50 protein-coding genes (2 of these 50 running past the window's edge) are annotated in these 57671 nt (G+C 37.8%); 39 read left to right on the top strand and 11 right to left on the bottom strand.

What is annotated here, in order from left to right; all coding sequences use genetic code 11:
- From folD to DYI03_RS05060, 10 genes are all read left to right on the top strand, one after another.
- Nucleotides 1–98, top strand: the final stretch of a protein-coding gene (gene folD / locus DYI03_RS05105; protein WP_004357607.1) for a bifunctional methylenetetrahydrofolate dehydrogenase/methenyltetrahydrofolate cyclohydrolase FolD. Its footprint begins 787 nt before the window's first position; 98 of the gene's 885 nt are visible here — the last part of the coding sequence; its start codon lies beyond the left edge, outside the window; it ends in the stop codon at nt 96–98.
- An 83-nt stretch (nt 99–181) separates the two neighbouring features.
- On the top strand, nt 182–361 hold the full coding sequence (locus DYI03_RS05100; protein WP_021668531.1) for a tetratricopeptide repeat protein: 180 nt from the start codon (nt 182–184) through the stop codon (nt 359–361).
- Nucleotides 362–373: 12 nt separating this feature from the next.
- Nucleotides 374–607 carry a 4Fe-4S dicluster domain-containing protein gene (locus tag DYI03_RS05095; protein WP_021668530.1) on the top strand — a complete coding sequence of 78 codons (234 nt, stop codon included), beginning with the start codon at nt 374–376 and terminating at the stop codon, nt 605–607.
- A gap of 4 nt (nt 608–611) precedes the next feature.
- Nucleotides 612–1697, top strand: coding sequence for a 3-methyl-2-oxobutanoate dehydrogenase subunit VorB (locus DYI03_RS05090; protein WP_021668529.1), 1086 nt, complete (start codon nt 612–614; stop codon nt 1695–1697).
- 17 nt (nt 1698–1714) lie between these two features.
- A complete protein-coding gene (locus tag DYI03_RS05085; RefSeq protein WP_025064418.1) occupies nt 1715–2485 on the top strand; it encodes a thiamine pyrophosphate-dependent enzyme in 771 nt (256 codons plus the stop codon).
- A gap of 18 nt (nt 2486–2503) precedes the next feature.
- Nucleotides 2504–3058 (top strand): 2-oxoacid:acceptor oxidoreductase family protein, encoded by a 555-nt coding sequence (locus DYI03_RS05080; protein ID WP_004357520.1) that lies wholly within the window; start codon nt 2504–2506, stop codon nt 3056–3058.
- A 255-nt stretch (nt 3059–3313) separates the two neighbouring features.
- Nucleotides 3314–4348, top strand: coding sequence for an OmpA family protein (locus DYI03_RS05075; RefSeq protein WP_004357350.1), 1035 nt, complete (start codon nt 3314–3316; stop codon nt 4346–4348).
- Between the two features lie 88 nt (nt 4349–4436).
- Complete coding sequence (locus DYI03_RS05070; RefSeq protein ID WP_021668527.1) at nt 4437–5210, top strand: acyl-[acyl-carrier-protein] thioesterase; 774 nt, start codon at nt 4437–4439, stop codon at nt 5208–5210.
- A gap of 95 nt (nt 5211–5305) precedes the next feature.
- Nucleotides 5306–7321: a transketolase family protein gene (locus DYI03_RS05065; protein WP_021668526.1), complete on the top strand. Its 2016-nt coding sequence runs from the start codon at nt 5306–5308 to the stop codon at nt 7319–7321.
- Nucleotides 7322–7378: 57 nt separating this feature from the next.
- Nucleotides 7379–7822 (top strand): RpiB/LacA/LacB family sugar-phosphate isomerase, encoded by a 444-nt coding sequence (locus tag DYI03_RS05060; RefSeq protein ID WP_021668525.1) that lies wholly within the window; start codon nt 7379–7381, stop codon nt 7820–7822.
- 181 nt (nt 7823–8003) lie between these two features.
- Here DYI03_RS05060 and pyk read toward each other — a convergent pair whose 3' ends face one another.
- From pyk to dinB, 3 genes are all read right to left on the bottom strand, one after another.
- Nucleotides 8004–9467, bottom strand: coding sequence for a pyruvate kinase (gene pyk, locus DYI03_RS05055; protein WP_021668524.1), 1464 nt, complete (start codon nt 9465–9467; stop codon nt 8004–8006).
- Between the two features lie 320 nt (nt 9468–9787).
- A complete protein-coding gene (locus DYI03_RS05045) occupies nt 9788–10567 on the bottom strand; it encodes a biosynthetic peptidoglycan transglycosylase (RefSeq protein ID WP_021668523.1) in 780 nt (259 codons plus the stop codon).
- 474 nt (nt 10568–11041) lie between these two features.
- Nucleotides 11042–12103, bottom strand: a complete 1062-nt coding sequence (gene dinB, locus DYI03_RS05040) for a DNA polymerase IV (protein ID WP_025064419.1) — start codon at nt 12101–12103, stop codon at nt 11042–11044.
- Between the two features lie 201 nt (nt 12104–12304).
- Here dinB and DYI03_RS05035 point away from each other — a divergent pair, with 201 nt between their 5' ends.
- From DYI03_RS05035 to DYI03_RS04980, 12 genes are all read left to right on the top strand, one after another.
- Nucleotides 12305–12925: a sugar transferase gene (locus DYI03_RS05035; protein WP_025064420.1), complete on the top strand. Its 621-nt coding sequence runs from the start codon at nt 12305–12307 to the stop codon at nt 12923–12925.
- A gap of 6 nt (nt 12926–12931) precedes the next feature.
- On the top strand, nt 12932–15559 hold the full coding sequence (locus DYI03_RS05030) for an SLBB domain-containing protein (protein ID WP_021668519.1): 2628 nt from the start codon (nt 12932–12934) through the stop codon (nt 15557–15559).
- Between the two features lie 40 nt (nt 15560–15599).
- Complete coding sequence (locus DYI03_RS05025; RefSeq protein WP_021668518.1) at nt 15600–16859, top strand: Wzz/FepE/Etk N-terminal domain-containing protein; 1260 nt, start codon at nt 15600–15602, stop codon at nt 16857–16859.
- Between the two features lies 1 nt (nt 16860).
- Nucleotides 16861–17823, top strand: coding sequence for a GumC domain-containing protein (locus DYI03_RS05020; protein ID WP_021668517.1), 963 nt, complete (start codon nt 16861–16863; stop codon nt 17821–17823).
- The gene (locus tag DYI03_RS05015; protein ID WP_021668516.1) at nt 17820–19142 is read left to right on the top strand and encodes a lipopolysaccharide biosynthesis protein; all 1323 of its coding nucleotides are present in this window, start codon (nt 17820–17822) and stop codon (nt 19140–19142) included. The genes DYI03_RS05020 and DYI03_RS05015 overlap by 4 nt, the downstream gene beginning before the upstream one ends.
- A 1-nt stretch (nt 19143) precedes the next feature.
- Entirely contained in the window at nt 19144–20349 is a 1206-nt protein-coding gene (locus tag DYI03_RS05010; RefSeq protein ID WP_021668515.1) for an O-antigen polymerase, read from the top strand.
- A gap of 22 nt (nt 20350–20371) precedes the next feature.
- The gene (locus tag DYI03_RS05005) at nt 20372–21226 is read left to right on the top strand and encodes a glycosyltransferase family protein (RefSeq protein ID WP_021668514.1); all 855 of its coding nucleotides are present in this window, start codon (nt 20372–20374) and stop codon (nt 21224–21226) included.
- Complete coding sequence (locus DYI03_RS05000; protein ID WP_021668513.1) at nt 21223–22092, top strand: glycosyltransferase; 870 nt, start codon at nt 21223–21225, stop codon at nt 22090–22092. The genes DYI03_RS05005 and DYI03_RS05000 overlap by 4 nt, the downstream gene beginning before the upstream one ends.
- Nucleotides 22064–22909, top strand: a complete 846-nt coding sequence (locus DYI03_RS04995; RefSeq protein ID WP_021668512.1) for a glycosyltransferase family 2 protein — start codon at nt 22064–22066, stop codon at nt 22907–22909. Before DYI03_RS05000 ends, DYI03_RS04995 begins: the two co-directional genes overlap by 29 nt.
- A gap of 28 nt (nt 22910–22937) precedes the next feature.
- Entirely contained in the window at nt 22938–23693 is a 756-nt protein-coding gene (locus tag DYI03_RS04990) for a LicD family protein (RefSeq protein WP_242401789.1), read from the top strand.
- Between the two features lie 25 nt (nt 23694–23718).
- A complete protein-coding gene (locus DYI03_RS04985) occupies nt 23719–25533 on the top strand; it encodes an aminotransferase class I/II-fold pyridoxal phosphate-dependent enzyme (RefSeq protein ID WP_021668510.1) in 1815 nt (604 codons plus the stop codon).
- Nucleotides 25534–25607: 74 nt separating this feature from the next.
- Entirely contained in the window at nt 25608–26717 is a 1110-nt protein-coding gene (locus DYI03_RS04980) for an MraY family glycosyltransferase (RefSeq protein ID WP_004357467.1), read from the top strand.
- 160 nt (nt 26718–26877) lie between these two features.
- Here DYI03_RS04980 and DYI03_RS04975 read toward each other — a convergent pair whose 3' ends face one another.
- Nucleotides 26878–27318, bottom strand: coding sequence for a lipocalin-like domain-containing protein (locus DYI03_RS04975; RefSeq protein WP_004357125.1), 441 nt, complete (start codon nt 27316–27318; stop codon nt 26878–26880).
- Between the two features lie 12 nt (nt 27319–27330).
- Complete coding sequence (locus DYI03_RS04970; protein ID WP_021668509.1) at nt 27331–28914, bottom strand: capsule assembly Wzi family protein; 1584 nt, start codon at nt 28912–28914, stop codon at nt 27331–27333.
- Nucleotides 28915–29132: 218 nt separating this feature from the next.
- Between DYI03_RS04970 and DYI03_RS04965 the strand changes: the two genes are divergently transcribed.
- Genes DYI03_RS04965 through DYI03_RS04950 form a run of 4 tightly spaced genes read left to right on the top strand, consistent with a single transcriptional unit; the run spans nt 29133 to nt 36511 of the window.
- Nucleotides 29133–30740 carry a CTP synthase gene (locus tag DYI03_RS04965; RefSeq protein ID WP_021668508.1) on the top strand — a complete coding sequence of 536 codons (1608 nt, stop codon included), beginning with the start codon at nt 29133–29135 and terminating at the stop codon, nt 30738–30740.
- Nucleotides 30741–30742: 2 nt separating this feature from the next.
- On the top strand, nt 30743–32659 hold the full coding sequence (yidC, locus tag DYI03_RS04960; RefSeq protein WP_021668507.1) for a membrane protein insertase YidC: 1917 nt from the start codon (nt 30743–30745) through the stop codon (nt 32657–32659).
- Nucleotides 32660–32667: 8 nt separating this feature from the next.
- Nucleotides 32668–34836 (top strand): S9 family peptidase, encoded by a 2169-nt coding sequence (locus DYI03_RS04955; RefSeq protein ID WP_021668506.1) that lies wholly within the window; start codon nt 32668–32670, stop codon nt 34834–34836.
- A gap of 49 nt (nt 34837–34885) precedes the next feature.
- Complete coding sequence (locus tag DYI03_RS04950) at nt 34886–36511, top strand: MFS transporter (protein ID WP_021668505.1); 1626 nt, start codon at nt 34886–34888, stop codon at nt 36509–36511.
- Nucleotides 36512–36693: 182 nt separating this feature from the next.
- On the opposite strand, the gene DYI03_RS04945 is transcribed toward DYI03_RS04950, so the two are convergent.
- Nucleotides 36694–37395, bottom strand: a complete 702-nt coding sequence (locus DYI03_RS04945) for an HAD family hydrolase (protein WP_021668504.1) — start codon at nt 37393–37395, stop codon at nt 36694–36696.
- A gap of 225 nt (nt 37396–37620) precedes the next feature.
- On the opposite strand from DYI03_RS04945, the gene DYI03_RS13415 reads away from it, so the two are divergent.
- The 6 genes from DYI03_RS13415 to ahpF all read left to right on the top strand — a co-directional run bounded on the left by DYI03_RS13415 (nt 37621) and on the right by ahpF (nt 43956).
- A complete protein-coding gene (locus DYI03_RS13415; RefSeq protein WP_021668503.1) occupies nt 37621–37758 on the top strand; it encodes a hypothetical protein in 138 nt (45 codons plus the stop codon).
- Between the two features lie 138 nt (nt 37759–37896).
- Nucleotides 37897–38232 carry a hypothetical protein gene (locus DYI03_RS04940; protein WP_021668502.1) on the top strand — a complete coding sequence of 112 codons (336 nt, stop codon included), beginning with the start codon at nt 37897–37899 and terminating at the stop codon, nt 38230–38232.
- Between the two features lie 158 nt (nt 38233–38390).
- The gene (locus tag DYI03_RS04935) at nt 38391–39314 is read left to right on the top strand and encodes a hydrogen peroxide-inducible genes activator (RefSeq protein ID WP_021668501.1); all 924 of its coding nucleotides are present in this window, start codon (nt 38391–38393) and stop codon (nt 39312–39314) included.
- Nucleotides 39315–39628: 314 nt separating this feature from the next.
- On the top strand, nt 39629–40936 hold the full coding sequence (gene eno, locus DYI03_RS04930) for a phosphopyruvate hydratase (RefSeq protein WP_021668500.1): 1308 nt from the start codon (nt 39629–39631) through the stop codon (nt 40934–40936).
- A gap of 704 nt (nt 40937–41640) precedes the next feature.
- Nucleotides 41641–42207, top strand: a complete 567-nt coding sequence (gene ahpC, locus DYI03_RS04925) for an alkyl hydroperoxide reductase subunit C (RefSeq protein ID WP_004357246.1) — start codon at nt 41641–41643, stop codon at nt 42205–42207.
- 189 nt (nt 42208–42396) lie between these two features.
- Nucleotides 42397–43956: an alkyl hydroperoxide reductase subunit F gene (gene ahpF, locus DYI03_RS04920; RefSeq protein ID WP_021668499.1), complete on the top strand. Its 1560-nt coding sequence runs from the start codon at nt 42397–42399 to the stop codon at nt 43954–43956.
- 303 nt (nt 43957–44259) lie between these two features.
- Here ahpF and DYI03_RS04915 read toward each other — a convergent pair whose 3' ends face one another.
- Nucleotides 44260–45198, bottom strand: coding sequence for a ribose-phosphate pyrophosphokinase (locus tag DYI03_RS04915; RefSeq protein ID WP_021668498.1), 939 nt, complete (start codon nt 45196–45198; stop codon nt 44260–44262).
- A 34-nt stretch (nt 45199–45232) separates the two neighbouring features.
- Nucleotides 45233–45841 (bottom strand): thiamine phosphate synthase, encoded by a 609-nt coding sequence (locus tag DYI03_RS04910; RefSeq protein ID WP_025064422.1) that lies wholly within the window; start codon nt 45839–45841, stop codon nt 45233–45235.
- 68 nt (nt 45842–45909) lie between these two features.
- On the opposite strand from DYI03_RS04910, the gene nspC reads away from it, so the two are divergent.
- The 7 genes from nspC (at nt 45910) to DYI03_RS04875 (ending at nt 54290) form a co-directional block, all read left to right on the top strand.
- Nucleotides 45910–47073: a carboxynorspermidine decarboxylase gene (gene nspC / locus DYI03_RS04905; RefSeq protein WP_004357469.1), complete on the top strand. Its 1164-nt coding sequence runs from the start codon at nt 45910–45912 to the stop codon at nt 47071–47073.
- Between the two features lie 118 nt (nt 47074–47191).
- Complete coding sequence (locus tag DYI03_RS04900) at nt 47192–47839, top strand: DnaJ domain-containing protein (RefSeq protein WP_004357568.1); 648 nt, start codon at nt 47192–47194, stop codon at nt 47837–47839.
- A 266-nt stretch (nt 47840–48105) separates the two neighbouring features.
- Nucleotides 48106–49380: a TolC family protein gene (locus tag DYI03_RS04895; protein ID WP_021668496.1), complete on the top strand. Its 1275-nt coding sequence runs from the start codon at nt 48106–48108 to the stop codon at nt 49378–49380.
- 74 nt (nt 49381–49454) lie between these two features.
- Nucleotides 49455–50489 carry an HlyD family secretion protein gene (locus tag DYI03_RS04890; RefSeq protein WP_021668495.1) on the top strand — a complete coding sequence of 345 codons (1035 nt, stop codon included), beginning with the start codon at nt 49455–49457 and terminating at the stop codon, nt 50487–50489.
- On the top strand, nt 50482–51930 hold the full coding sequence (locus DYI03_RS04885; RefSeq protein WP_021668494.1) for an ATP-binding cassette domain-containing protein: 1449 nt from the start codon (nt 50482–50484) through the stop codon (nt 51928–51930). Before DYI03_RS04890 ends, DYI03_RS04885 begins: the two co-directional genes overlap by 8 nt.
- A 147-nt stretch (nt 51931–52077) precedes the next feature.
- The gene (locus DYI03_RS04880; protein WP_036858582.1) at nt 52078–53142 is read left to right on the top strand and encodes an ABC transporter permease; all 1065 of its coding nucleotides are present in this window, start codon (nt 52078–52080) and stop codon (nt 53140–53142) included.
- A gap of 17 nt (nt 53143–53159) precedes the next feature.
- On the top strand, nt 53160–54290 hold the full coding sequence (locus DYI03_RS04875; protein WP_021668492.1) for an ABC transporter permease: 1131 nt from the start codon (nt 53160–53162) through the stop codon (nt 54288–54290).
- A gap of 535 nt (nt 54291–54825) precedes the next feature.
- On the opposite strand, the gene DYI03_RS04870 is transcribed toward DYI03_RS04875, so the two are convergent.
- The 3 genes in view from DYI03_RS04870 to DYI03_RS04860 are tightly spaced (at most 13 nt apart) and all read right to left on the bottom strand, a layout consistent with a single transcriptional unit that may run on beyond the window.
- Complete coding sequence (locus DYI03_RS04870) at nt 54826–55800, bottom strand: F0F1 ATP synthase subunit gamma (RefSeq protein WP_004357181.1); 975 nt, start codon at nt 55798–55800, stop codon at nt 54826–54828.
- An 11-nt stretch (nt 55801–55811) separates the two neighbouring features.
- On the bottom strand, nt 55812–57395 hold the full coding sequence (atpA, locus tag DYI03_RS04865) for a F0F1 ATP synthase subunit alpha (RefSeq protein WP_004357288.1): 1584 nt from the start codon (nt 57393–57395) through the stop codon (nt 55812–55814).
- 13 nt (nt 57396–57408) lie between these two features.
- On the bottom strand, nt 57409–57671 hold the end of the coding sequence (locus DYI03_RS04860) for a F0F1 ATP synthase subunit delta (protein ID WP_004357450.1). It continues 274 nt past the right edge of the window; only the last 263 of its 537 coding nucleotides appear in the window; its start codon lies off the right edge, out of view; its stop codon occupies nt 57409–57411.

Genomic DNA, 57671 nt, shown 5'->3' with positions numbered 1-57671 from the left:
CTTATATTACCCCTGTCCCAGGTGGGGTTGGTCCAATGACAATTTGTTCATTGATGAAAAACACACTCGCAGCAGGCAAAAAAGAATACTATAAATAAGGTAAAAATATAATAAGGTAGGAGAAAGAACGATTTTCTCCTACCTTTTTCAACATAAAACAAACGGACAAGAAAGGGGGAATATGACTGCGGAAGAATATTTCCAGCAAGGAAACGAATATAGGAAAAAAGGTGATTTAAGTAAAGCAATGAATTGTTACTTAGAAGCCATAGCACTCGAACCTGAGTCGCCAGCTTTAGAGGCAAAAAAAATGTTGGAAGATGTATTCAACTTCTACAACAAGGACGCATACAATCCTTAAAATACAAAAACAATGAGTAAGATGAAAGGAGCAATTGTCGTTAATACAGATAGATGTAAGGGTTGCCAACTGTGTAAGGTAGCATGCCCGAAAAACGTAATAGACATAGCTCAAAAGAAAGTAAATGCCCACGGATACCCATTCGTAGAGCCTGCCAACGCAGAACTTTGTATTGGTTGTGCTGCTTGTGCTATGGTCTGTCCAGACGGCTGCATTACGGTTTATAGAAAAAAAGTGGAGGAATAACAAAATGGCAGAACAAGAAATTAAATTGATGAAAGGCAACGAAGCCATAGCTCATGCTGCCATAAGATGTGGTACTGATGGATATTTTGGTTATCCGATTACACCACAAAGTGAAATTATTGAAACATTAGCGCAACTGAAGCCATGGGAAACCACAGGAATGGTTGTACTACAAGCCGAGAGCGAAACAGCCTCAATTAATATGATTTATGGTGGGGCTGGCGCAGGAAAACGTGTACTAACATCGTCTTCGTCGCCAGGTATTGCACTAATGCAAGAAGGTATTAGCTACATGGCAGGCGCTGAATTACCAGGAGTTTTCATTAACGTACAACGTGGAGGACCTGGATTAGGTACTATTCAACCAAGCCAAAGCGATTATTTTCAAGCTACAAGAGGAGGAGGTAATGGTGATTACAATGTTATCGTATTAGCACCTAACTCTGTTCAAGAAATGGCAGACTTTGTTGATATTGCCTTTGAATTAGCTTTTAAATATCGCAACCCCGCAATGATACTTTCAGATGGTGTCATCGGACAAATGATGGAGAAGGTTGTTTTGCCACCAATGAAACCTCGACGTACAGAAGAGGAAATTGAAAAGGAATGCCCATGGGCTACAACAGGGCGAAAAGGTGGTCGTGAACCTAATATTATAACATCGCTTGAATTGCAATCAGAAGTGATGGAACAACGAAATTTGCATTTACAAGAAAAATACAAGCAAATTCAAGAAACAGAAACAAGATACGAAGCATTGCAATGTGAAGACGCCGATTACATAATCGTTAGCTTTGGAAGTGCCGCACGTATTGGAGAAAAAGCCATTACATTAGCAAGAGAAGAAGGAATAAAGGTTGGTCTTTTCCGACCAATCACGCTTTGGCCTTTCCCTAACAAAGAATTGGTAAAATTAGCACAAGGCAAAAAAGGTATTTTGGTAAGCGAAATCAACGCAGGGCAAATGGTACAAGACGTACGATTAGCTATTAATGGAGCGGTAACAGTAGAACATTTTGGAAGATTAGGTGGCATTGTCCCTGACCCAGAAGAAATTGTTAATTCGTTAAAGCAAAAATTTATAAAATAGAAATGGAGGATTGCCTTATGGCAGCAAATGATATAATTTCACCAGAAAATCTGGTGTACGCAAAACCCAAACTAATGAACGACACAACCATGCACTATTGTCCAGGTTGTTCGCATGGTGTCGTGCATAAACTCGTTGCAGAAGTGATTGCCGATATGGGTATGGAAGACAAAACGATAGGCGTCAGTCCTGTCGGCTGTGCTGTTTTCGCTTATCGATATTTGGATATTGATTGGCAAGAAGCAGCTCACGGACGTGCACCAGCAGTAGCAACAGGTATAAAGCGTTTATGGCCTGACAAACTTGTATTTACATATCAAGGAGATGGCGATTTGGCTTGTATCGGTACAGCTGAGACCATTCACGCACTCAATAGAGGAGAAAATATTACCATTATTTTCATAAACAACGCAATCTATGGTATGACAGGAGGACAAATGGCACCAACAACATTATTGGGGCAGAAAACGGCAACGTGTCCTTTTGGACGTAATCCTGAAATTCATGGCTATCCGCTTAATATGACCGACTTGGCAAGTAGATTAGAAGGAACTTGCTATGTTACACGACAAAGCGTTGATACAGTTGCCTCTATCACAAAAGCGAAAAAAGCAATACGCAAAGCATTTGATGCTAATATGCAAGGAAAAGGCAGTGCTTTAATAGAAATTGTAGCAACTTGCAACAGTGGTTGGAAACTTACACCAGCACAAGCCAACGAATGGATGCGTGAAAATATGTTCCCACATTATGAAAAGGGAGACTTAAAAGATACAACGGGAATATAAAACGAAAGGAACTTACAGATGAATACAGAAATAATAATAAGCGGTTTTGGCGGACAAGGTGTCCTTTCAATGGGAAAAATTCTTGCCTATTCGGGATTGATGGAAAATAAAGAGGTAACATGGATGCCTGCATACGGACCAGAGCAGCGTGGTGGAACAGCTAACGTAACGGTCATTATAAGCGATGAACGCATCTCATCACCAATTCTTAGCAAGTACGATGTAGCTATTGTGCTGAACCAACCATCACTTGAAAAATTTGAGCCAAAAGTAAAAACGGGTGGAATCTTGATATATGACGGATTTGGAATAATTAATCCGCCTACACGTTCAGATATAAAGACTTATAGAATAGATGCAATGAACAAAGCTGCAGAAATGAAAAATTCGAAAGTTTTCAATATGATTGTACTTGGCGGATTACTTAAAGTTTGTCCAATTGTAAGTCTTGACGGACTCCAAAAAGCACTGTATAAAACCCTTCCTGAACGCCATCATGGCATGATTCCACTAAATATAGAAGCTGTGGAAATTGGAAAAAATATTATCACAGAAACAAAAAGAACACTTTAACTCTCTAATTTTGTTAAGGAGGCTTTCAGCAGTGATGCTATGAAGCCTCCTGTTTGTTGTTCTTTTTTTAACACTAAAAATGTTTATTCGTACAGATTTTATCACAATCAAAGGGTAAAAAAGGCACAAAACACCCTCGATATGGCAGTTTTGTACATTTTTCTTTAAAAAAATTTGGTCATTTGCGTAATTTTTTATTACTTTGCAGTACTAAATATAGGTAATTATTTTTTAAGTATTAATAAATTCAGAGAAATGAAAAAGTTAGGTTTATTGTTAGCTGCCGCTACTATGGCAGTTTCAGTATCAGCACAAACTGTTGCAGAAAGCAAAACTTTCGACAACATTTATGTAGGTATTAATGGTGGTGTTGCAACAAAGACAACAGGACACAAGTGGTTGAGCGACCTCAACCCTAACGCAGGTCTTCGCATCGGTCGTTATTTTACACCAGTATTTGGTTTGGCTATTGAAAGCAATGCATACTTCTCAAACAAGCCATACGAATCTTTTGGAACAGCAGTTCGCTTCATCAACACTTCTTTGCTCGGTACAATTAACTTGAGCAATTGGTTTGGTGGTTACAAAGGTACTCCACGTAATTTCGAAGTAAGCGCAATCTATGGCATTGGTTGGGGTCACACTTTCAACAACAAAGGTTTTAAGAATTTGAATGTAGCAACATCTAAGGCTGGTCTTGACTTTGCTTTCAACTTTGGTTCTGACAAGCAATGGCAAGTATATGTTGAACCTTCTATTACGTATGCATTGAATGGTGATGGCTACGAAGGAATGGAATACAACATTAACAAATCAATGGTTCAATTGAATGCAGGTATCGTTTACAAGTTCAAGAACTCTAATGGTTCACACAACTTCACAATCGTTACTCCACGCGACCAAGCTGAAATTGATGCACTTAACGCACAAATCAACGAACTCCGTAACCGCAAGCCAGAAGTTATCACTAAGGAAGTTATCAAGGAAGTTCCAGCTGTTAAGGAATTCACAGTTTCTGACCTCGTATTCGTAACATTCGCTCAAGCTAAGTATAACCTTACAAACGAAGCTAAGGCTGCTCTTGACAATGTTAAGGAAGGTAGCCACGTACAAATCGTTGGTACAGCATCTCCAGAAGGTAACGCAGCATTCAACCAAACATTGTCTGAAAACCGTGCTAAGGTTGTTGCAGAATACCTCTCAGGTCGTGGCGTAATCGTTGACGAAGCTACAGGTAAGGGTGTACAAGGTACAACTTCTAATCGTCTTGCAGTAGTTTACGTTAAGTAAATAACAGCAAAAGAGTAATTTAAAATTACGATAAATAATATTCCTCGGTACGAAAGTGCCGAGGATTTTTTGTTTAGAATTTATTATTATGGGCAAACTTCCAAATATTGGGAAATATCCTTTTAGGGCAGAACCCTTTAGATGCGACTTCACGAAGCATCTTTTTATAGGAAATTTAGGAAATGACCTTCTGAATACAGCAGACTTTCATAGCAACGATAGAGGTTATGGCGTAATTTTTCTACAAAGCATTCATAAAACGTGGGTGCTAAGTAGATTAGCAATTGAATTAGAAAAAGTCCCTTACATATACGAAAAATTTAATATTGAAACTTGGGTTGATAGCGTTATGCGATTTTTCACAAGTCGCAATTTCAAAATTTCAAATGATGAAGGAACTATTTTTGGCTATGGGAAAAGTATTTGGGCAATGATAGATACTGACTCCCGACAACCTATTGATATATTAGAGATAAATAATGGAGTTATTTCTCAATATCTTGAAAAGGATTATTTTAATCCCATAGAGAAACTTTCTCGAGTAAAAATAAGCGAAAACTTACAATTAGTAAAAACTTTAGAACCCAAATTTTGCGATATTGATATCAACGGGCATGTAAATTCCATAAAATATATCGAGCATATATTCGACTTATTTCCACTCAAAATATTTCAGACAAAACGTGTAAAACGTTTAGAGATAGCTTATATCACAGAATCGCACATTGGTGAAGTTCTTCATTTCTATACCGATAAAGCGATAGAAACAGAGCAAAACGAAACAGCTATTCGTATTACCAAAGATTCAGAAGTAGGAGAAATAGAAGTTTGTAGGTCAAAAGTTGTATTTTGTGGAATATAAAAAGATTGACAAAAATTACTCCTTTTATTTTGCGCTATCCAAAGAATTTATTATATTTGCAAATAGAATAAACATATATTATTAATCTAAATTTTATGAACGACAACAAAGTTATGAACCGCGCAGCGGACAACATTAGAATCCTTGCTGCCTCCATGGTAGAAAAAGCTAAATCAGGTCACCCTGGTGGAGCGATGGGTGGAGCAGATTTTATTAATGTCCTTTTCTCAGAATATTTAATATTCGACCCAGCACAACCAAAATGGGCGGGACGCGATAGGTTCTTTCTTGACCCTGGACACATGTCGCCAATGTTGTATTCAGCATTAGCCTTACAAGGAAAATTTACAATAGACGAATTAAAGGATTTCCGTCAATGGGGTTCCCCTACTCCTGGACATCCTGAAAGAGATATCGAAAGAGGTATTGAAAATACTTCTGGTCCTTTAGGACAAGGACATAGCTTCGCTGCTGGAGCAGCTGTTGCAGAGAAATTCCTCGAAGCACGCTTAGGCAAAGAGGTTATGCAACACAAAATTTACGCCTATATTTCAGATGGTGGTATCCAAGAAGAAATCTCTCAAGGCGTTGGTCGCATTGCTGGAAATTTAGGTCTTAACAACCTTATCATGTTCTACGACTCTAACGACATTCAGCTTTCAACAGAGTGTGGAGTGGTCATGAACGAAGATACAGCGGCTAAATATAAAGCATGGGGTTGGAATGTTCTTACTTGCAATGGTAATGATGTTGATGAAATCCGTAAAGCATTAGATGAAGCCCTCACTGAAAAGGAACGTCCTACCCTTATTATAGGTAAAACCATTATGGGTAAGGGTGCGTTGCAAGAAGATGGTTCAAGCTACGAGCATAGCATTAAAACTCACGGAGCGCCTTTAGGTGGCAACGCTTATGCGAATACAATAAAGAATTTAGGTGGCGACCTGGACAATCCATTCAAAGTTTTCCCAGAAGTGGCAGAACTCTATGCTAAACGCTTAAAAGAATTGGAAGGAATCGTTGCTAAACGCCATGCTGAAGAAGACGCTTGGGCGAAAGCTAACCCTAAAAAGGCAAAATTATATCAAGAATGGTTCAGCGAAAAAGCGCCAAAAATTGATTGGAGCGCAGTAAATCAAAAGGCCGACTCAGCAACTCGTGCTGCGAGTGCAACTTGTTTAGGCGTTTTAGCCGAGCAAGTTCCAAACATGATATGTTCTTCTGCCGACCTTTCTAATTCAGATAAGACCGATGGTTTCTTAAAGAAGACAAAGAGTATCGTTCGTGGCGATTTCTCTGGTGCATTCTTCCAAGCTGGTGTAAGCGAATTAACCATGGCTTGTATGTGCATTGGTATGATGCTTCACGGCGGAGTTGTTACCGCAATGGGAACATTCTTCGTTTTCTCTGACTACATGAAACCTGCTGTTCGCCTTGCTGCATTGATGCAAGTTCCAGTTAAATTCATTTGGAGCCATGATGCTTTCCGTGTTGGTGAAGATGGTCCTACACACGAGCCAGTAGAGCAAGAAGCACAAATTCGCTTAATGGAGAAACTTCAAAACCACGCTGGTAAAGATTCTGTACGTGTATTCCGCCCTGCTGATGCTGAAGAAACAACTATTTGTTGGCAAATGGCAATGGAAAACATTGATACACCAACAGCAATGATTTTGTCTCGCCAAAATGTAACCAACCTTACCGCAGGTACTAAATACGAAGAAGCGCACAAGGGAGCTTACATCGTAGCAGGTTCTGACGAAAATTATGATGTTATCATGGTGGCAAGCGGTTCAGAAGTTTCAACATGTATTGCTGGAGCCGAACTTTTAAAAGCTGAAGGAATAAAAGTTAGAATTGTTAGCACACCTTCTGAAGGCTTATTCCGCACTCAATCGGCTGAATATCAAGAGAGCATACTCCCAAAGAATGCCAAAATATTTGGTCTAACCGCTGGTTTGCCTATTACACTTCAAGGTTTAGTAGGCGCAAATGGTACTGTATTTGGTTTGAATAGCTTTGGTTTTTCAGCTCCATACAAGGTACTTGACGAGAAACTGGGCTTTACCGCTCAGAATGTATATGAACAAGTTAAAGCATTTTTAGCATAATTAATAACCAAGCCTCACAGGCATTACGCCTGTGGGGCTCTTTAATACTTTACGCTTATGGAAATTAAAACAGTAGGTATTGCCTGCGACCACGCTGGCTACCCATTAAAGCAGTTTGTTATTCAGTATCTCGAAGAACATAAGCTCCCTTATAAGGACTTTGGTTGCAACAGTGATTTAAGTTGTGATTACCCTGATTATGCACACCCACTGGCAGAAGCTGTCGAAAAGAATGAAGTTTACCCTGCTATCGCTATCTGTGGAAGTGGCGAAGGTATGGCTATTACCCTCAATAAACACCAAGCAGTTAGAGCAGGATTGGCATGGAACAAAGAAGTTGCACAACTTATTCGCCAACACAACGATGCTAATGTTCTTGTAATGCCAGGACGTTTTGTAGATAATAAGACTGCAAAGGATATTATGGACGCATTCTTTAAGGCTTCATTTGAAGGTGGTCGTCATGAACGTCGCGTTCAGAAGATTGCTATTGAGAAATAATTTTGCCTCCTTTGAATATCAAAAACTAAAATCAAGTAAGTAACTTTTCTATTTTCGTTTCTGATGTTCACAACATAAAAAAAAGGCTTTCTCCTAAAAGAAAGTCTTTTTTTATATTGCCTTATTTACTCAATTCGACAAATCATTCTTATAAAAGATTTGTCTTAATCGTAAAGTTTTACTATTTTTCTTCTACATTTTCATTTTCCACATCACGCAAATGGAACTTGTAAGTATCTGCAAAAACTGCACTTACAGTATTTATTTCCAAGAAAGAAGTGCCACCTTCTTTGCCTCTCATACCTGAAAGATAAGCTATTTTATCGGTTGATTTTATAAAACCACGTTGGCGCAACATGCGCAAAGCAGCGGTAAATAATTCATGCTTTGATTTGTGCTGTTGCTGATAAATCGGGATTAATCCATAACTCAAGTTTAACCAACGTTGCAATTTTTCATGATAGCAGATTGCAAGTACAGGGTTAGGACCACGGAATGCTGCCAAATTTCTTGCAGTTTTACCCGTATCACCATCGGTTATAATGCCCTTAACACCCAATTGTTCAGTTGCTTCAATTGCACTCTTCGCTAAAAATTCACGTTGTCCCATTTCTGAGTTCAAAGGAATATCAATAAAACCGTCTCTATGCGCATCTTTTTCAGCACGTTCAGCAATTTTTGCCATTGTGCGACACGCTTCAATAGGATATTTTCCACTTGCAGTTTCACCACTCAACATCAAAGCGTCCGTGTAACTATAAATTGCATTTGCAATATCGGCAACCTCAGCACGAGTTGGTCGTGGGTTGTTAATCATTGTATGCAACATTTGGGTTGCGACAATTACAGGCTTGCGTTTGGCGATACATTTACGGATAATTCTGCGTTGGATACCTGGGATTTTTTCAATAGGAACCTCAATACCCAAATCGCCACGAGCAATCATAATACCATAAGAAGCATCAATAATTTCTTCAATGTTATCAACACCCTCTTGGTTTTCAATTTTTGAAATAATCTTTATATCCGAATGATGTGCATCGAGAATATCTTGTACCGCCTTAACATCTGCGGCAGAGCGAACAAAAGAGTGGGCAATGAAGTCAATATCAAGTTCGATTGCAAGCTCAATATTCTTTTTATCCTTTTCGGTTAATGCAGGCAAATCAATGTGAGCACCAGGAACATTTACACTTTTATGCGCCCCTAACTCTCCGTCATTGGTTACCTTTGTCAATAACATAGGACCTTCACTCTCAAAGACTTCCATATCCAAAGCCCCATCATCAAACAAAAGATGATTGCCAATTTTTATATCTTTTGCAATATCTTTATATGAAAGATTGACCATTTCACGAGTAGTTTCCACATCTGGGCGACCAAATATTTTCACGACATCACCAGCTTTATATTTTATAGGCTCAGCTACCGCTGTTGTACGAATTTCTGGACCTTTCGTATCGATGAGCAAAGCAATATGTGGCGACACTGCTCGCGTATTTTTTACTACTTTTCTTATCCCCTCTTCCGTGGCGTGTGCAGTATTCATGCGCACAACATTCATTCCTGAAAAAAACAGTGAGCGAAGAAAATCTACTTCACATCTAAAATCACTGATAGAACATACAATCTTAGTTTGCTTCATTATCTTTTGCTATTAAATTTTTAATTTGACATTGCCTTAAAGACAATATATAATATTGTGGACAATAGGATTATAATTCCAACAAAAATGAGAAAACCTATCACCATTTTCCTACCAAACTGATTCCCATGCACCGCTTTTTGTGGTTTCACTTTCTGCGCAGGTTCACTATTTTCAGTAGACATTAATGGCGCAGCAACGATATTTTCTTTCCCACAAAACGGACATTGACATTTTACTGTTTTTCCGTTTTCTGCCTGAACACCAAATCGTTGCGAACAATATTTGCAGTTTATCTGAAAGTATTGTATTCCCATTTTTTATCTTACATTATCAATTAATAATCGTCCTCCGAATTGTTTAATTCTTATAAGGCGTTGCTCTGTTTCACCATTTTGCGATAATCTGACTTTATACCAATCGTCCTCGTAATGAGAAACACGCAAATTGCGCAGCAACTCCTCCGAATTTTCCAAACCCGATAGTGTGCCGAAGAATCCCCACCATGCTGTTTGCTTATCCAAATCGTAGGCATTTTCATCATTACCATAGATTAATCGGCGGCAATTATCGGTTAAATATTGCTCATATTGGGTAACATCAGCGCCCGAAAGTACGGCATTTTCATAAAACGATTTCACAAAGTTACTAACTTTTTCCCACCGTTTTTCTTGCAATTTTTCTGCTGCAACTTTCTCAGCAACTTGTTTTCTTACCTGTTCAACTGAATCTCTATGATGCTGACGTTCAAGACGTTCTGTTTCTTGAACGTTTTGTCTGTACCAATAAAAAGCCATAAATCCTAAGCCATGCAAGGCTACAACCAGTATAATAAATAAGATTTTCAGCCCTTTTCCACGTTTCTTTTTAGGAACTTGGCGCAGTGTTTCTCCATTTTCTCGTACATGATTGTTAGCTTTTTTCTTCACGTTTTCAGGCACCGCTTCTATTATATCCCCTTTCGGCTTCACCTGTTCCTTTGGAATAAGAATAGCGAGTTTCTGCCCACAATGTGGACAAACAGAAGCAGTCTTCAGTACATTGTCTACTGTAATTCTAAACTTCCCACCGCATTTCTTACAAGTTACTTGATAGAGCATTCTTTATTTTTCTGCAAATTTAATACTTTTCTTTCGTATTATGAAATTTTTTCAACAGTTAGGCAAAACAAATTACGTCATAGCATATAAATTTAATTTTACATAAATAGCGAAAAGATTGTGAATAGGTGCTTTAAAAATCAAAAGAGCCGCTTTTTGTATTCAAAACAATGGGTTTTGAGTTGCAAAATAGGCTGTTTTAAAATTCAATACTTTTTCCTGCACAATACATACGCTACTTTGTTAGAAAAATAGCTATAAAATTCATGACAACAACACATTTTGTTTTCAATAACGCTATCTAATGCGCTTGATTGCGCTATCAAGAACGTTCCATAGCGCGACTAAAAAGAGTTTGATTAGTAATGGAAAAACATTTTCGAAAAGATATTATTTTTGTGGAAATACATATTACCCAATCCGAATAATAAAATGTATATTCTTGCAATATAAAACAATATCTGTTCCATCTTTTCACTTTGCAAAATTCAAGAATCCTTCATGCCATTTCCCTTCCATTTCGCCACTCACCGATAAGCCTATTAAACGGATTGGACGATGCTTATATTCTGTCTGTTTTAGTAAGTTTTTAGCCAATGGAAGTATATCATCTTTCGACCGCAGAATATGGTCGGTAGTAACACTTCGACTTATCTGACTTGTTGCACTCCATTTAATTTTCAGGGTGAGTGTTCTACCTTCAAATTTACTTTTACTTAATCTTTTAACAAGTTCTATTACAATATGATACAATTCTATTAAAATTTTTATTTCACCCGTAATATCTTCCATAAAAGTTTGTTCACAACCAACAGATTTCCGTTCTCTATAAGCCTCAACAGGACGTTCGTCAATGCCACGAGAGAAATTGTAAAACACTGCGCCCATTTTTCCAAAGACTTGTGTTAAATGTGCCAACGAAACTTGACGCAATTGCTTACCTGTAAAGATTCCCATTTGATGCATTGTTTCGGCAGTTTTATGCCCCACACCCCAAAATTTTTCAATCGGGAGTTCTGCAATAAAATTCAAAGATTTCTCTGGGTGAACGATAAATATACCATTTGGCTTTCTGTAATCAGAGGCGATTTTTGCCAAAAATTTATTATAACTTACCCCTGCCGATGCTGTCAATCCTGTTTCTGCAAAGATTTCTTCTTTAATTTTCAAAGCTACATCTTTGGCTAAGACAATATTGGCTCTATTTTCGGAAACATCTAAGAACGCTTCATCTAACGAAATGGGTTCTACCAAATCGGTGTAACGATGAAAAATTTCATGAACCTGCCTTGAAACTTTCTTATATTTTTCAAAATGTGGCGCTACAATCAACAAATTAGGACATCGTTTTAAGGCTTGCGACAAAGGCATAGCTGACCGAACTCCATACTTTCGAGCCTCGTAACTTGCCGTTGTTACAACACTTCGTGGGTGGTCATGACAAACTACTAAAGGTTTACCTATCAAACTCTTATCATCTCTTTGCTCAACCGAAGCAAAGAAGGCGTCCATATCTATGTGAATGATTTTGCGCAAAATAAGATTAATTTTCTCTTGCAAAGATAAACAAAATCACAATTATTTAAGAAAAAAAGCATTACCTTTGCAACAAATTTGACAAAATGGAGTTATTAAAGAAGTTAATAGTTGAAAATCTATGTACTGTTCAGCAAAGTTCCACAAAGTAGAGCTTTAAAAAACTCCTAAACAATGATGATTACAACATACGAACAAGCAATGAGTGCGACTGAACATCATGATGCCATGGGCGAAATACAAAAGTGGCTGAAGCGAGCCATTGATTTCACCACGGCAGCTATTGGATTAGTGCTGCTTTCACCCATATTTGCTATCATTTTATTGCTCATGAAGAAGCAGGGAAATGGTTCAATTTTCTTTCGTCAAGAGAGGATAGGCTACCAAGGACGCCCATTCATTATTCTCAAATTCCGCACAATGAGTAGTGTTGTAGAAGAAGAAGGTCCCCAATTAGTAGCGAAGCCAAATGGCTGTAACTCAACCAAATTAGAGCGATTCTTAAGAAATCATCACTTAGATGAATTGCCCCAACTATGGAACGTATTGAAAGGTGATATGTCGTTGGTGGGACCAAGACCAGAACGAAAATACTTCATTGACAAAATCATGGAGCATACCGACCTCTACCCTATTCTCTACCAAATGCGTCCAGGGCTTACATCAGAGGCAACACTTTACAATGGATACACTGACACAATGGAAAAAATGTTGCGTCGTCTCAATATGGACATCGCATACTTAGATAAACGTTCGCTTTGGCTTGACTTCAAAATCGTAACGAAAACTTTTATTAATATTATAACGGGAAAGAAATTTTAAAACAATATGAAAAGATACATTCTTTTACTCTTTGTTATGCTAAGTGCTCTAAGCGTTTATGCACAATCGGGTATGACCGATACGCAGGTTATGGAGTTTATTGTAAAAGAGCATAACAAGGGAACATCGCAGACACAGATTGTTACAAAACTGATGCAAAACGGTGTAGACATTTCTCAAATTAGAAGAGTTAGAGATACATACGAGAAGATGAAGAAAGGCAACTCTTCATTAGGTGCTGCATCAAGCAAGGAAAGCAATACCGAGCGAAGTAGGAAAAACAACGGACAGCAACGTCCGGGAATGAACAAAAAGAAGATTGCAAAAAAGACTATGCAAGACTACGAAGACTCGGAAAATGAAGCCAACAAATATTCAAACAAGCGATTGGATTCTGAATCTGATTACCCAAACACATACGATGAAGAAGACGGAGATTTCCTTTTAATACAAGAGGAAATGAACGATTGGTTGCCACAAGACACTGCCACAATGTATAAGAACCTTGTGAAGCAGATGAAGAAAAAGAAGAAACAAGTTTGGGGACGCAATATTTTCAACAACAAGAACTTGTCGTTCGAACCTAATATGAATATGGCACTCCCTGCAAACTATCGTTTGGGACCAGGCGATGCTGTGTTTATCGATATTTATGGAGCATCGCAAAAGTCGTATGAAACAACGGTTGCACCAGATGGAATTGTTACATTAGACGGTTTCGGACCTATCCAAGTGAGTGGGCTCACCGTAAAGCAAGCCAATGAAAGAATCAGGGCAAAATTAGGCAAACGATATAGCAATTCCAAGATTAGACTTTCAGTAGGACAAACCCACACCATAATGGTGAATGTGGTAGGCGAAGTAAAAGCACCAGGAACTTACACGCTATCAGCTTTCACAACCGTGTTCAATGCATTATATATGGCAGGAGGTATCACCGACCTTGGTACACTCCGTAATATTAAGGTTTACAGGCAGGGACGTCTTATCAGCACAGTCGATGTTTACGATTTCTTGAAACGTGGGAAACTAACGGGCAACGTTCGATTGGCAGACAATGACGTTATTGCCGTTGATGCCTACGAAGTACTTGTAAATGTTAGTGGCAAGGTGAAACGCCCAATGTATTATGAAATGAAGCGTAACGAAAGTCTTGGCGCACTCATCAACTATGCAGGTGGTTTTGCTGGCGATGCCTACACGAAATCTGTTCGTGTAAGAAGAAAAACAGGTCGCCAATACTCTATATATAATGTAAACGAGTTCGATATGAACCGTTTTAGACTTTCTGATGAAGACTCTATCAGCGTTGATTCTGTTATACCACGCTACGAGAATATGGTGGAAATAAAAGGAGCCGTATTCCGTCCTGGTATGTACGAAGTAGGCGGACAGATTAACAGTGTACGTGCATTGGTAGAAGCAGCAGAAGGTCTTACAGAAGTAGCCTTCGGGCCGCACGCTGTAATGCACCGTATGAAAGCAGACCGCACACTGGAAGTAGTTTCAGTAGATGTAGAAGGCATTTTACTTGGAAAGGTTGCCGACATTCCTTTACAGAATGAGGACGTACTGTTTGTGCCGACGCGAACCGACGTACAAGAAGAGCAGATACTAACCATTTATGGAGAAGTGCAATACCCTGGCAAGTATAAATATGCCGATAACGAAACACTTGAAGACTTCATTTTGCAGGCAGGTGGATTAAAACAAACAGCATCTACGGTAAGAGTTGATGTTTCGAGAAGATTTGTGAATCCACAGGCAACGGCATCTGACTCTATCATTGCTCAAAGTTTCACATTCAGTTTGAAAGACGGTTTTGTCATTGATGGACAACCAGGGTTTATCCTTGCACCTTTCGACCAAGTATTTGTACGCAAGAGCCCTGGTACAACAAAACAACAGAATGTAAGCATTGAAGGTGAAGTACTGTTTGAAGGAAACTACTCGCTTACAGGTCGCAACACTCGCTTGACAGACATATTCAAAGCTGCAGGTGGTGCAACAGACTTAGCTTATATACAAGGAGCAAGATTGGAACGCAAACCTAACAAGATAGAGAAAATGCGTATGGAGGCTGTTTATAAGATGCAGATGGAACAGGAAAACAAGAGTTTCCTTGACCTTGCTGCGAAAAGTTCGAATGCAGCAGGCATTCTTCAGGCTTCACAACAAACGCAAGATTCACTGCTGAAGAAGTTTGAAATTCCAGAAAGCTACCCTGTTGGAATTGAATTAGACAAGGCATTGGCAGCACCAGGCAGCGATGCTGACCTTATTCTTCGAGAGGGCGACCGCATTATCATTCCACAATACAATGGTACTGTGAAAATCAATGGTGCAGTAATGTATCCAAACACAGTAAGCTACCGTGAAGGTAAAAACGTAGCCTATTACATTGACCAAGCAGGTGGTTTCTCTTCTGACGCAAAGAAAAGCCGCACCTATATATTATATATGAATGGTACACTTGCAAAAGTTGGACACAATGCTAAGGTTCGACCTGGTTGCGAAATCATTGTCCCAAGCAAGTCGCGCGCTAAGATGAGCCTTGCTGAACTCATGACCATCGGTTCAAGTACATCAAGTATGGCCGCCGTGCTGGCTACACTTGCCAACATCTTGAAATAAGAAAAATAGGCGGTACAAATATTACAAGATAAAATAGATTATGCAAAAAAATATTTGGCAAATGCTAAAGTGGTTGAAAGATAAAACAACAAAAAAAGATAAAAATAATTTGTCATCATCTGATAATAACAATGATGACAAATTAGAAAATAACGATAATATAGAAGATTCTCAAAACGAAACTGTTTGTGAAAATAAACAAGAAAAAGAGAAAGCAGAAGAATATACTGTGAGAAAGAAAAAGCACATAGAATTTGATTTATTTGGATTCTTTTTGGTTCTAAAGAAACGCTGGTGGGTAGTTGGAATCTTTACCTTAGTGTTTGGAACTTTTGGTGTTTGGGTTGCTTTTCAAATACCTCGCATTTATAAGGCAAACATTTTATTAGCCCCTGAAACGGCTAATAATAGTATGCTTTCAAACGTTTCTTCATTAGCAGCAATGGTTGGTCTTTATAATGATGCTAACCCAACGGGCGATGCAATTTATCCAGAAATTTACCCAGAGCTAATGAGTTCAAACGACTTTTTAGTTAATCTTTTTGACATAAAAGTTACAACACTCGACAAAAAGACCCAAACAACGTATTATGACTATCTTACCAACCATCAAGAAGAAACATGGTGGGGCAAAAAAATGAAAGTCTTTTCTGATTATATCAAAAAGAATTTCATGCAAAAAAATCAAATTACTCGTGGCGATTCTGTTCATGTAAACCCATTTGAACTGACAGAGAAACAGTCTTCAATAGTCAAATCAATGAGGGAAGACATTTTATGTTCAGTTGATAAAAAAACAAATATTATCAATATTGAAATTACAGCGCAAGACCCACTCGTAGCTGCAACAATGGCTGACTCTGTGAAAAATAAATTGCAAAAATCTATTACAAAGTATAAAACATCGAAAGCGAGAAACGATTTAAAATACATGGAGGGACTTTTTGCAAGTGCAAAAGCTGATTACGAGAAAGCAAGAAGAAAATATGCAGCGTATTGCGATGCAAACCAAGAGGCTATATTAGAATCTATCCGTTCTGAACAAGAAAATTTAGAAAACGATATGCAGTTGAAGTATAACATTTACACGCAACTCGTACAACAATTGCAAATGGCAAGAGCAAAACTTCAAGAAAAAGTACCAGCATTTACAGTTGTTCAATCGGCTTCTGTTCCTATAAAACATAGCAATACACCAAAAATTTATATTTTAGCGGTCTTTTTATTCATCGGTTGGATTATTTGCTCTACACTCTTAATTATAAAATATAGAAAAGAGATTCTTATTATAAGAAGTTAAAATGACAAAGAAGAAAGGAGAAGTTACTGTAAAAGAGATATGTGCCAAAAATAAATATAAATTTTTGGTATCAATCTTCATAGCTGTTATAGGAGCTTTTCTTTTCACTAATTCTATTCCAACACTCTATGATGCGCAAAAAAAGATTTCTATTGATGCCTCTGAAGATAAGGTTTTCAAAAGAGTAGATGCGCTTTCAATGGTTACGCAAAAGTTAGGACTCAAAGAAGGAAACGTAACAACAGAACCTATTATTTATAGAAAAATTTTAGAATCACCTTCTTTCCTTAATAGCCTTGCGGATATTACTATTTTAAAAAAAGGAGAAACATATTCAACACCATGGAGCGAATATCTACAAAAAGATTTTGTTCAACCATGGTGGAGCAAATATACTGGAAAGAAAAATATAAAAGAATTATTAAGAGAAAATGTAAAATGCGAAGTTAATTTGCATAATGGCATTATTACTTTGCAAACATCTGCACAAGAACCTTTTATCGCTTATCAACTTCTTGACTCTGTAGAACAACGATTGCAACAACATCTTACAAAATACTCCTTCGACAAGGCAAAAATTGATGTTGATAATAGAAAACAAGAATTGAATAACTCAAAAGAGCTATATGAAAAGGCAATGAGTAAATTGAATAAATTTCTTGATGCGAATAAAGATGTTGCCTTAGGTTCATTTAAAATAGAAGGAAACGCATTACAAAAAGAAGCTGATAAAGCATTGGCTAAATACAATCAAGCCATTCAGCAATATCAAATGGCAAAAATGCGATTACAACGTACTAAACCATATTTCATAACATTGGTTTCAAGCGAAATACCAAAAACTCCATCGCACCCAAAACTGCTGATTAATATACTGATATGGGTATTTTATGCCGTATTAGGAACTTTTTGGTGGGTAATGATAGGATATAAAATGAAAATAAGAAAGGAAAGAGTACCATGAATTCTGAATTAAGGACATCACGTTTAAAAAAGAATATTCTCTTTTCATTTTTAATTAAAGGTTGGGCTGGCATCATACAATTGTTATTAGTCCCAATCACTTTATTTTGCTTGGGTAATTACGAAAATGGAATATGGATGACTATCAGTTCTATTCTTATTTGGATAGATTCGTTAGACATTGGATTGGGCAATGGATTGAGAAATACTTTATCTGCTCAAATTGCTAACAATGAAATAGAAAAAGCAAGGGAAAGTGTTTCCTCTACTTTTTTTATGTTGGCTTTAATAATAATTCCAATTTGCATTCTATTAATACTTGCAATCAATTTCTTAGATGTTTATACATTGCTGAATATTGAGGAAAGCAAAGTTCCAAATCTTATTTCGGTACTCAGTTTATCAATAGCAATTGTAAGTGCAACTTTCATCTTTAAATTTATAGGGAATGTTTATTTGGCATTGCAGCTCCCAGCAGTAAATAATCTTTTAGTTGTAAGTGGACAAACTTTAACTTTGATTGGAATTTATATGCTGAATATTTTGAATATACACTCGCTAATGTTGGTGGCTTTATGTTATACGGCAGCACCGTTGATTGTCTTTCTCATAGCCTACCCTATTACTTTTGGACATTATTATCCAAATTTAAAACCCAATATTCAATACTTTAATAAATTTGCAATAGCGAATTTATTTAATATTGGCATGAAGTTTTTTATTTTACAAGTAGCAGGAGTTATCCTGTTTGCATCATCAAATGCCTTAATTTCGTATTTTTTCACTCCAGAAAAAGTAACTCTTTATGGCATAGCATACAGATATTTTTCAATTACAATGCTCTTATTCACTGTTATAGCTGCACCTTTTTGGAGTGCAACAACAGACGCTTATACACGTAAAGATTTTGATTGGATAAAAAAATCGATGCGTAAACTACACTTTTTGCTCATCAGTTTATTCATCATACTTGCCTTTATGATTATTTTCTCTGACCCAATTTATCATCTTTGGGTTGGAAAGAGTATAAATATCTCATTAGAATTATCTGCTTCAATGGCACTCTATATGTTTATTATCATTTGCAGCCTTTGTTATTCTTACATTTTAAATGGAATAGGTGCTTTGAAAATTCAGCTCATTTTTACCATCGGAGCAGCTTTGGCATATTTTCCAATTGCATACGGACTTTCAAAATTACTTGGAGTATGCGGAATTGTTCTTGCATTATCGATAGTAAATTTACCTGGCGCAATTGCAAACAGAGTGCAATATAGTAAAATTATGAACGGAACAGCTAAAGGAATTTGGAGAAAATAAAATGGTAGAACTCACAATTATTTTTCTTGGATTACTCTTGTTGGCTTTTGGAGTATTGAAAATTGGCGATATTTTTTCACCATGGTTCATAACAACAGGTATTTGGTTCTTCATTGTCGTGTTCTTCCAAATTTCATCAGGACTACTTTATCCTTTACAAGACCGCTTTTACATTTGCTTATCACTTTGGGTTCCTATCATGTGTTTTACGGGAATCATGACTTATTATGCTTTACCGAGTGTCAAATCCGAAATAGAACCAATAAGGAATGAACTTGAAATACATAAAACAATTTTCTTGATATTCTTTATAATCTCTATGATTTGTACGCCTTTGTACATTTATAAAATATATAAAGTGGTCATCATGTTCGGAACGCAAGACCTGTTATTTAATTTAAGAATTTTAGCAGGAGCAGAAGATGAAGACCCTTTAGCTAAGCTACTTAAATACATTAATGCAGTAAATCAAGCTCTTTATATTATAGCTATTTGGCGTTATCCTAAAATTAGCAAAACACAATTAACGCTTATAATTATAGCCAACTTTATGTGTGCCATTGCTATCATGGAGAAAGGTGCTTTATTCTTCATGCTTTTCACAACGCTTTTTACTCTTTATCAAAAGGAAAAAATAAAGATGCGTTCTATTTTACTATGGGGAGTCGTTATAATATTTGTTTTTTATGGCATAAATATCCTTCGTCGTTCTGCAGATGCAAAGGTATCTGATAATTCTACATTATTAGATTTTATTGCCATGTATATTCTTTCACCACCCGTGGCTTTTGAGCAAGTACAAGAAAAATTAACACCTCAATTTGGTTCACGCACATTTGCTTTCTTTTATGCAGTTGCTTCCAAACTTGGCTTTGGAAAGTTTGTGATAGAACCTAAATTACAAGAATTTGTATATGTGCCTATCCAAACAAACGTTTACACTGTATTTCAACCTTTTTTCCAAGATTTTGGTTACAAAGGAGTTGCTTTCTTTGCCTCAATTTATGGAACTTTCACAGGTTGGTTGTACAAACAAGCAAAAAATGGAGGAGCCATTTCAAAATGTATGTACACATATATTGTCGAAATTCTAATACTGCAGTTTTTTCAAGAAAACCTCATATTAAGTCTTTCGCTACTCTTCCAATACTTGATAGTCTTTACATTTATCTTACAAAAGAAGATAAAATTTGTAGTAAGAGCGTAATCTTCAAAAGGATATTTACAAGATGAATATATTTGTCATAATCGTACTTTACAACCCAACTGAAGAAGATTTGCAACATACCAAACATGTAGCAGAAATCGAAGCAGGATTTATTATAGATAATTCCGAAAAAGCATCACTTCCTAACAAAATAGGCAAGATGAATTATATCTGTAATAAAAAGAATTTAGGCATTGCGGAGGCACAAAATATTGCATTACAAAAGATTATCTCAGAAGATTCCGAATCGTATGTTGTGTTTTTCGACCAAGATTCAAGGTTTATTCCAACCTATGCAAAAGATATTGTTGCCGAATACATCAAAATAAAAAAAGAAATTCCCAATTTAGGTTTATTGGGACCAACCGTATTGAATAAAGAAACAGGAAAAGAATATAAATCAGCATTCCATAATGATGCTGAAAATATAAATAATTTTATTCCTCGCCGTGATGTTATTTCTTCAGGAAGTTGTGTTGATATAGATACATTAAAAAAGGTAGGGTTAAACGATTCAGCACTCTTCATTGATTTTGTAGACTTTGAGTGGTGCTGGCGTGCCCAAAAATTAGGCTTTATTTGTGGCATAACCGCTAATATTTGCATTGAACATAAAGTTGGTTCTAATGAAATTTCAATTGGAAATCACCATGTTATCATATCTTCTCCCATTAGAGAATATTATTCTTACCGAAATTATCAATGGCTGATAAGACGAAATTATGTGCCGCTTCAATGGAAAATAGCGCAAGGAGTTAAGCAATTCTTACGTTTTCTCTATTTCCCATTTGTTGTAAAAAATGGTAGAAAACATTGTAAATACATGATATTGGGCTTTAAAGATGGTATTTTAAGCCGACAAAAAATTGCACAATGAAAATAGGAGCATTAGTAATACTTTATAATCCGACAGAAGAAAACATTACCAATATTGTCAATTGTTTAGAAAAACAAGTTGATAAAATATGTATGGTTGATAATTCTGACAAAGATAATTCTCATTTATTAAGTATAGATGAGAAGATTATTTATTTTCCATTATGCCAAAATGTAGGCATTGCAGGAGCCCAAAATAAAGGAATAAAATATTTCATCGAACACCATTTCGATTATATTATTTCATGCGACCAAGACACAACCATAGGACAAGATGTTGTTAAAAGATTATTATCAACCACTTTACAACTTAAAAGCCAAAATATCAATGTTGGAGCAGTTGCCCCTATTGGTATTGACCATAACACCCAAAAGCCATTAAGTTATTCAACACCAAAAATAAAAGATATAACCGTTGGCAATTTAAGCCTCATGGAAGTTTATCACACGATGAACTCTATGTCGCTTATTAGTGTTGATTTATTTAAAAAAATAGGACTAATGGACGAAACTTTATTCATAGATGGCGTTGATTGCGAATGGTGCTGGAGAGCCAAACACCTTTTGAGCGCGCGTTTCTTCTACGACTATAACATTAAGATGAACCACACTTTGGGCATATCTACCAAAAAAATAGGAGGACGAGAAATCCACATAACACCATCATTTAGAATGTACTATCAATATCGAAATTTTATATGGCTTGCGCAAAGGAACTACACGCCCAAAAGGTGGATAATAAGAAATGGTATTAAATACATTTTTAAATTTTTTTATTATACAATAAAAAGTACTAACCGCCGTTCTTATATTAAAAACATTCTAAAAGGAATACGTGATGGAATATCAAGTCAAACAAAAAATTAAATTTTCTGTTTTAATGTCTGTCTATGCCAAGGAAAATCCAGAATGGTTGCGCCTTAGCTTAGATAGTGTATTTCATCAAACCCTTCCTCCTAATGAGGTTGTTCTTATAGAAGATGGACCTATTACGAAAGCACTTTCAGATGTTATAGAAGAGTTTAAATCCAAATACCATACACTTAAAGTTTTTCCACAAAAAGAAAACAAAGGTCTTGGGACAGCTCTTAATATTGGTTTGCAACATTGCTCCTACGAATTAGTAGCTCGTATGGACACAGACGACATTTGTCGTCCCAATAGATTTGAAAAACAAATAGAACTTTTTGAAAAAGATGCCGACTTAGATATTTGCAGTTCGCTAATAGATGAATTTGAAGGTAACATAAAAAATATTCGCTCTCAACGTCTATTACCTGAACATCATGAAGATATTATAAAATATGCCCACCAACGTTGTCCTGTAAACCACCCCACTGTAGTTTACAAAAAAAGCAAAGTTCTTGCAGCAGACGGCTATCAAGGATTTCCCGAAGACTATATCTTATGGATAAACATGATTATGAATGGTTGTAAATTTTATAACTTGCAAGAAAGTTTGCTATGGTTTCGGTTTTCTTACGATGTTTATCGAAGAAGAGGCGGCTGGAAATATGCAAAAAACGATATAAAAGCACAATGGAATTTCTATAAAATGGGGTTCACTTCATTTTCAGAATTTCTCACAAATGCTATTATAAGAGGAATTGTCCGCTTAGTTCCCAATTCACTTCGAGTTTTTACTTACAAATACCTTTTAAGAAAAAAATATGACAGAACTTAGACATTTACAGTTGGTCATTTTGCATATAATGAAAGATATTGATGCGCTTTGTGCCAAAAACAATATCGAATATAGCCTAAACGGAGGCAGTGCTATCGGTGCTATACGTCATAAAGGTTTCATTCCATGGGACGACGATTTGGATATACAAATGACACCTACCAATTATAAGAAATTTATCAAAGTGTGTAGAGAGCAACTTGATAAAGAAAAATATTATTTTGCAGAAGGTACAGTGGATTGGCCACTCGATTTTTGCAAAATAAAACTACGTGGCACAAAGATGATTGAGGCCGAAGGTTATGGTGGGAAAGAAAATGAATTAGGAATATTTGTTGATATTTTTCGTGTCGATGGTGCTGCGCCTACTAAAATAGGAAGATATTGGCAATATTTTTGTGCAAAATATAGAACAGCTTATCTTATTAATCAACGTGGATATAATTCTGCTTCTCTCCTAAAAAAGATAGTAATGTTCCTTTCTTTTCCACAAAAATTCAAGCCTATCCGCAATTTTTTCAAACATGAAAAAGAAAAATATGATGGTGAAGAAACAGGTTATTATGGACTTCTATCTGAATATACAAAAGTAAACCATTGCTTTTTTCCAAAACATATTTTTACGAATGGCACTATAAAAGTAGATTTTGAAGATACTAAATTGTCTATTTTAAAAGAATATGATGCTTATTTAAAGCAAGTTTTTGGCAATTATATGCAACTCCCTCCTTTAGAAAAACAAGTTTGTGAACATCACAACGGAGTAGATTTTGGTCAGTATTAAATAGCGGTAAAAGATTTCAAAGAAAATGCAAGCAATAATTTTAGCAGCAGGAATGGGTCGCCGTCTTGGCGAAATAACAAAAGAAAATACAAAATGTATGCTTTCTATTAATGGTAAACGCTTAATAGATAGAACATTGGAACAATTAGCAAATAATGGCATACAAAAAGTTATCATTGTTGTTGGCTATAGCGCAAAAAATCTTATTGAACATATTGGAAACCGATATGAAAAGTTTTTTGATATAGAATTTATTAACAATCCGATATTTGATAAAACAAACAACATCTATTCGCTTGCACTTGCAAAAGAGAAGATGATTGAAGACGATACCATTCTTTTTGAATCTGATTTAATATACGAAGAAAGTGTCTTGCAAATGGCTATTGAAAGCCCCTACCCTAACCTCGCATTGGTTTCTAAATGGGAATCATGGATGGACGGAACAGTTGTACAAATTGATGAACAATATAATATTATTAATTTCATCAATAAAAAGGCTTTCAGCTACAGAGATGCAGAAACTTATTATAAAACGGTCAATATCTACAAATTCAGCAAAGAATTTTCTAAACAAAAATATATTCCTTTTTTAAATGCTTATTGTGAAGCACAAGGAAATAATGAATATTACGAACAAGTATTGCGTGTAATAGCATTTCTCAACTCTCAAGATGTAAAGGCATTACCTATTGGTAATAAGAAATGGTACGAAATTGATGATATTCAAGATAAGGATATTGCAGAAACAATTTTTGCCAACAATGATGACGAACAACTTGCAAAAATGAATAAACGCTATGGTGGTTATTGGCGTTTTCCACAATTATTAGATTACTGTTACCTGGTAAATCCTTACTTTCCACCTAAACGAATGCTGGAAGAAATGCGTGCCAACTTTGACACACTCCTCACTGAATATCCTTCAGGAATGGGTGTAAACTCCTTGCTTGCAGGAAAATATTTTGGTATCAAACAAGAATATATAGTAGTAGGAAATGGTGCTGCCGAACTTATAAAAAGTCTTTTGGAAAGAAATATAGGCAAAATAGGTATTGTACTTCCTACTTTTGAGGAATATCCTAATCGATATTCTAAAGAAGACATCATTGCTTTTGTCCCTGACAACAAGGATTGTGCTTATAATTCATCGGATTTAATAAAGTTTTATGATAATAAACCTATAAAAACTTTGCTTCTTATCAATCCTGACAACCCTTCGGGCAATTTTATTCCAAAGAAAGAAGTTTTAGAATTAGCAGAATGGACAAAAAATAAAGGTATCAAATTTATTGTTGATGAATCTTTTGTTGATTTCTCCGATGACTTTCGCAACAATTCACTTCTTGATAACGCTACACTCAGCACATATAAGCATCTTTTTGTTATGAAAAGTATTTCAAAATCATATGGTGTTCCAGGTTTGCGCTTAGGCATTTTGGCAAGTTCTGATACCCAAACCATTGATTACATAAAGAAAGATGTAAGTATATGGAATATCAATTCATTTGCTGAATTTTATATGCAAATATTTAACAAATACAGCAGTGTCTATGATGCAGCCTGCGAATGTTTCATTGCAGAACGCACTCGCTTTGCAAAACGATTGGAAGAAATAAATTGGCTTCGAGTAATTCCTTCGCAAGCCAACTATTTCCTTTGTGAAGTTAAAACGCCTCATACATCAGCCGAAATAACAAAACGACTTTTAAAAGAGCATTCTATACTTATCAAAGATTGTAATAGCAAGCAATCGTTAGAAAACAAAAATTTTATACGAATAGCAATTAGAAACGAAATAGATAACGAACAGCTTATTAAAGCTTTTAAACAGCTGTAAAATTTTAACAAATATAAAAATACTTAAATTCGTATTTTTAGTAACTTTACAGGCGCATTTAAATAAAATAAGAAATGAAAATTTACATACTAATTAGTCTTTTAGCCTTTACTTTGAGCATCACATGCGGCTTTATCTTCATTCCCCGCATTCTGAACTTTTGCAAAAATAGGAACCTATACGATATACCTAATCAACGAAAAGTTCATAAAAATGCCATTCCACGATTGGGTGGCGTATCATTTTTGCCGAGTATGCTGATTGCTACGATTATAGCTTTATTGGCTTGGTCGTATACCAACGATGGAAAGAAAATAGAAATTAGCCCTTGGACTATCTATTTTGCTTTGGGATTGTTTATCATTTACGCCATAGGACTGATAGATGATGTTTTTGGAGTAAGTGCGAAAAAGAAGTTTTTAGCACAGATTTTTGTTTCATCGCTCCCTCCTATCGCTTGGCTTTATATCAATAATTTTTATGGCTTTCTGGGCATTGAGCAAGTTTCATTTTGGGTTGGTGCGCCGCTAACGGTGTTTATTTTGGTTTTCATCATGAACGCTATCAATCTTATTGATGGCATTGATGGCTTATCGGCAGGACTTTCGCTCATTGCCCTCGTCGGTTTCTTCTATTGTTTTTTTAGTGAAAGCATTTGGATTTATAGCATTTTAATTGCTGGACTCATTGGTGTGCTTATTCCATTCCTTTATTATAATGTATTTGGAGATGCAGAAAAAGGTCAAAAAATATTCATGGGCGATTCTGGTTCTTTGACTTTAGGTTATATATTGGGTATTCTTTTGGTAAAATTTAGCATGGATACTCCTTTGGTGAAAGATTACAAAAGAGTATCAATATTCTTAGCTATGACGCTGATGATGGTACCAGTATTCGATGTTTGCAGAGTGGTCATCGTTAGAAAGTTGCATGGACATAATATTTTTCAACCTGATAAGAATCATATTCACCATAAATTTATGCGTGCAGGCTTAACCCAACACCAATCGTTAGCTGCAATTTTAGGCATGGCAATTACCTTTATCGTATTGAATGTATCGCTATACTCAATTTTTGATACAACCATTTTAATTTTGGGAGATATTGTGATTTACACACTTTTTCATCTTTTACTATTGAATCGATGGATTAGGAAAAACAAACAATTGCCTTTTATGGAATAAAGGAACGAAGAAATAAACAACAATTATTTTATACGAAAAACGAGAGCAGCGCTCTTGAAATGGAAATAGGCTCTTTCGGATTATAAAACACCTTGTTTTACACTCCAAAAGAGCCTATATTATTTTGGGAACCAATAAATTAAAACCGAAGACCTATTGCTTAGAACTTTTTAAAGTACAATTTGTAGGTTTCAGTAGCCAAAGTTAATTCCTTTTTACCTTTCGCAAATTCAATGGTGAATGTAGTATTCATTGCATTGATGCCATAGAACGCAAGTAAAGTTGGTTCTGTCAAAGGCTTATCACCATGATCACGGTCGTAGAGATAAGGATTGTTAAGCTCTAAAATACTGCCATTCAAGTTGTAATGATACAAGATGCGTGGTTGCGTACCGATTTTATCTTCTATCTGTAACAACTTAGCTTGAAACGACCAGAATATTTGTTTTTCAGCAACATCAACTGTTTGTCCATTCTGCTCCATTGCTGTGCATTTCCACATTCCTTCTAAATCGCCAGGAGTGTTATCAGTATCTAACGAACAACTGGTAATACCGAGCATTGCAAGCAAAGAAAAAAGAAGTTTAATATATTTTTTCATTGTACGATATACTTAGAAAATTCCACTTTTTGAGATTGTAAATTGAAAGCCATAGTTTATTCCGCCCAATATAGCACCGAAATCCATGCCGTAAGCAGCTTTCAAACTTATTCCATTGAGCCACTTATGGGATATACTATGCAGTAAATAAGACGTTTCAGCCAATAAACTCACGTTGTGATGCTTGTCGTTGTAAGGTCTATTATAAGTGCCTAAACCTTCTTGATAGGTTGCAAGAAATCGCCAATTAAGGTATTCGTTTGGAGTTCCAGCCAATCCTAAATGATAAGCCACGAAGCGATTGTCTTTAAAACTAATCGTTCCGTCCTCATTATAGATAGGTGAGCGGAAGAGAGGGTTGCCCATTGCTTGCCCCCAATGTTGGTTGCCCGTGTAAATATAATGATTATAGAAATTGTCTTGACCACCAATATGGTCAGCAATAGTAATGGTATGGTCATGGTAAATTGGACCGCTTTGATATTTTGTGTACATATATTCCAATACGATTGAATTCAACCAACTATCTTGACGATACTTATATTCAAATCCAATGAGCCAATCTTTCAAGTCATAAACCAAATATTTATGCTTTTTCTTTTGTTGCCATTCTTCACCTTCACCATAACCATCATAATCTAATTGAAACATAGCCGAATGGTCTTCGAAGTATTTGTCAGCATAAAGGGCATAACTTTTTGTTTCGCCATCGTATTGCAGACGAGCCAACCACGAGCCTAATTGATTGCCTTCTGCATTTTGATAAGTTATTTCAGTTACATCAGCACCACCAGGAATAAAGGCATTCCAAAAAGCTTGAAAGTTATTATGCCCTTTTAAAGTTTCCATCTGCCCGTCAGAAGTAGGTCGATAAGCAGTACCACCAAAGGTTGAAACCATTTCTAATCCTATTTGTAAAGACCAAGGAGAGAACACTTCTTCATTGCCAATCTTTAAAAATCCAGATTTAGAATGGTAAAGCACATCATCAGCATATTTGCTTTGCTTATTGGTAAAATCGTGTTGCCAATTTTGGTCTGTCATCTTTCCATATGCCAGATGCCCCTTGAAATGAAACCAACCATTGCCAAAAGGCAGTGTCCAATAGTTTGGTAAAGATAAACGAACCTGTGGAACGGGGCGAGCATTAATACCTAACGTTTGAGAACCTGTACTTAAAAGATTGTTTTTCAACTCCATAGGTTGCTCTTTCGCACCAATTGTCAATGCGCCATGAAGCCAACGCCCCTCGATATAGGCTTGTTGAACAACAAAATTTGATGTATAATTTAGTGGAGCCGCTATATCAATACCATAGCCAATCCCCCATTTCCGTCCCTCATCAACAGAAAGTGGACGCTCTATTGCTGTGCGAAAATAGCCATTTGTCTTATCCAATGAACTCAATCCAAACTTATTGGCATTAAGCCACAAAGGCGTTTTCGTATTAGAAAAACTACCTTGCGTCTCAACTTTGTAATTTATAGCCTTAAAAACACGAGCTTTCACTGTATCTTTCTGCACTTGCACGTCATATTGAGCAAACATGGGCATGCTGATAAGCAATACAGAAAAAGCGAAAAAAAGTCTTTTCATTTTTATTTTTTATGTAGATATTTGGTGCAAAAATACATATTTTTTTAGTAATAACGATAAAAAAGTACCAACATAATTAAAACTCTGTCAAATTAAAATATTTTCCTTAGGGACATAAGAAAAAACAAGTTTATTAAGGCGGTATTCACAGATTTTTACTATCTTTGCAAGTTGAAAGTTAGTAGACTGTAAAAACAATAAAATTAAAAGATATAATCGTGACTGAGACAAAGTATATTTTCGTAACAGGCGGCGTTGTTTCCTCTCTTGGAAAGGGAATTATATCATCGTCAATTGGTAAACTTCTTCAAGCAAGAGGTTACAATATTACCATTCAAAAGTTTGACCCCTATATCAATATCGACCCGGGTACGCTGAATCCGTATGAACACGGAGAGTGTTATGTAACGGTCGATGGTATGGAGACAGACTTAGATTTAGGTCATTACGAAAGATTCACAGGTATTCAGACCACAAAAGCCAACTCGATGACAACTGGACGCATCTATAAAAGTGTTATTGACAAGGAAAGACGTGGCGACTACTTGGGTAAAACCATTCAAGTTGTACCACATATTACCGATGAAATAAAGCGTAATATCAAGCTATTGGGTCAAAAATACCATTACGACTTTGTCATTACAGAGATAGGTGGAACCATTGGTGATATTGAATCAGCACCATTCCTTGAGGCAATACGCCAAATGAAATGGGAATTGGGCAAACGAGCCATTAACCTTCACCTTACTTATGTGCCTTATTTAAAAGCAGCAGGCGAAGTAAAGACAAAGCCAACACAACATAGCGTAAAAGAATTGCAAAGTGTTGGAATACAGCCTGACATATTAGTTTTGCGTACTGATGAGCATCTTGAAGATGACATTCGCAAGAAAGTGGCTGCATTCTGCAATGTTGATTTGGATTGTGTGGTGCAAAGCGAAAACTTGCCAAGCATCTACGAAGTGCCTATTAATATGCAAGAACAAGGACTTGACGCAGCTATTTTGCGCAAATGTGGCGAAGAAGTGAAGCCTACACCTGAATTGGGACCATGGAAAGCTTTCCTTGACAAATTAAATAAAGCCACAAAAGAAGTTCATATAGGATTGGTTGGCAAATATGATTTGCAAGATGCTTACAAAAGTATTCGTGAAGGATTGCTCCAAGCAGGTACTTACAATGACCATAAAACCCAACTCCATTTCGTTAATTCAGAACATCTGACTGACGAAAACATCGCAGAAGAAATGAAAGGACTTGACGGCGTAGTCATTTGTCCAGGCTTCGGTCAACGCGGAATTGAAGGAAAATTGGTTGCGATTAAATACACCAGAACCCACAATATACCAACATTTGGTATTTGTTTAGGCATGCAAATGATGGTAATCGAGTTTGCCCGCAATGTTTTAGGCTACTCCGATGCGAACTCACGCGAGATGGACGAAAAGACTATCCATAACGTTATTGACATTATGGAAGAACAAAAGAACATCACCAATATGGGTGGCACAATGCGTCTTGGTGCTTACGAATGTGTTTTGCGCCAAAACTCACATGTTTTCAATATTTATAAAGCAGAGCATATACAAGAACGTCATCGCCACAGATACGAATTTAACAACAATTTTGAAAAAGAATTTGAACGTAACGGCATGATGTGCGTGGGTAGAAATCCAGAAAGCGACTTGGTAGAAATAGTAGAAATACCTTCGCTTAAATGGTTTATAGGAACACAATTCCACCCTGAGTATCAATCAACTGTACTCAAACCACACCCTCTTTTCCTCAATTTCATTAAGACAGCAATAGAAAATAAGAAAAAATAAGAATGGATAAAAATACTATCGCAGGGTTTGCACTTATTGCCCTCGTTCTATTTGGTTTCGCATGGTGGCAGCAACCTTCTGAAAAAGAACTTGCTCAACAACGTACAGAGTTTGTAAAAGACTCTATAGCCAATGCAAAAAAAATTGCAAAACAAAAAAAGGAAGTAGCACAAACTGCCAATAAAACCATTGCAGCTAATGCCGATACAACAGCTTTATTCTATGCTGCCGCAAATGGAACAGCACAAAATATTGTTCTGAAGAATAATAAAGTAGAATTAACCCTCAATACCAAGGGAGGCGTTGTTAGACAAGCGATTATAAAAGGCTATACGGGACACAACGTAACCAGTAAAGACCGAAAAACAGACAAGCAAGATGTTACACTTTTCAGTGGGGCTGACCAAGAATTAAACTTTATCTTGGCAACAAAGCAAGATAACATCGAAACAAAAAACATGTATTTCACACCTTCAAATGTTACCGACTCTACGGTAACCCTTACTGCTACGGACAAGAGCGGTAAGACATTGGTGTTGGACTACAAACTAAAATCACCTTATTTGCTTAGTTTGAACATCAAGGCAACAGGTATGAATGGATTGTTCAAGCCAGGTGAAAACCAACTACTTATTGATTGGCAAGAAAAATGTAAGCAACAAGAATTGGGTTATACCTTTGAAAATCGTTACGCCACACTTACATACAAAGAGAGCGAAGGTAGTACCGATTATTTAAGTGAAACAAAAGAAGATGAAAAAGCTACGGAAGAAAGACTTGATTGGGTAGCTTTTAAAAACCAATTCTTCTCAGCTGTAATGATTTCTAAAGATGGTTTTGCAACAGGAGCAAAACTAAAAAGTATACCACAACAGAAAGAATCACATTATCTCAAGCAATATCATGCAAGCATGAATACTGCTTTCGACCCAACAGGAGCAAAAGCTTCACAATTTGAATTCTACTTTGGTCCTAATGATTTCCGCTTACTTCAAAGCGTAGAGAATCAAAGTACATTTGGGAAAAGCCTTGATATGCAACGCCTTGTATATCTTGGTTGGCCATTATTCCGCATTATCAACCGTTGGTTTACTATCTATGTTTTCGATTGGCTGAGCAAATTATTCCCGATGGGCGTAGTACTTATACTCATTACTTTACTCTTGAAGTTTATTACCTTCCCGATGGTAAAGAAAAGCTACATGAGTTCAGCTAAAATGCGCGTATTAAAGCCAAAACTTGACGAAGCAACAAAACAATACAATAAGCCTGAAGACCAAATACAAAAGCAACAAGCCATGATGCAGATGTATTCAGAGTATGGCGTTAGTCCACTTTCAGGTTGTTTGCCTATGCTTATTCAAATGCCAATTTGGATTGCGATGTTCAATTTCGTGCCAAATGCAATACAACTTCGTGGAGAAAAATTCTTATGGATGGACGATTTGAGTACATTTGACCCTATTATTTCATGGAGTCAGAACCTTTGGCTCATTGGGGACCATATTTCTTTAACATGTATTCTATTCTGTGCTACGAATATCCTTTATTCATGGTTCACTATGCAACAACAGAAAGACCAAATGGTAGGACAACAAGCTGAGCAAATGAAGACGATGCAATGGATGATGTACCTTATGCCAGTATTCTTCTTCTTCATGTTCAACGACTATTCATCAGGTTTGAATTTCTACTATTTCATTTCTCTATTTTTCTCTGCTGCCATTATGTGGACATTACGCAAAACAACAGACGATGAAAAATTGCTGTCAATCTTGGAAGCGCGTAGAGCTGAGAACAAAAAGAATCCTAAAAAGAAAGGCGGATTGGCTGCTCGCATGGCTGCTTTGCAAGAAATGCAACAACAGCAACAAGAGGAACTTAAACGCAAAAGAGAAGAGCTTAACCGAAAAAAATAATAAAATCTATGAACAAAAACATCTCATTAACAATTGCAACTGCATTGATTATGAACAGTGGAGCAGCATTGGCACAGAATGTCAATATTGGAAAGAGCAATGTTACGCTTAAAAGCGACATTATGACCCCTGAAACGATGTGGGAAATGGGTCGTGTTGGAAGTGCGAAAGCAAATCCTGACGGTAGTAAAATCATTTATCAAGTGGGTTATTATAGCGTTAAAGAAAATAGAGGACACCAAGTTCTTTACATTATGGACGCTAACGGAAAGAACGCAAAATTGTTGACAACATCAGCTAAAAGCGAGACCAGCGCAGAATGGCTTAATAACAATACTATCGCATTTATGTCAGGAGGACAAGTTTGGACGATGGATAGTAACGGGGGAAATAGAAAGCAAATTTCAAATTCTGAAATTGAAATTGAAGGTTTTGCTTTCTCTCCTGATAGAAAACAAGTTGTGCTTTTAAAGAGCATTCCTTATTATGGCTCTATCAAGAAGAACCCTGACGACCTTCCAAAGACAACTGGCATGGTCGTTACCGATATGAATTATCGCCATTGGGATCACTGTGTACAATCAATTGTTCACCCATTCCTTGCCAATGTTGTAGCTGACGGAAGCATTAACGAAGGCTACGATATATTGGAAGGTGAACCATACGAAAGTCCTTTGGCACCATTTGGTGGCATTGAACAAATAGCATGGAGCAAAGATTCAAAGTCTATTGCTTATACTTGCCGTAAGAAAGAAGGCGTAGATTACGCAACTTCAACCGATGCCGACATTTACCTTTATAATATAGCAAACAAAAAATCAGTCAATCTTTGTAAGCCTGCTGGCTATGTTGCTCCTAAAAAGGATATGACAAAGAGTTTGAGAAATCAAGCTGTTAATAACCAATCAGGTGATTTTAACGTGGGTTATGATGTAAATCCTAAGTTCTCTCCTGACGGAAAGTATATTGCTTGGCAAAGTATGAAGCACGATGGCTACGAAAGCGACCGTAATCGTCTTTGCGTTTACGAACTTGCGACGGGCAAAAAGACTTACGTTAGCGAAGCTTTCGACTCAAACGTTGATAGCTACGTTTGGGCTCCAAACTCTAAAGATTTCTACTTTATTGGTGTTTGGCATGCAGTACAAAATATTTACCAAACCAATCTTAAAGGTGAAGTAAAACAACTTACAGAAGGACAACATGATTATGTAGACGTTTCATTGCTTGGCAATAGCGGTAAAAAATTGCTTGCTATGCGTCAAAGCCACCAAATGCCAACAGAAATTTTTGTCGTGACTCCTTCAAAGAAAGAGAAGATGAGCGAACAAGTTCAGATTAGTTTTGAAAACAAAGCTATTCTCGACCAACTCACAATGGGCAAGTCAGAGGCACGTTGGACAAAAACAACTGACGGGAAAGACTTATTGTATTGGGTAATCACTCCTCCTCATTTCGACCCAAATAAGAAATATCCAGCATTGTTGTACTGCCAAGGTGGTCCACAAAGTCCTGTTTCTCAATTCTGGAGTGTACGTTGGAATTTCCAAATGATGGCAGCAAATGGTTATGTTATCATAGCTCCTAACCGCCGTGGTTTGCCAGGTTTCGGTAGCGAATGGAACGAAAAGGTTAGCCAAGATTGGACAGGTCAATGTATGAAAGACTATCTTTCAGCAATTGATGATGCCGCTAATAATCTCCCTTATGTAGATAAAGACCGCCTCGGTGCCGTTGGTGCATCATTCGGTGGCTTCTCTGTATATTGGTTGGCTGCTAACCACAACAAGCGTTTCAAGGCTTTCATCTCTCACGATGGTGCTTTCAATCTTGAAAGTATGTATACTGACACTGAAGAAGCATGGTTCAGCAATTGGGAATACGATGATGCTTATTGGAACAAAGACCTTACTGATGCTGCAAAACGCACTTACGATTATAGTCCACACAAAATGGTAGACAAATGGGACACTCCTATTCTCTGCATTCATGGCGAAAAGGATTATCGTATCAATGCTAACCAAGGTATGGGTGCATTCAACGCTGCTCGCCTCCGTGGCATTCCAGCAGAATTGCTTTTATTCCCTGATGAAAACCACTGGGTATTGAAACCACAAAATGGTATTCTTTGGCAACGTACATTCTTTAATTGGCTTGACCGCTGGTTGAAGAAGTAACCAACGTTTAATTTTAAAATTGAAACAAAATATTAAAAATATAAATATTATGACAGACCAAATTCAAAAAACTCTTAGAGACTCGGCTGGTGCACGTTGGACTGCCCTTTTGCTTTTGTCTCTTGCAATGTTCTGTTCTTACATTTTTGTGGACATCTTGTCTCCTATTAAAGACTTGATGCTTTCACAACGTGGTTGGGACTCAACAGCATTCGGAACAATGCAAAGTTCTGAAACCTTCCTCAACGTGTTCGTATTCTTCCTCATCTTTGCGGGTATCATTCTCGACAAGATGGGTGTACGCTTCACTGCTCTCCTTTCAGGTGCCGTAATGCTTACAGGTGCTTGTATCAAGTATTATGCCATTAGCGAAAGCTTTATGGGTAGTGGACTTGAAGCATGGTTTACTAACAATTTGAACCATATTCCTTTGTTTGAACAATTAGGTGTTTCTCCTTTCTATGAAGGTATGCCTGCTTCTGCCAAACTTGCTGCCATTGGCTTCATGCTCTTTGGTTGCGGTACAGAAATGGCTGGTATCATGGTTTCTCGTGGTATCGTAAAATGGTTTAAGGGTAAGGAAATGGCGCTTGCTATGGGTTCTGAAATGGCACTTGCTCGTTTGGGTGTTGCTACTTGTATGATTTTCTCACCATTCTTCGCTAAGTTGGGCGGCAACGTTGATGTTTCTCGTTCAGTAGCTTTCGGTGTTGTTCTCATTTGTATCGCTGTAATCATGTTTGTTGTTTACTTCTTCATGGATAAGAAACTCGATTCACAAACAGGCGAAGCTGAAGAACAAGAAGAACCATTTAAAATTAGCGACCTCGGACAGATTCTCAGCAGTATGGGTTTCTGGTTGGTCTCTTTGCTTTGCGTTCTTTATTACTCTGCAATTTTCCCATTCCAAAAGTATGCGGTAAATATGTTGCAATGTAACTTAACTTTCACTCCTGTTGAAGAAGGTTCTTTCTGGGGTTCAACACAAGTAACAATCGTTCAATATGGTGTGATGTTGGTAGTAGCTGCAACCGCTTTCATGTTCAACTTTATGAAGAACAAGAGCGTTAAGTACTCAGTACTTTGCATCTCTATCCTTTCTCTCATTGCTTATTGCTACATGGGTTATATGCGTCAATCAGCTGAATCAATCTTTGCTGTGTTCCCATTGCTAGCTGTAGGTATTACACCTATCCTTGGTAGCTATGTTGACCACAAGGGTAAGGCTGCTTCAATGTTGATTCTTGGTGCTATATTGCTCATTAGCTGCCACCTTACATTTGCCTTTATCCTCCCAATGTTCAAGGGTAACACTATTGGTGGTGTCATCATCGCTTACATGACAATTCTTGTACTCGGTGCTTCTTTCTCACTCGTACCAGCTTCATTGTGGCCAAGTGTGCCAAAGCTCGTAGACCCAAAGATTATTGGTTCAGCTTATGCACTTATTTTCTGGATTCAAAACATTGGTCTTTGGTTGTTCCCATTGCTTATCGGTAAGGTACTCGATAATTCTAATGTAGGTGTAACCGACCCAACAAAGTATGATTACACAAACCCATTGCTCATGCTTGCAGGTCTTGGTGTAGCTGCTTTGGTAATCGGTATTTTCCTCAAGGCTGTTGACAAGAAGAAGGGTCTTGGCTTGGAATTGCCAAATATCACAGAAGAATAAATTTTTATTCAAACTACAATAAAAAAAGACTGAACTCTTACGGGTTCAGTCTTTTTTCATTTTATAGCAAAATTATTGGTTCGAAAATAAAACCTATTGTTTCATAATGAAAAACCCATTGTTTTGACACTCAAAATAGTCTATTTCAAAATTCGGAGATGATGAAACACAGATGGAATGTATCAAAGAATATTTATCAACTCTGAAAAACTTTTTAAAATGACAAGTCTTTCATGTTCATATTCCTCGGCCATTTCATGCTGCCAAAGCGTTTGGGAAGGAAGATAAATAGCTGAACCACCCAATTGCAAGACTGGGTCTATATCGGAACGGAACGAATTGCCTACCATAACTAAGTCTTCAATAGTACAATCAAAACGCTTGCAAAGGTTTAAATATTCTTTTTGAGTTTTATCGGACACTACTATTATTTCATCGAACAACTCCGATAGCCCTGACCGCTTTAGTTTATTCTCTTGGTCTAATAATTCTCCTTTTGTAAACACGATTGTTTTATAGTTGCCTTCCCTTTTCTTCAACGTTTTAAGCGTAGCCACCACATTGGGTAAAGGCGTTGCAGGCATGTTTAATAGTTCCTTTCCTAAAGTCATTATCTCCCCTACTTTCTCAGTTGGTAAACTGCCATGACTTATAGCAATGGCATTCTCTATCAACGATAATATAAATGCTTTACAGCCATAACCCAAACTTGGCATATTGGCACTTTCGATTTTAAAAAGCGAAGCTGAAATATCATCAGGCGAACCATAATCGGATAAGATTGTAGTATATTTTTCTTCCACAACATCAAAATAGGATTGGCAATCCCATAATGTATCATCGGCATCAAAAGCAAGGAGCTTTATTCGTTTCGCATCTATCATACGACAAAATTACAAAATAATTCTCAAAATATAATTGCGTTTTTAGTAAATACTACAATATTTCTGCTACCCTACTCAAAGTTTTTTCTGTTAAATCATAATTATTTTGCCTATTTATTTTATTAGTTAGGATTAACTAACTAATTTTATAGCATCAAATTTAATGCTTATCATTTTAGCATAATGCATCATATAAACATCTGAACGATAGAAAGCAATCATACAATGAATGAAAAAATAGTAACAGCCATCTCACTTTTTTCACGCTTGATTACGGAATCTGAATCAAAAGCAAAAAGTCTTTTTGATGTAAGCGACCTTACCTCTTCACAATTGAACTATCTGAAACAATTGGCGAATTAGGAAATCCTAACGTTACAGAACTTTCTGTGGCATTAGGCGTAAAAAACATCAGTAATAGGGGTTATAGATAAACTAATAACCAAAGGTTGTGTCTACAAAACTCATACCGATAACGACCGCTGTCCCTCTCATTTACACTTGACAGATATAGGTGAGCAACTTAATCAACGCCATATTTATGCCCACGAGAATGCAAAAACAACCACAGAGTTTCCCGAAGAATATCACGATATTATTGAGTTTGGAATCCTTTCCAGCCAAACAAATCCATTTGACCCAATGGAAAAAGCCATTGTAAAACTCGGATATGATTTTCTTGAACATACCGAACATATCCATACAAACGTAAGCATCCAATTTGCACATTTAGGAATTAAAGAAGTTATCACTTCGATTGTAATAGGAGCGTTAACCATAACGTGGTTTGAGCTTTACAAATGGAAGCATAGACGACAAATTAACAACACCCAATAGCAAATAAAGCATTATCATCGCCCATGAACATATTTTAAACAAATTATGTTCATGGGCGAAAAATAAATAATTATCTTTGCACTTGTTGGCAATATCGTTGGGTTCAGCTACATTTTTGCTTTCATACTATTTAAAAGAACAAAGTTTAAATCCGAAACATGACACTTCAACAACTAGAATATGTAATGGCAGTTTACCGATGCAAACATTTTGCAAAGGCAGCCGAATATTGTAACGTTACACAACCTACACTGAGTTCAATGATTCAAAAGCTTGAAGACGAACTTGGAATTAAAATATTCGACCGTAGCAAGCAGCCTATTCACCCAACTGCTGCGGGACAACTTGTCATAGAACGAGCTTGGAACATACTTGTCAGAGCAAAACATCTCAAAGAAATTGTTGAAGAAGAGCGCAAATCTATTACGGGAACGTTCAATGTAGCTATTTTGCCGACAATAGCCCCTTATCTGCTTCCTCGTTTTCTTCCTCAACTCATGAACGAATACCCCGAAATGGATATTCGAGTTACAGAAATGAAGACTGAAGACATTCATAAAGCACTCAAACACGGAGATATTGATGCAGCCATATTAGCCAAACTTGATGGACAAGATGACTTTAAAATGCACCAACTCTACGTTGAAAAGTTCTTCGTTTACGTTTCTAAAAACGATAATTTGTTTAACAAACAAAACATACGCACCACCGATTTAAGTGGCGAATTTCTTTGGTTGCTTGATGAAGGGCATTGTTTCCGCGACCAACTTGTAAAGTTTTGTCATCTAAAATCAGCTGTAAAAAGCAAAAAAGCCTATAATCTTGGTAGCATAGAAACTTTTATGCGAATCGTTGAAAGCGGAAAAGGTGTAACTTTTATTCCCGAATTGGCACTACAACAATTCACCGATGTGCAGAAGGAATTAGTACGACCCTTCGCCCACCCTATTCCAACACGCAGTATCGTTCTTTTAACCCAAAAGAACTACATCAGAACAACCCAATTGCAATTGATTATTGACAGAATTCAAGCATCAATCCCAGCTGAAATGCTCCAATCTGGTAAAATAAAAACATTGTAAGCAACAACAAAAATTTACTGCAAACCCGCCCATAGCGCCCTCTTATTGTATAGTGCAGATTGCAATATACCACTTAGGGGCTGATATGCCATTTGGGTACATGTTATTTTGTGTAAAATCTTCGTCATTTTCAATCTTTTTTTATAATTTTGAACTCGCAAACGTTTTAGGAAACATAACTAACTCATTCGTAAGCAATAGGAAGTTATGAAAGGGATAACCAAATTAAACGTCTGAAAAATAAACATTATCCTCATACTTTAACGTTCAAAAGAAAAAACTTTTTAAATAATATATATACAAAGGTAAAAATTATGAAGATTGAAAAAGTACATGCTCGTGAGATTATCGACTCACGTGGTAACCCTACAGTTGAAGTTGAAGTAACTCTTGAAAATGGTATAATGGGACGTGCAAGCGTACCATCAGGCGCATCTACTGGAGAAAACGAAGCACTTGAACTTCGTGATGGAGACAAAGATCGTTTCTCAGGTAAGGGAGTTTTGAAAGCAGTAGAAAACGTAAACAACATCATTGCTCCTGCATTGAAGGGTTTCTGCGTAACAGAACAACGTGCAATCGACTATAAAATGTTGGAAATCGATGGTACTCCTACAAAGAGTAAGCTCGGTGCTAACGCTATTCTCGGTGTTTCTTTGGCAGTAGCTCAAACAGCTGCAAAGGCTTTGAACATGCCTTTGTATCGTTACATCGGTGGTGCAAATGCTTACACATTGCCAGTTCCTATGATGAACATCATCAATGGCGGTGCTCACTCTGACGCTCCTATTGCTTTCCAAGAGTTTATGATTCGCCCAGTTGGTGCTGCTAACATTCGCGAAGCATTGCGTATGGGTGCTGAAGTGTTCCACACATTGGCTAAGAACTTGAAGAAGCGTGGTCTTTCAACAGCAGTTGGCGATGAAGGTGGTTTCGCTCCTAAGTTCGAAGGCATCAAAGACGCTCTCGATTCTATCATGCAAGCTATCAAGGACGCAGGTTACGAACCAGGCAAGGACATTAAAATTGCTATGGACTGCGCTGCTTCTGAATTTGCAACACAAGAAAATGGCGAATGGTTCTACGACTACAGCAAACTCAAGAATGGTATGCCTAAAGACCCTAATGGTAAAAAGCTTACTGCTGACGAGCAAATTGCTTACTTGGAAGAACTCATTACAGAATATCCTATCGACTCTATCGAAGATGGTCTTGACGAAAACGACTGGGAAAACTGGGTTAAACTTACCGCAAAGATTGGCGACCGTTGCCAATTGGTAGGTGATGACTTGTTCGTAACCAACGTTAAGTTCCTCGAAAAGGGTATCAAGATGGGTGCAGCTAACTCTATTCTTATCAAGGTTAACCAAATTGGTTCTTTGACTGAAACTCTCGAAGCTATCGATATGGCTCACCGTGCAGGCTATACCTCAGTTACTTCACACCGTTCTGGCGAAACTGAAGATACAACAATTGCTGATATTGCTGTTGCAACAAACTCTGGTCAAATCAAGACTGGTTCTATGTCTCGTACAGACCGTATGGCTAAGTACAACCAACTTATCCGTATTGAAGAAGAACTTGGCAGCACAGCTAAGTACGGCTACAAGAAGATTAAGTAAGAAACTTACTTTATCAACATAAAACATAAGGGAATGGACGAAAGTCTGTTCCCTTATTTTATTGTAAAGAGGCGATATTGTTGGATTAAAAGAATAAATGAAGACTCCGTAGAACAAAAATGAGGAATTCTTTTATTTGTTTGTCTGCCTGATTTAGGCGGAAGCAACCTCATTTATATTTCAGCATCAACAAAAACTTGTGCCTTCATTTATAAAGAGTTCACTTCTGATTTCCAAAACCGCCTATTTCGGAGTGCAAAATAGGCTGTTTTGAACATAAAAACAGGCTCTTTTGAAAATGGGATAATATGGTGTTATGCCTCCTACTATAAACTTTGATTGATTTTCCCGATTATAATATCAAGAAAACAAAAGTTTATTTTAAAGTTATAACATTTTGATTTCCAGCAATTTATCCTACTTAATAGATTCTTTCTATTGTTGTATAGATTTTATCTGTTGTCAGCCTAAAAACAAAGTACTATCTTTGCATTGTCAAAAGAAAATAAAGAATAACAAACACCTCATACAACGTATGATATAAAGTGATTTTTAGGTAAAAGATTGTAACGGATACACAAAAGAAAGTTTGCCATAAACTTCTCATAGCAATAGAATTGAAATTTAATAATTAACAGTAACATATCAGAAAGCAGAAGACAGAAAAGTCGGAAGCTACTGAATTAAAAAACAAAACATTTAAAATGGAAACAATTATCAACGCAGCAGCTCCTGAATTTAAGGTTCAGGCATACCAAAACGGTGAATTTAGAACAGTATCAAACGAAGATATTAAAGGTAAATGGGCGATTTTCTTCTTCTACCCAGCTGACTTTACATTCGTTTGCCCTACCGAACTTGTAGACCTTGCAGGCAAGTACGAAGAGTTGAAAGGCATGGGCGTAGAAGTATTCTCAGTAAGTTGTGATACTCATTTCGTACACAAGGCTTGGGCAGACGCTTCAGATAGCATCAAGAAAATCAATTATACCATGCTTGCCGACCCTCTCGGAGTATTGGCAAAGGGTTTCGGTGTTTACAAAGAAGACGAAGGTTTGGCTTATCGTGGTACATTCGTTATCGACCCAGAAGGCAAGGTTAAGTTGGCTGAAATGCAAGACAATAGCATCGGACGTAATGCTGACGAACTTGTTCGCAAGGTTAAAGCAGCTCAATTCGTAGCCTCTCACCCTGGTGAAGTTTGCCCAGCAAAGTGGAACGAAGGTGCTGAAACTATCAAACCAAGCATCGACCTCGTTGGTAAAATTTAAAACATAAAGTTTAATCCTATCCTTGCTCATAGCCCATAAGTATGATAGAAAACTATTAGCAAGAGGATTAAGATTTTACACAATACATTATGAATTATCCCTCGCTTTCCTACTATCCAATTTCCTTATGGAAATAATGGTAAAGAAGAAAAGTGAGGGATTTTTTATTAACTAATGACATCACATTTTATGTTAGACCAGAATATATTAGAACAAGTAAAAGGCATATTTGCGTCCCTAAACTCGAATATAACCCTTGATGCTACGTTCCAAAATAATGATAAAAAGGCAGAAGAACTGAAGGAATTTCTCAATGACTTTGCTTCTACTTCTGAAAAATTGTCTGTTCAATTCACAGAAAAGGGTAATGCTCAGTTGCAATTTAGTTTACTAAAAGACAATAAAGAAACAGGTATTACCTTCCGAGGCATACCCAATGGACACGAATTTACTTCACTATTATTAGCAGTTCTCAATACTGACGGACAAGGGAAAAACTTCCCTGACGAAATGATTCAAAGCAGAATTAAAGCATTAAAGGGAAACATTAAACTAAAAACATACGTTTCATTGACTTGTACCAACTGTCCTGACGTCGTCCAAGCACTCAACCTCATGTCGCTTATCAACCCAAATATCAAACACGAAATGGTTGATGGGGGCATTTATCAACAAGAAATAAGCGATTTAAACATACAAGGCGTACCAGCAGTTTACTGTAATGAAGAATCATTACATATCGGTCGTGGCGATTTGGGCATGCTTTTGCAAGAATTAGAAGACAGAGTAGGCAGCGAAACCATTGAAAACGAGGAACCAATAGAACGCCAATATGACGTAATGGTTATTGGAGGCGGACCCGCAGGTGTCTCTGCTGCTATCTATTCTGCTCGCAAAGGATTGAAAGTAGGCTTAATAGCAGAGCGTATTGGTGGACAAGTAAACGACACAACGGGCATTCAAAATCTTATTTCGGTGCCACAAACAAACGGAACACAATTGGCTGCCGACTTAAAAAGCCACTTATCCGATTACCCAATCGACTTGTTTGAGCATCGCAAAATAGCAAGCGTAGAACTAAAAGACAAGCTAAAAAGTATCCATGTAAAGGGTGGAGAAGTTTTCAAAGCACCAGCTGTAATCATCGCAACAGGCGCAAATTGGCGTAGATTGAACGTTGGCGACGAAGCGAAATACATCGGACATGGCATTCATTTCTGCCAACACTGCGATGGTCCATTCTATAAAGGAAAAAATGTTGCCGTCATTGGCGGCGGAAACTCAGGACTTGAAGCAGCCATTGACTTAGCAGGAATTTGTAAAAACGTTACCGTTTTCGAGTTTGGCGACACCCTTCGTGCCGACACAATATTGCAAGAAAAAGCAGCAACAATGCCAAATCTTACAATCATAAAGAATGCACAAACCACCAATGTGAAGGGTGATGGCACTAAACTCACAGCCTTAACCGTTAAAAACCGATTAACAGAGGAAGAAAAAGATTATGCCTTTGACGGCGTTTTCGTACAAATTGGTCTTGCAGCCAATAGCGACCCATTCAAAAAAGACTTAGAACTCACACCAAGACAAGAAATAAAAGTTGATGAATTTTGCCGCACTTCCCTTCCAGGCGTATATGCCGCAGGCGATGTAACTAATGTTCCATACAAACAAATCGTAATTGCCATGGGCGAAGGAGCAAAAGCTGCGCTCTCAGCATTCGACGACCGTTTGCGAGGCATCATCTAAAAAGTAAGCTTCCCCAACAAAACAACACGATAAAACGTCGAACACTATCCCCATAGAAAGACGATAACGAACGCAATAGATGAACAGCAGTTTCCCATAGGGAAACTGCAGTACAATCACAAGAGGACTGCCATAGAACAATGCTAATAGAAATAGAACAGATAGAGGGATAACGACAAAACAAAAGAATGAGCGCATCATTATAAACATTAGCCCACACAACACAAAAGAACCATAGCAACTCTAAAAACAGAGTTTAGCTATGGCTCTTTTCTATCTTATAATAATCTAATTTCTAACGTTCTATACCAAATATTGGTCAGAAATACTTTCATTTTTTACAACACGAAGAATCGTTTCAGCAAACATATCAGCAACAGAAATTTGCTTTACTTTTGAACATCTGTCAGTATAAGGAATAGAATCAGTGAAAACCAACTCTTCCAAAGCAGAAACATCGACACGTTCGTTAGCAGGACCACTCATAACACAGTGTGATGCACAAGCACGAACACTCTTAGCACCAGCCTTTTTCATAATATCAGCAGCCTTCGACATCGTACCTGCGGTATCCACCATATCATCAACGATAACAACATTCTTATCCTTTACATCACCAATAATCTGCATTGTAGCAACTTCATTGGCACGTGCGCGAGTCTTATTGCAAAGCACCAATGGACAGCCAAGGTACTTAGCGTATGTATTAGCACGCTTAGAACCACCCACATCAGGACTGGCAATTACCATATCCTTTAAGCGTAAACTCTGCAAATAAGGCAGTAACACACCACTTGCATAAAGGTGGTCAACAGGAACATCGAAGAAACCTTGAATCTGATCAGCGTGTAAATCCATCGTAATCAGACGGTCGATACCTGCAACACTCAATAAATCGGCAACCAATTTAGCACCAATGCTAACACGTGGCTTGTCTTTTCTATCCTGACGCGCCCAACCAAAATATGGTATTACAGCAATGATGTTACGAGCTGATGCACGTTTCGCAGCGTCAATCATCAGGAGTAACTCCATTAAATTGTCAGAATTTGGGAATGTACTTTGCACAAGAAATACGTCCTTACCGCGGATACTCTGTTCGTATGACACGGCAAATTCTCCGTCAGAGAAACGTGTCATAACTGAATTTCCTAAAGGACAATTCAAGCTTGCACAAATTTTTTCTGCTAAGTATCTCGTTTTTGTTCCCGAGAATACTAAAAAAGAGTTTTCTTCACTCATCTTTAATAGTTATTAAATATAGGGGTTATGTTGATTATTCTGTTGCTTGTCGAAGTTGATGAAAGTAGTTTAATATTCCTTTGAAATCGGTATCAGCACGCAAATCAATCTTATTCCAAAAATCATTGCCCACTACTACTCCTCCAAAACCATAGTTTTTTAACTCTGGTATACGTTCTAATGTTACTCCTCCCATTGCATATACATGTTTACCAAGCCTTCCTTGCTTCTTGAGTTCAGTAAGTTCCATACTTGATAACACAGGGGTTTTCGTTGCATCACTACTATCTTCATAAACATTTTTAAGGATAACATAATCAGAATTCTTACGCATTTCTTTTAAAAGCATTGAGTTCTTACATGTTCTTCCTATCTGTCCTTTGTAGCCAATTGGTGGTTCTACCTCTAAATTATCCAGATGAATGCCCGCCAACGACAACTTTTTCGCCATATCGAAGTGTTGATAAACAATAATGTACTTGTGATATTTGGTTGGAATAAGCATCAATAGTCGTTCAAGATACAAAGACGATTCATCTGTCTTCGAGATGTGCAGATTTTCAAGTCCCGCCTCGAAGAGTAGCGTTAATATCTTGTCTTCCTCCACAAAATACGTGGATTTAGTCATGACGACCAATTTCATACCCATTATTTTGGTGCAAAGGTAGATATTATTTCCGAGTTTCACAAACTTTTCTGTATATTTGCAGAATGAAAATTAACGCATTAACATTCGAAGAACTGCATCGCCCCACTTATATATTAGAAGAGGCGAAATTGCGAAACAACTTGTCGCTGATTTCAAAAGTTGCGAAAGAAGCCGATATAGAAATCATATTGGCTTTTAAGGCATACGCACTTTGGCGAACGTTTCCTATTTTTCGTGAATATATCAAGGCTACTACAGCCTCATCACTATACGAAGCGAAGTTAGGTTTTCAAGAATTTGGCGCTCCCACCCATACTTTTTCGCCTGCTTATACCGATTACGAAATTGACGAAATAGCGCGTTGTTCGTCGCATTTAGTTTTCAATTCGCTTTCTCAATACAACCGTTTCCATGCGCATATCAAGCAAATTAATAAGGAAACGAGCATCGGATTACGCGTAAACCCTGAATATTCCGAAGTGGAAACCTTACTATATAATCCTTGCGCACCAGGCACTCGCTTTGGTGTTTCTGCCGATAAACTCCCTAAAACTTTGCCAAACGACATTGAAGGATTCCATGTTCATTGCCATTGCGAGAATGGTAGCGATGTATTTGAACGCACCTTAGCCCACATAGAACAGAAGTTTTCGCCTTGGTTTAGCCAAATAAAGTGGATTAATTTTGGGGGCGGACACCTCATGACTCGTAAGGATTATGACATTCCACGCCTTATCAAACTGTTGAAAACCTTTAAGGAAAAATATCCGTGGCTAAAGGTTATCTTAGAGCCAGGCAGTGCTTTTGCATGGCAAACGGGATCTCTTGTTGCTCAAATTGTTGATATTGTGGAAGATAAAGGTATACAAACTGCTATTCTCAATGTTAGCTTTACTTGCCACATGCCCGATTGTTTGGAAATGCCCTACCAACCTACTGTGCGCAATGCAGCTTGTGTTGAGGAGATCGAACAACATGCTACCAACACTTATCGCTTAGGTGGTAACAGTTGTTTGAGTGGCGATTGGTTGGGTTATTGGCACTTTGACCATGCGTTAGAGATTGGTGAGAACATTATTTTCGAGGATATGCTCCATTACACGACCGTTAAAACAAATATGTTCAATGGCATTACCCACCCTGGCATAGCCCTACTCCACCCAAATAACGAGTTGGAAATTTTGCGCCAATATGCTTACGAAGATTACAAACAGCGCATGGATTAACTGCAAAACAATCGTTTTATATGACAATTTACTGCCAAAATGATAAAAAACGTTGCTATGGCATATATTTTGCTTATGAAATAGTGGAATAAAAAAAATAAGCAGGAGGAAAATAAAAATGGCATTTGTAGATTATTATAAAATATTAGGCGTAAAGAAGGATATTCCGCAGAAAGATGTTCGTGCGGCTTATCGTAAGCGTGCGAAGCAATTTCACCCCGACCTACACCCTAACGATGCAAAAGCAAAGGCTAAATTTCAAGCATTGTCAGAGGCTTACGAAGTCATTGGCGACCCTGACAAGCGTGCGAAATACGATAAATATGGCGAACAGTGGCGCAATGCCGAAGCCTACGAAAACTTTGGTGGCGGCAGACAAGGTGGCTACAACACATCGTTCGAGGGCTTTGACTTCGGAAGTATGGGAGGCGGATTCAGTAGTTTCTTCCAAGACTTGTTTGGGGGTGGCACTCGTGGCAGCTATCGCCGTCAAAGCAATTACACAAACACCGCTCCACAAGCGCAAGAGAAGGAAATCAACATCGACATGTACACGGCTTTGCTCGGTGGCGAGGTGGTTGTACAACTTCCAGAAGGCAAAAAGGTGAAACTAAAAGTAAAACCTTACACGCAAAACGGAACAAAAGTCAGACTCAAAGCTACTGCCCAGCGCAGCGAAATCATCTTAAAATATAATGTGAAGCTGCCTACTGTTTTGACAGAAAACCAAAAAGAACATCTCACAAAGATGCGTGATAATCTTTGATGAAAATTGTTTCAAAAAAAGAAACCTATTGTTTTGAAACGCAAAACCTATTGTTTTGCGGCTCAAAACAATAGGTTTTTCATTTTAAAGAATATATGCTCATTTCAGGGATAGGATATTTCATCCTATGAAGCATACTCCATTTTCATGAAAAAGTATGGAGCAGAAACGCAAAATAAGCCCTATTTCAAACAAAATTCAAGGAAAATATTCGTTATATACGAAAGAAAACTTTAACTTTGCAAATAGTTCATACTTATTTACTTATGAAACATTTTATAATTATAATATTTCTCTGTTTGCCAATTCCCATGTTGGCTCAAACCAAGACACTTGCCGAATGTCAAGAACTTGCCGTGCAAAATTATCCATTGATTAAGAAACACGACCTAATTGCCCAAACAACAGCCACCGAAACAGATAACGTTGCCAAACAATGGTTGCCTAAAATCAGTGCATACGCCCAAGCAACCTTGCAAAGCGATGTGGTTACGTTGCCCGAAACAATGAACAATCTCTTAAAAATCACTGGTGTAGCGTGGGAAGGATTAAAGCGCGACCAATACAAAATAGGCATTGATGTGAACCAAATTATCTACGATGGAGGTGCCATAAAAAGTCAAAAAAACATCATTCGGCGACAAGGCGACTTGCAAGCAGCGCAAAACGATGTGAATATTTATGCGGTAAGGAAACGTGTAAACGAAATTTTCTTCTCCATTCTCTTTGCCAACGAAATGATAAAATTAAACGCTGACCGACAAACGCTGCTGCTTGCTAACGAAAAACAATTAGAGGCTATGCTCAAAGGCGGTGTTGCCACCGAAAGCGACTATGCTTCTGTGCGTGCCGAACGCCTCAATGTTATACAAGAAGAAAACAGTTTGCGAGCCAAACAAAAGAGCTTGCTCAGTTTACTATCTGCTTTCGTCGGAACAACCGTTAGTAACGTGGAAAAACCTGCCTCTATTCCATTGGCAAAGGGTGAAAACTATCGCCCAGAACTGCGCCTTTTAGATGCGCAAATCAAAGTTATCGATGCACAAGAAGCTGCTTTACATAGTCAGTTAATGCCAAAGTTAGGGGCTTTTGCAAGTGGTTTCTATGGTTATCCAGGCTTCGACATGTATGCCGATATGATGAATCGCCGCTTTTCACTGAACGGAATCGTGGGCTTAAAACTAAGTTGGGATATTTCTCCACTATACACTCGAAAAGGCGACAAGACTCGTTTACAATTGAAGCGTGAGACTGCTGAAACAGAACGTGCTACTTTCCTTTTCAATAGCAAGTTGGAGGAAATTCAGAACGACACTGAAATAGAGCGTTTCCAACAATTAATAGCAACCGACAACGAGATTATTCAACTACGAAGCAAAGTGAGAAAGGCTTACGAATCTAAACTCCGACACGGCATCATAGAAACAACATCACTCTTACAGGAGATTACGAAGGAGAATGCAGCAAAAACAAATCTTTCAACTCACGAAATAGAGTTATTAAAGCAACTTTACGATAAGAAAATCCTCTTGGCACAATAGTAGAAAAATTACTATTTTAAAGCGAAGGAAAACAAGTTGTTATCATCAAAAAAAGAAAATAAAAAACTCAAAATATGAAAAATAAACTATATTTTGGCTTACTTGTGGCGGCAACCATGATGAGTTGCAGCGATAAAGATTTGACCAACAAAGCCACAGGAACATTTGAAGCGACCGAAATTACCATATCAGCAAAGGCGTCAGGGCAAATCGAACGCCTCAATATTGTAGAAGGTCAGCAGCTGAAACAGGGCGAATTGGTGGGATTAATAGATGCCACTCAATTGCAATTGAAACGTAATCAATTGGCTACATCGAAGAAAAAGCTAAATGCAAGCCGACAGCAAATAGCGACAACGCAACGCCAAATGGCAGCCAATCGGGCGGCTAACGATAGCAGAACTTTAGATTTGGGAAATCAAATCGCATCTTTGCAACAACAAATCGCCAATTTAAAGCGAGAAAAACAACGCTTTCAAGAACTTTTAGACGATGGTGCAGCGACACGAAAGCAAGTAGACGACATTGAATACAATATCTTGGTGTTGCAAAAGCAATTGGTTGCCACACAAGAACAATTAGCAAGTGCGAACGAAAGTCTATCCCAACAAAGCAAAGGCATTAATGCGCAGATAGAAGGCTTAGATGCTCAACGTGCAATGGTCAAGGCTGACGATGAGAATTTAACCATAGAAACATCGCAGATTGACGACCAAATTAGCAATACCAACATTGTTTCGCCTATCAATGGTATCGTTTTGGAGAAGTATATGGAACAAAGTGAATTTGCAGTAGCAGGCAAACCGCTTTTCAAAATGGCTGATACCAACCAAATGATAATGCGTGCTTACATCACTTCCGAGCAATTGATGAATGTAAAAGTGGGACAAATAGTGAAAGTTTTTGCCGATTACGGAAATGAGCAACGCAAGGAATATAAAGGAAAAATTACATGGATAAGCAATAAAAGCGAGTTTACACCAAAGACAATACTCACCGATGACGAACGAGCCGACTTGGTTTATGCCATAAAAATAAGGGTGAAAAACGATGGTTACATCAAAATCGGAATGTATGGGGAAGTAGAATTGTTGGGCGAAAATGATTAAAGTAACTGACCTTTCAAAGTCGTACGGAAACGTTTGTGCGTTAAACAACGTTTCATTCGAAGTTGGTAAGGGCGAAATATTTGGTTTAATAGGACCTGACGGAGCAGGGAAAACCACGTTGTTTCGCATTCTTACCACACTCTTGCTGCCAGATGAAGGCACAGCAATCGTAGATGGGTGCGACACTGTCAAAGATATGAAACGCATAAGGCAAAATGTTGGCTACATGCCCAGCAAGTTTTCGCTTTATCAAGACTTAACTGTGGAAGAAAATCTTGACTTTTTTGCTACTTTATTTGGGACAACTATCGAAGCTGGTTACGAACTTATCAAACCCATTTACGCCCAAATTGAACCTTTCAAAGATAGGAAAGCAGGGGCATTGTCGGGTGGAATGAAACAAAAATTAGCCCTTTCGTGTGCCTTAGTGCATAAGCCTATGGTGCTATTTCTCGATGAACCCACAACGGGAGTAGACCCTGTCAGTCGCAAAGAGTTTTGGGAAATGCTGCAATCGCTGCGCAATCAAGGCATTACCATTGTAGCCTCAACCCCTTATCTTGATGAGGTTAGACAATGCGAACGCGTAGCTTTCCTTGCCGAAGGGAAGATACAAGGCATTGATATGCCCGAAATCATACTTGAACGCTTTGCTAACGTGTTCAATCCGCCACCAATTGACAAACTTAAAGCGGAAGTAACGGAAAGTGAAAACGTGATTGAAGTAGAACATTTGGTCAAGGCTTTTGGCACTTTCAAGGCGGTTAATGACATCAGTTTTAAGGTTAAACGTGGAGAAATCTTTGGTTTCTTAGGAGCAAATGGTGCAGGAAAAACCACTGCAATGCGCATTCTGACAGGATTGAACCAACCTACGAGCGGCAAAGGCATGGTTGCAGGCTACGATGTGGCTACGGAATACGAACAAATCAAGCAGCATATTGGTTATATGAGCCAAAAGTTCACGCTCTACGAAGACCTCACTGTAAAGGAAAACATTCGTTTGTTTGCAGGTATCTATGGTTTATCTACTGCGGAAATTAGCAAACGCACTAACAAATTATTGGAAAGCATGCACTTTACAGAACATAAAAACGACATTGTAGCCTCATTGCCACTCGGTTGGAAACAGAAATTAGCCTTTTCTGTAAGCATTTTGCACGAACCCGATGTGGTTTTCTTGGACGAACCAACGGGGGGTGTAGACCCAAAGACACGCCGCCAATTTTGGGAACTCATCTACGAAGCTGCCAAACGAGGTATCACCGTCTTTGTTACTACCCACTATATGGACGAAGCCGAATATTGCGACCGCCTAAGTATCATGGTAGACGGAAAAATTGCAGCAATGGGAACGCCCAACGAGTTGAAAGAAAAGTATAAACAGGCGGATATGAACCATGTTTTCACCTATTTGGCACAACAAGCCAAACGCACTTAAAAGAGAGGAAACTTTGATTTGTTTTTAAAAGATAGAATTATGAACGCAAAGAAAGGAAATCAACAACAAGAAAACTTGACTACCATACACCAAAAAGGGTGTAACAAGGGAGCAAAACCGCTTTTCTTATCGTTCGTTATCAAAGAAATGCGGCATATCTTCCGGGACAAACACACGTTATTAATACTTTTTGGAATGCCCATTATATTGATGTTTCTCTTTGGATTTGCGCTATCCATTGAAGTAAGAAATATCAGAACTGTCGTGGTTACTTCGTCTATGGACAACCAAACGCAAGCCATGGTAGAGGCATTGAGGGTCAGTGAATATTTCAAAATTACCCATTGTGTTGCGACACCCACAGAGGCAGAACGATTAATGCGCAACCAAGAGGCTGATATGGCAGTTACCTTTTCGCAAAACTTTGCCAATAAACAGGGCGGAATACAGTTGATAACCGACGGAACAGACCCAAACATGGGACAACAATACAGCAATCTTGCCACACGCATACTGCAACAACACCTCACAAGCAAACAGTTGAAAGGAAAAAGCCCTACCCTTTCGGCATCGCCTGTAAGTATCAAATTGCTCTACAACCCACAAATGAAAAGTGCTTATAACTTTGTACCAGGTACAATGGGATTGCTTTTAATTTTGATTTGCACCATTATGACTTCTATAAGCATTGTGCGAGAAAAAGAACGTGGCACCATGGAAGTGCTTTTGGTAAGTCCCATCCGTCCTATCCTCATCATTGTGGCAAAGGCAGTCCCCTATATGCTCGTATCATTCGGCATTCTTAGCATTATTTTACTCATGGCACGCTTCGTTTTGAACGTTCCTTTGGCAGGTAGTATCTTTTGGATTGTAGCCATTTCTGCAGTTTATATCATCATGTCGCTTGCCTTAGGACTGCTCATTTCAACCATTGCAGAAACCCAAATTGTCGCCCTGCTCATGTCGGCAATGCTACTCTTAATGCCCAGTATGTTGCTCAGTGGAATGATGTTCCCTATCGAAAGTATGCCAGATGCGTTGCAATGGATTTCCATAATAATGCCGCCACGCTATTATATCAGTGCCATGCGCAAGCTCATGATTATGGGTGTGGGATTGGAAAGTATCTTGAATGAACTCGCAATGTTGGTTGGAATGATGACTTTCTTCCTCTTCATCGCCCTCAAAAAATTTAAAACACGATTAGAATAACAAACAGTAAACGACAGATGGATAATAAAGAACCGAAAAAACATAAAAGGCAAAACATAAAACGGTTGCGCTTTTTGTTAGAGAAGGAGTTTTTACAAATCTTTCGCAATGGTTTCATGCCTAAAATGATAGTTGCCTTTCCACTGTTTGTTATGTGCATTATGCCATGGGTGCTGACAATGGACGTAAAAAACATAAAGGTGGATGTGGTAGACAACGACCATTCTACCCTTTCGCAACAACTTGTACAACACATTGTAGCAAGCAATTACTTTATTTTCCACAAGCAGCAGAACACATATACCGAAGCAATGAAGAGTATTGAGAAGTCGGAAACCGATATTATCATTACTATTCCACAACATTTTGAGCGCGACAAGATGAATGGACTGATGCCACAGGTGTTCATTGCTGCCAATACTGTGAACGGAACAAAGGGAATGATGGGCAGTAGCTATTTAAGTAACATCGTTACACGCCAATTGTATCCCGAAATAGATGTGATAGAATCAAACATTTCGACCCTTTATTTGTACAACAAACACTTGAATTACAAACTCTACATGATACCTTCATTGATAGCAATGTTGCTGATGATGCTCTGCGGATTTCTTCCAACATTGAACATTGTGGCAGAAAAAGAAGCGGGAACCATTGAAGCTATCAACGTTACCCCAGTTGGGAAATGGACGTTTATTTTGGCAAAGCTCATTCCTTATTGGCTCATTGCTATTTTAGTCGTTACGATTTGTTTCATCATCGCATGGCTACTCTACGGCATAACATCGGTGGGCAGCCTGCCGCTGGTATATTTGCTTTGCATTTTGCTTGCCTTTGTCTTCAGCGGCTTAGGCTTAGTCATTTCCAATTACAACGAAACCATGCAACAAGCTGCCTTCACCATGTGGTTCATCATCATGATAATGATAATGATGAGCGGACTTTTCACACCTTCACGCTCTATGCCCGATTGGGCATATGCTACCACTTACCTCAACCCAATGCACTATTTCATAGGTGCCATAAGAACCATTTTTGTACGTGGAGGCGACTTCCAAAGTATAGCATCGCAAGTTTGGTCGCTCCTTGCATTTGCCATTGCCATGGATACTTGGGCGGTGGTAAGCTATAAGAAGAATAGTAAATAACCGATAGTATCTCTCCCACACCTTAAAAACAAAACAATTAAGGGCTAACACACTTTCACGAGACGTTAGCCCTTATCGTTTTTCATTTGTTCCCCTATCTTCCAAACTCCAATTAACGGTATTCTGTGTCAGTACTCTTGCGAGAGTACCAGAGTACTTATGGGAAAGTACCAGAGTACTCATAGGAAAGTACTGCAATACTTCCATAGGAATACTGCTACGAAAGCCTTTGCATCGTAAGCATCCAATATTAGCCGAAATCTTAGAAATATTTAGTAGATTCTTACAAGAAGAAGTTACTACGCAACTTTTCAGCAAGACTTTTCGGACTGAAAGATTCTTTTTTCATAACATAACTTCCTCTGTTCCATCTCTCCTTTGCTTGTCTTTTCAATCTGCCTATATTATTTTAAACAATATTCCACCACCTTTGTCTTCAAATGAATATCATTTATATATAAATAAAGCACCCCAAAAAGTTTTGTATCGAACTTTTGGGGTGCAATTCAGTTTGTTTATTATGCGAATTGAAGGATTAGTTGTTTACTGAACCTCCAACAATATCTAATAATTCAGAAGTAATAGCAGCCTGACGAGACTTATTATACTGAAGATTTAAGCCACGAAGTAATTCGTCAGCATTATCTGTTGCTGTTTGCATCGCCACCATACGCGCAGCATGTTCAGAAGCATTACTATCTAACAATGCCGTATAGACCATTAAATGAAGCAATTTAGGCACCAGAGAAGTCAAGACTGTTTTAAGGTCTGGTTCAACAATAAAATCATCGTTCAGTGGTTTCACCTCTTTACTTTCTCTTGGTTGCTCCGCTTTACCATGTTTCTTGAGATATTCTTGCGTCTTTTTCGTTACGACATTTGTAGTTAAGTCGCGTTCGTGGTCAGCATTCAACTCTGTTTCCAAATCAATAGGCAAATAAGTTTTGCGTGTAAGAATTTGAGTTCCCGCACTTTTAAAATGATGATAAATCATTTCTACTTTGTCTATTTTCTCTTCCAACCAAAGTTTTTCAATCTCTATGGCAATACGTTGGCATTCTCCAGAATTGGGCTTATCGGCTAACTCTATGAACGAGCCAGCACTTTTAAGTCCCATCTTAGCCACCTTCTCAGCCACTTTGCGCCCAATTGGATAAACAATAATATTATCTTTTTCTATGCCTGTAGCCAAATATTCATTGACTGTATTTTGTAGCATTTTGATAACATTACCATTGAAACCTCCACACAACGAGCTATTTGAAGAAAAAACAAGCAAAGCAACACGCTTAACAGGTCGTTCTTGGGCGAAAGGAGTATCCACATCAGGAGTAGACACCAAGAATGCTTTTAAAATATGTTCAAGCATATTTTCATAAGGGAGCATATTCTCGATAGCTACTTGAGCATGGTGAAGTTTACTCGATGCCACCATTTTCATAGCACTTGTAATTTTACGAGTGTTATTAACGCTGGCAATTCGAATTTTAATTTCTTTTAAAGATGGCATTTCTACTTCTCTTATTTATATTGTGCAGTAATATTGCTCATAACCTCTTTGATAACATTCACGTCATCATCAAGAAGTTTTCCAGATGCAAGATTGTCAATAATTTCCTTATGTGTATTACGCATACTTTCAAGGAATTGGTCTTGACATTCGCGAACATTCTCTACTGGTACAGCTGACATTAAGCCATGCACACCGCAATAAAGAATTGCAATTTGTTCACCTACAGGCATTGGGTTGTATTGAGGTTGGATAAGCAATTGGTTGTTCTTACGTCCACGATCCAAAGTCATTGCTGTAACCTTGTCCATATCAGATGAGAACTTTGAGAAAGCTTCCAACTCACGATACTGAGCCATATCAATTTTTAATGTACCAGCAACCTTCTTCATACTCTTTACTTGTGCAGAACCACCCACACGAGATACAGAGATACCTACGTTAATAGCTGGACGGAAACCTTGATTGAAGAGGTCGCTCTCCAAATAAATCTGACCGTCAGTAATTGAAATTACGTTGGTTGGAATATAAGCTGATACGTCGCCTGCTTGTGTTTCAATAATAGGAAGAGCGGTCAATGAGCCACCACCCTTAACGTGTCCTTTCATACATTCTGGAAGGTCGTTCATTTTCTCTGCAATTTCTTGTTGGTCGTTGATACGTGCAGCACGTTCCAACAAACGAGAGTGAAGGTAGAAAACGTCTCCAGGATATGCTTCACGACCAGAAGGACGACGAAGAATCAATGAAACTTCACGATAAGCTACTGCCTGTTTTGACAAGTCATCGTAAACTACCAATGCAGAATGACCACGATCGCGGAAATATTCTCCAATAGCAGCACCTGCGAAAGGAGCGTAATACTGCATGGCAGCAGGGTCGGCAGCCGTTGCACTAACAATAATAGTGTAAGGCAAAGCACCATGGTCGCGCAATGTTTGCACAAGGTTAGCCACAGTTGATGCTTTTTGACCAATCGCTACATAAATGCAATATACAGGTTTTCCTTGTTCATAGAATCCCTTTTGATTGATAATAGTATCGACAGCAATTGCAGTTTTACCTGTTTGGCGGTCTCCAATGATAAGCTCACGTTGTCCACGACCAATAGGAATCATAGAGTCTACACCCTTGAGACCTGTCTGCAATGGTTCTTTTACAGGCTGACGATAAATCACTCCAGGAGCTTTTCTATCCAATGGCATTTCAAACGATTCAGACAAGTCTATCTCACCTTTCCCATCAATAGCTTGACCAAGAGGATTAACGACACGTCCTAAGAAGTTGTCATTTACACGAATAGAAGCAATACGGTGAGTACGCTTTACGCTCTGTCCTTCTTTGATACCCGCAGTTGGACCGAGAAGAATACAACCGACATTGTCTTCTTCCAAGTTCATGACAATAGCCATCGTGCCATTTTCAAACTCCAAGAGTTCATTAGCCTCAGCATTGCGAAGTCCATAAATACGAGCCACACCATCACTGATTGTCAGTACGGTACCAACTTCATCAAACTTTTCCTCCGCATTAATGCCTTGAAGTGCTTTTAACAGAACTTCAGACACTTCACTTGGTTTAATTTTATCTGACATGTGTAATTTTCTTTTATTTCTTTAACTGTGTGAGGACTGCATTGAGCTTTGTCTTCACGCTTGCATCCATTTTGTATGTATCATACTCAAGGATGAATCCACCAATAATATCGGGGTCTACGTTGGTATTAAATTCTACAGTACCTTGCGCTTTTGCATGTACTAAGTCTTTCATTTTTTCCTCGATACTTGGGGTAACAGGAACAGCTGTTGTAAGCTTTCCCTGAATAATATTCTTCTGCTTCCTATAAAGCGTGATGTAAGAGTTCGCAATAA

The sequence above is a fragment of the Prevotella disiens genome, assembly GCF_900454955.1.
Lineage (GTDB): Bacteria > Bacteroidota > Bacteroidia > Bacteroidales > Bacteroidaceae > Prevotella > Prevotella disiens.
Note: the sequence above shows the minus strand (reverse complement) of the source record. Positions and strands in the feature narration are given on the sequence as shown.

Bases quoted from the DNA above. Each gene is read 5' to 3' on its own strand.
- DYI03_RS04955 (WP_021668506.1), top strand. From the start codon at position 32,668: ATGAACAAAAACATCTCATTAACAATTGCAACTGCATTGATTATGAAC.
- DYI03_RS05000 (WP_021668513.1), top strand. From the start codon at position 21,223: ATGAAAATAGGAGCATTAGTAATACTTTATAATCCGACAGAAGAAAAC.
- DYI03_RS05010 (WP_021668515.1), top strand. From the start codon at position 19,144: ATGGTAGAACTCACAATTATTTTTCTTGGATTACTCTTGTTGGCTTTT.
- DYI03_RS04875 (WP_021668492.1), top strand. From the start codon at position 53,160: ATGGATAATAAAGAACCGAAAAAACATAAAAGGCAAAACATAAAACGG.
- pyk (WP_021668524.1), bottom strand. From the start codon at position 9,467: ATGAAGCAAACTAAGATTGTATGTTCTATCAGTGATTTTAGATGTGAA.
- DYI03_RS05075 (WP_004357350.1), top strand. From the start codon at position 3,314: ATGAAAAAGTTAGGTTTATTGTTAGCTGCCGCTACTATGGCAGTTTCA.
- DYI03_RS05060 (WP_021668525.1), top strand. From the start codon at position 7,379: ATGGAAATTAAAACAGTAGGTATTGCCTGCGACCACGCTGGCTACCCA.
- DYI03_RS04935 (WP_021668501.1), top strand. From the start codon at position 38,391: ATGACACTTCAACAACTAGAATATGTAATGGCAGTTTACCGATGCAAA.
- atpA (WP_004357288.1), bottom strand. From the start codon at position 57,395: ATGTCAGATAAAATTAAACCAAGTGAAGTGTCTGAAGTTCTGTTAAAA.
- DYI03_RS04970 (WP_021668509.1), bottom strand. From the start codon at position 28,914: ATGAAAAGACTTTTTTTCGCTTTTTCTGTATTGCTTATCAGCATGCCC.
- DYI03_RS04950 (WP_021668505.1), top strand. From the start codon at position 34,886: ATGACAGACCAAATTCAAAAAACTCTTAGAGACTCGGCTGGTGCACGT.
- yidC (WP_021668507.1), top strand. From the start codon at position 30,743: ATGGATAAAAATACTATCGCAGGGTTTGCACTTATTGCCCTCGTTCTA.
- DYI03_RS04985 (WP_021668510.1), top strand. From the start codon at position 23,719: ATGCAAGCAATAATTTTAGCAGCAGGAATGGGTCGCCGTCTTGGCGAA.
- DYI03_RS04945 (WP_021668504.1), bottom strand. From the start codon at position 37,395: ATGATAGATGCGAAACGAATAAAGCTCCTTGCTTTTGATGCCGATGAT.
- DYI03_RS05065 (WP_021668526.1), top strand. From the start codon at position 5,306: ATGAACGACAACAAAGTTATGAACCGCGCAGCGGACAACATTAGAATC.
- DYI03_RS05025 (WP_021668518.1), top strand. From the start codon at position 15,600: ATGCAAAAAAATATTTGGCAAATGCTAAAGTGGTTGAAAGATAAAACA.
- DYI03_RS05085 (WP_025064418.1), top strand. From the start codon at position 1,715: ATGGCAGCAAATGATATAATTTCACCAGAAAATCTGGTGTACGCAAAA.
- DYI03_RS04975 (WP_004357125.1), bottom strand. From the start codon at position 27,318: ATGAAAAAATATATTAAACTTCTTTTTTCTTTGCTTGCAATGCTCGGT.
- DYI03_RS05070 (WP_021668527.1), top strand. From the start codon at position 4,437: ATGGGCAAACTTCCAAATATTGGGAAATATCCTTTTAGGGCAGAACCC.
- eno (WP_021668500.1), top strand. From the start codon at position 39,629: ATGAAGATTGAAAAAGTACATGCTCGTGAGATTATCGACTCACGTGGT.
- DYI03_RS04910 (WP_025064422.1), bottom strand. From the start codon at position 45,841: ATGAAATTGGTCGTCATGACTAAATCCACGTATTTTGTGGAGGAAGAC.
- ahpC (WP_004357246.1), top strand. From the start codon at position 41,641: ATGGAAACAATTATCAACGCAGCAGCTCCTGAATTTAAGGTTCAGGCA.
- DYI03_RS04890 (WP_021668495.1), top strand. From the start codon at position 49,455: ATGAAAAATAAACTATATTTTGGCTTACTTGTGGCGGCAACCATGATG.
- DYI03_RS05045 (WP_021668523.1), bottom strand. From the start codon at position 10,567: ATGCTCTATCAAGTAACTTGTAAGAAATGCGGTGGGAAGTTTAGAATT.
- DYI03_RS04900 (WP_004357568.1), top strand. From the start codon at position 47,192: ATGGCATTTGTAGATTATTATAAAATATTAGGCGTAAAGAAGGATATT.
- DYI03_RS05030 (WP_021668519.1), top strand. From the start codon at position 12,932: ATGAAAAGATACATTCTTTTACTCTTTGTTATGCTAAGTGCTCTAAGC.
- DYI03_RS05005 (WP_021668514.1), top strand. From the start codon at position 20,372: ATGAATATATTTGTCATAATCGTACTTTACAACCCAACTGAAGAAGAT.
- DYI03_RS13415 (WP_021668503.1), top strand. From the start codon at position 37,621: ATGAATGAAAAAATAGTAACAGCCATCTCACTTTTTTCACGCTTGATT.
- DYI03_RS05020 (WP_021668517.1), top strand. From the start codon at position 16,861: ATGACAAAGAAGAAAGGAGAAGTTACTGTAAAAGAGATATGTGCCAAA.
- DYI03_RS05100 (WP_021668531.1), top strand. From the start codon at position 182: ATGACTGCGGAAGAATATTTCCAGCAAGGAAACGAATATAGGAAAAAA.
- DYI03_RS05035 (WP_025064420.1), top strand. From the start codon at position 12,305: ATGAGTGCGACTGAACATCATGATGCCATGGGCGAAATACAAAAGTGG.
- DYI03_RS05095 (WP_021668530.1), top strand. From the start codon at position 374: ATGAGTAAGATGAAAGGAGCAATTGTCGTTAATACAGATAGATGTAAG.
- DYI03_RS05080 (WP_004357520.1), top strand. From the start codon at position 2,504: ATGAATACAGAAATAATAATAAGCGGTTTTGGCGGACAAGGTGTCCTT.
- DYI03_RS04980 (WP_004357467.1), top strand. From the start codon at position 25,608: ATGAAAATTTACATACTAATTAGTCTTTTAGCCTTTACTTTGAGCATC.
- DYI03_RS04995 (WP_021668512.1), top strand. From the start codon at position 22,064: ATGGAATATCAAGTCAAACAAAAAATTAAATTTTCTGTTTTAATGTCT.
- DYI03_RS05015 (WP_021668516.1), top strand. From the start codon at position 17,820: ATGAATTCTGAATTAAGGACATCACGTTTAAAAAAGAATATTCTCTTT.
- ahpF (WP_021668499.1), top strand. From the start codon at position 42,397: ATGTTAGACCAGAATATATTAGAACAAGTAAAAGGCATATTTGCGTCC.
- DYI03_RS04870 (WP_004357181.1), bottom strand. From the start codon at position 55,800: ATGCCATCTTTAAAAGAAATTAAAATTCGAATTGCCAGCGTTAATAAC.
- DYI03_RS04915 (WP_021668498.1), bottom strand. From the start codon at position 45,198: ATGAGTGAAGAAAACTCTTTTTTAGTATTCTCGGGAACAAAAACGAGA.
- DYI03_RS05090 (WP_021668529.1), top strand. From the start codon at position 612: ATGGCAGAACAAGAAATTAAATTGATGAAAGGCAACGAAGCCATAGCT.
- DYI03_RS04895 (WP_021668496.1), top strand. From the start codon at position 48,106: ATGAAACATTTTATAATTATAATATTTCTCTGTTTGCCAATTCCCATG.
- DYI03_RS04885 (WP_021668494.1), top strand. From the start codon at position 50,482: ATGATTAAAGTAACTGACCTTTCAAAGTCGTACGGAAACGTTTGTGCG.
- nspC (WP_004357469.1), top strand. From the start codon at position 45,910: ATGAAAATTAACGCATTAACATTCGAAGAACTGCATCGCCCCACTTAT.
- DYI03_RS04880 (WP_036858582.1), top strand. From the start codon at position 52,078: ATGCGGCATATCTTCCGGGACAAACACACGTTATTAATACTTTTTGGA.
- DYI03_RS04990 (WP_242401789.1), top strand. From the start codon at position 22,938: ATGAAAGATATTGATGCGCTTTGTGCCAAAAACAATATCGAATATAGC.